46 protein-coding genes and 1 pseudogene (1 of these 47 running past the window's edge) are annotated in these 57,671 nt (G+C 72.5%); 13 read left to right on the forward strand and 34 right to left on the reverse strand.

From position 1 onward, the window contains the following. Window positions 1-89: 89 nt before the first annotated feature. The 5 genes from I5Q34_RS16165 to I5Q34_RS16185 form a co-directional block, all read right to left on the reverse strand. A complete protein-coding gene (locus I5Q34_RS16165; protein ID WP_199892995.1) occupies window positions 90-644 on the reverse strand; it encodes an XRE family transcriptional regulator in 555 nt (184 codons plus the stop codon). Between the two features lie 2 nt (window positions 645-646). Continuing rightward, a complete protein-coding gene (locus I5Q34_RS16170; protein WP_199892996.1) occupies window positions 647-2,773 on the reverse strand; it encodes a helix-turn-helix transcriptional regulator in 2,127 nt (708 codons plus the stop codon). 45 nt (window positions 2,774-2,818) lie between these two features. After that, window positions 2,819-3,103 (reverse strand): hypothetical protein, encoded by a 285-nt coding sequence (locus tag I5Q34_RS16175; RefSeq protein ID WP_234429024.1) that lies wholly within the window; start codon window positions 3,101-3,103, stop codon window positions 2,819-2,821. 175 nt (window positions 3,104-3,278) lie between these two features. Beyond that, window positions 3,279-3,803 carry a hypothetical protein gene (locus I5Q34_RS16180; protein WP_199892998.1) on the reverse strand — a complete coding sequence of 175 codons (525 nt, stop codon included), beginning with the start codon at window positions 3,801-3,803 and terminating at the stop codon, window positions 3,279-3,281. A 201-nt stretch (window positions 3,804-4,004) separates the two neighbouring features. Next, window positions 4,005-4,553: a hypothetical protein gene (locus tag I5Q34_RS16185; protein WP_199892999.1), complete on the reverse strand. Its 549-nt coding sequence runs from the start codon at window positions 4,551-4,553 to the stop codon at window positions 4,005-4,007. 687 nt (window positions 4,554-5,240) lie between these two features. On the opposite strand from I5Q34_RS16185, the gene I5Q34_RS16190 reads away from it, so the two are divergent. Next, window positions 5,241-6,002 (forward strand): SDR family oxidoreductase, encoded by a 762-nt coding sequence (locus I5Q34_RS16190; RefSeq protein WP_199893000.1) that lies wholly within the window; start codon window positions 5,241-5,243, stop codon window positions 6,000-6,002. Between the two features lie 38 nt (window positions 6,003-6,040). Next, a complete protein-coding gene (locus I5Q34_RS16195; protein ID WP_199893001.1) occupies window positions 6,041-7,000 on the forward strand; it encodes an amidohydrolase family protein in 960 nt (319 codons plus the stop codon). A gap of 13 nt (window positions 7,001-7,013) precedes the next feature. Here the strand turns inward: I5Q34_RS16195 and I5Q34_RS16200 are convergent, their stop codons facing one another. The 5 genes from I5Q34_RS16200 to I5Q34_RS16220 form a co-directional block, all read right to left on the reverse strand. After that, complete coding sequence (locus tag I5Q34_RS16200) at window positions 7,014-7,547, reverse strand: tetratricopeptide repeat protein (RefSeq protein ID WP_374193021.1); 534 nt, start codon at window positions 7,545-7,547, stop codon at window positions 7,014-7,016. After that, complete coding sequence (locus I5Q34_RS16205) at window positions 7,537-7,743, reverse strand: hypothetical protein (protein WP_199893002.1); 207 nt, start codon at window positions 7,741-7,743, stop codon at window positions 7,537-7,539. The genes I5Q34_RS16200 and I5Q34_RS16205 overlap by 11 nt, the downstream gene beginning before the upstream one ends. 144 nt (window positions 7,744-7,887) lie before the next feature. After that, entirely contained in the window at window positions 7,888-8,559 is a 672-nt protein-coding gene (locus tag I5Q34_RS16210; protein ID WP_199893003.1) for a cysteine hydrolase family protein, read from the reverse strand. Between the two features lie 368 nt (window positions 8,560-8,927). After that, the gene (locus I5Q34_RS16215; protein WP_199893004.1) at window positions 8,928-9,707 is read right to left on the reverse strand and encodes a hypothetical protein; all 780 of its coding nucleotides are present in this window, start codon (window positions 9,705-9,707) and stop codon (window positions 8,928-8,930) included. Beyond that, window positions 9,704-9,982 carry a hypothetical protein gene (locus tag I5Q34_RS16220; protein WP_199893005.1) on the reverse strand — a complete coding sequence of 93 codons (279 nt, stop codon included), beginning with the start codon at window positions 9,980-9,982 and terminating at the stop codon, window positions 9,704-9,706. The genes I5Q34_RS16215 and I5Q34_RS16220 overlap by 4 nt, the downstream gene beginning before the upstream one ends. Window positions 9,983-10,216: 234 nt before the next feature. Here I5Q34_RS16220 and I5Q34_RS16225 point away from each other — a divergent pair, with 234 nt between their 5' ends. Then, a complete protein-coding gene (locus I5Q34_RS16225; RefSeq protein ID WP_199893006.1) occupies window positions 10,217-10,543 on the forward strand; it encodes an antibiotic biosynthesis monooxygenase in 327 nt (108 codons plus the stop codon). Between the two features lie 10 nt (window positions 10,544-10,553). Here I5Q34_RS16225 and I5Q34_RS16230 read toward each other — a convergent pair whose 3' ends face one another. Both I5Q34_RS16230 and I5Q34_RS16235 read right to left on the reverse strand, forming a co-directional pair. Next, on the reverse strand, window positions 10,554-12,074 hold the full coding sequence (locus tag I5Q34_RS16230; protein ID WP_199893007.1) for a peptide MFS transporter: 1,521 nt from the start codon (window positions 12,072-12,074) through the stop codon (window positions 10,554-10,556). A gap of 157 nt (window positions 12,075-12,231) precedes the next feature. After that, window positions 12,232-13,293 (reverse strand): mechanosensitive ion channel family protein, encoded by a 1,062-nt coding sequence (locus I5Q34_RS16235; protein WP_199893008.1) that lies wholly within the window; start codon window positions 13,291-13,293, stop codon window positions 12,232-12,234. Between the two features lie 317 nt (window positions 13,294-13,610). On the opposite strand from I5Q34_RS16235, the gene I5Q34_RS16240 reads away from it, so the two are divergent. Next, a complete protein-coding gene (locus tag I5Q34_RS16240) occupies window positions 13,611-14,804 on the forward strand; it encodes an alpha/beta hydrolase (RefSeq protein WP_199893009.1) in 1,194 nt (397 codons plus the stop codon). Here the strand turns inward: I5Q34_RS16240 and I5Q34_RS16245 are convergent. The 4 genes from I5Q34_RS16245 to I5Q34_RS16260 form a co-directional block, all read right to left on the reverse strand. Next, the gene (locus I5Q34_RS16245) at window positions 14,791-15,762 is read right to left on the reverse strand and encodes a GNAT family N-acetyltransferase (protein ID WP_199893010.1); all 972 of its coding nucleotides are present in this window, start codon (window positions 15,760-15,762) and stop codon (window positions 14,791-14,793) included. The two genes, I5Q34_RS16240 and I5Q34_RS16245, sit on opposite strands and share 14 nt — an antisense overlap. A gap of 49 nt (window positions 15,763-15,811) precedes the next feature. Next, entirely contained in the window at window positions 15,812-17,065 is a 1,254-nt protein-coding gene (locus I5Q34_RS16250; protein ID WP_199893011.1) for a cytochrome P450, read from the reverse strand. A 328-nt stretch (window positions 17,066-17,393) separates the two neighbouring features. Then, complete coding sequence (locus I5Q34_RS16255) at window positions 17,394-18,947, reverse strand: DHA2 family efflux MFS transporter permease subunit (RefSeq protein WP_199893012.1); 1,554 nt, start codon at window positions 18,945-18,947, stop codon at window positions 17,394-17,396. After that, a complete protein-coding gene (locus I5Q34_RS16260) occupies window positions 18,944-19,504 on the reverse strand; it encodes a gamma carbonic anhydrase family protein (RefSeq protein ID WP_199893013.1) in 561 nt (186 codons plus the stop codon). Before I5Q34_RS16260 ends, I5Q34_RS16255 begins: the two co-directional genes overlap by 4 nt. A 127-nt stretch (window positions 19,505-19,631) precedes the next feature. Here I5Q34_RS16260 and I5Q34_RS16265 point away from each other — a divergent pair, with 127 nt between their 5' ends. Continuing rightward, on the forward strand, window positions 19,632-27,071 hold the full coding sequence (locus I5Q34_RS16265; RefSeq protein ID WP_307811684.1) for an SDR family NAD(P)-dependent oxidoreductase: 7,440 nt from the start codon (window positions 19,632-19,634) through the stop codon (window positions 27,069-27,071). Here I5Q34_RS16265 and I5Q34_RS35780 read toward each other — a convergent pair. Together I5Q34_RS35780 and I5Q34_RS16275 are read right to left on the reverse strand one after the other, a co-directional pair. Then, the gene (locus I5Q34_RS35780) at window positions 27,010-28,245 is read right to left on the reverse strand and encodes a cytochrome P450 (RefSeq protein WP_199893015.1); all 1,236 of its coding nucleotides are present in this window, start codon (window positions 28,243-28,245) and stop codon (window positions 27,010-27,012) included. The genes I5Q34_RS16265 and I5Q34_RS35780 overlap by 62 nt on opposite strands. A 147-nt stretch (window positions 28,246-28,392) precedes the next feature. Beyond that, window positions 28,393-29,274: a triacylglycerol lipase gene (locus I5Q34_RS16275; RefSeq protein WP_199893016.1), complete on the reverse strand. Its 882-nt coding sequence runs from the start codon at window positions 29,272-29,274 to the stop codon at window positions 28,393-28,395. A gap of 296 nt (window positions 29,275-29,570) precedes the next feature. On the opposite strand from I5Q34_RS16275, the gene I5Q34_RS16280 reads away from it, so the two are divergent. The 3 genes from I5Q34_RS16280 to I5Q34_RS16290 all read left to right on the forward strand — a co-directional run bounded on the left by I5Q34_RS16280 (window position 29,571) and on the right by I5Q34_RS16290 (window position 33,970). Then, window positions 29,571-31,196, forward strand: a complete 1,626-nt coding sequence (locus tag I5Q34_RS16280) for an MFS transporter (protein ID WP_199893017.1) — start codon at window positions 29,571-29,573, stop codon at window positions 31,194-31,196. A gap of 56 nt (window positions 31,197-31,252) precedes the next feature. Then, window positions 31,253-31,741: a MarR family winged helix-turn-helix transcriptional regulator gene (locus I5Q34_RS16285; RefSeq protein ID WP_199893018.1), complete on the forward strand. Its 489-nt coding sequence runs from the start codon at window positions 31,253-31,255 to the stop codon at window positions 31,739-31,741. A gap of 180 nt (window positions 31,742-31,921) precedes the next feature. Further along, window positions 31,922-33,970: a transglycosylase domain-containing protein gene (locus I5Q34_RS16290; RefSeq protein ID WP_374193022.1), complete on the forward strand. Its 2,049-nt coding sequence runs from the start codon at window positions 31,922-31,924 to the stop codon at window positions 33,968-33,970. A gap of 43 nt (window positions 33,971-34,013) precedes the next feature. On the opposite strand, the pseudogene I5Q34_RS16295 reads toward I5Q34_RS16290, so the two are convergent. From I5Q34_RS16295 to I5Q34_RS16320, 6 genes and pseudogenes are all read right to left on the reverse strand, one after another. Next, window positions 34,014-34,382, reverse strand: a pseudogene (locus tag I5Q34_RS16295) (hypothetical protein); the annotation flags it as partial. A gap of 38 nt (window positions 34,383-34,420) precedes the next feature. Beyond that, window positions 34,421-34,795: a hypothetical protein gene (locus I5Q34_RS16300; RefSeq protein ID WP_234429025.1), complete on the reverse strand. Its 375-nt coding sequence runs from the start codon at window positions 34,793-34,795 to the stop codon at window positions 34,421-34,423. Between the two features lie 13 nt (window positions 34,796-34,808). After that, complete coding sequence (locus I5Q34_RS16305) at window positions 34,809-35,552, reverse strand: ATP-binding protein (RefSeq protein ID WP_199893019.1); 744 nt, start codon at window positions 35,550-35,552, stop codon at window positions 34,809-34,811. Then, window positions 35,549-37,165: a Mu transposase C-terminal domain-containing protein gene (locus I5Q34_RS16310; protein WP_374193024.1), complete on the reverse strand. Its 1,617-nt coding sequence runs from the start codon at window positions 37,163-37,165 to the stop codon at window positions 35,549-35,551. Before I5Q34_RS16310 ends, I5Q34_RS16305 begins: the two co-directional genes overlap by 4 nt. A gap of 107 nt (window positions 37,166-37,272) precedes the next feature. Next, window positions 37,273-38,556 (reverse strand): ATP-binding protein, encoded by a 1,284-nt coding sequence (locus tag I5Q34_RS35535; RefSeq protein ID WP_199893021.1) that lies wholly within the window; start codon window positions 38,554-38,556, stop codon window positions 37,273-37,275. 209 nt (window positions 38,557-38,765) lie between these two features. Continuing rightward, the gene (locus I5Q34_RS16320; protein ID WP_234429026.1) at window positions 38,766-39,644 is read right to left on the reverse strand and encodes a hypothetical protein; all 879 of its coding nucleotides are present in this window, start codon (window positions 39,642-39,644) and stop codon (window positions 38,766-38,768) included. A 924-nt stretch (window positions 39,645-40,568) separates the two neighbouring features. Between I5Q34_RS16320 and I5Q34_RS16325 the strand changes: the two genes are divergently transcribed. Continuing rightward, a complete protein-coding gene (locus I5Q34_RS16325) occupies window positions 40,569-42,419 on the forward strand; it encodes a hypothetical protein (protein WP_199893022.1) in 1,851 nt (616 codons plus the stop codon). Window positions 42,420-42,514: 95 nt separating this feature from the next. Here I5Q34_RS16325 and I5Q34_RS16330 read toward each other — a convergent pair whose 3' ends face one another. After that, window positions 42,515-43,372, reverse strand: coding sequence for a nucleotidyltransferase domain-containing protein (locus I5Q34_RS16330; protein ID WP_199893023.1), 858 nt, complete (start codon window positions 43,370-43,372; stop codon window positions 42,515-42,517). 970 nt (window positions 43,373-44,342) lie between these two features. After that, window positions 44,343-44,555, reverse strand: coding sequence for a helicase associated domain-containing protein (locus tag I5Q34_RS16335; protein WP_199893024.1), 213 nt, complete (start codon window positions 44,553-44,555; stop codon window positions 44,343-44,345). A gap of 34 nt (window positions 44,556-44,589) precedes the next feature. On the opposite strand from I5Q34_RS16335, the gene I5Q34_RS16340 reads away from it, so the two are divergent. Further along, entirely contained in the window at window positions 44,590-45,597 is a 1,008-nt protein-coding gene (locus tag I5Q34_RS16340; protein WP_374193023.1) for a Helicase associated domain protein, read from the forward strand. Window positions 45,598-45,675: 78 nt separating this feature from the next. Beyond that, window positions 45,676-46,689 (forward strand): hypothetical protein, encoded by a 1,014-nt coding sequence (locus I5Q34_RS16345; protein ID WP_199893025.1) that lies wholly within the window; start codon window positions 45,676-45,678, stop codon window positions 46,687-46,689. Between the two features lie 553 nt (window positions 46,690-47,242). Here the strand turns inward: I5Q34_RS16345 and I5Q34_RS16350 are convergent. The 5 genes from I5Q34_RS16350 to I5Q34_RS16370 form a co-directional block, all read right to left on the reverse strand. Continuing rightward, window positions 47,243-47,557, reverse strand: coding sequence for a type I-E CRISPR-associated protein Cas6/Cse3/CasE (locus tag I5Q34_RS16350; protein WP_277965479.1), 315 nt, complete (start codon window positions 47,555-47,557; stop codon window positions 47,243-47,245). A 135-nt stretch (window positions 47,558-47,692) separates the two neighbouring features. Next, window positions 47,693-48,013, reverse strand: coding sequence for a hypothetical protein (locus tag I5Q34_RS16355; protein WP_199893026.1), 321 nt, complete (start codon window positions 48,011-48,013; stop codon window positions 47,693-47,695). A 563-nt stretch (window positions 48,014-48,576) separates the two neighbouring features. After that, window positions 48,577-49,446 (reverse strand): hypothetical protein, encoded by an 870-nt coding sequence (locus tag I5Q34_RS16360; protein WP_199893027.1) that lies wholly within the window; start codon window positions 49,444-49,446, stop codon window positions 48,577-48,579. 79 nt (window positions 49,447-49,525) lie between these two features. Further along, window positions 49,526-50,545, reverse strand: coding sequence for a NucA/NucB deoxyribonuclease domain-containing protein (locus I5Q34_RS16365; protein ID WP_199893028.1), 1,020 nt, complete (start codon window positions 50,543-50,545; stop codon window positions 49,526-49,528). 467 nt (window positions 50,546-51,012) lie between these two features. Further along, window positions 51,013-51,339, reverse strand: a complete 327-nt coding sequence (locus I5Q34_RS16370; protein ID WP_199893029.1) for a hypothetical protein — start codon at window positions 51,337-51,339, stop codon at window positions 51,013-51,015. A gap of 246 nt (window positions 51,340-51,585) precedes the next feature. Here I5Q34_RS16370 and I5Q34_RS16375 point away from each other — a divergent pair, with 246 nt between their 5' ends. Then, complete coding sequence (locus tag I5Q34_RS16375; RefSeq protein ID WP_199893030.1) at window positions 51,586-53,001, forward strand: DEAD/DEAH box helicase; 1,416 nt, start codon at window positions 51,586-51,588, stop codon at window positions 52,999-53,001. A 443-nt stretch (window positions 53,002-53,444) separates the two neighbouring features. Here the strand turns inward: I5Q34_RS16375 and I5Q34_RS16380 are convergent, their stop codons facing one another. Next, window positions 53,445-54,380, reverse strand: a complete 936-nt coding sequence (locus I5Q34_RS16380; RefSeq protein WP_199893031.1) for a LysR family transcriptional regulator — start codon at window positions 54,378-54,380, stop codon at window positions 53,445-53,447. A 132-nt stretch (window positions 54,381-54,512) separates the two neighbouring features. Here I5Q34_RS16380 and I5Q34_RS16385 point away from each other — a divergent pair, with 132 nt between their 5' ends. Then, the gene (locus I5Q34_RS16385) at window positions 54,513-55,787 is read left to right on the forward strand and encodes an MFS transporter (RefSeq protein ID WP_199893032.1); all 1,275 of its coding nucleotides are present in this window, start codon (window positions 54,513-54,515) and stop codon (window positions 55,785-55,787) included. Window positions 55,788-56,259: 472 nt separating this feature from the next. Here the strand turns inward: I5Q34_RS16385 and I5Q34_RS16390 are convergent, their stop codons facing one another. Then, the gene (locus tag I5Q34_RS16390) at window positions 56,260-57,291 is read right to left on the reverse strand and encodes a carbohydrate kinase (protein WP_199893033.1); all 1,032 of its coding nucleotides are present in this window, start codon (window positions 57,289-57,291) and stop codon (window positions 56,260-56,262) included. A gap of 129 nt (window positions 57,292-57,420) precedes the next feature. Continuing rightward, a protein-coding gene (locus tag I5Q34_RS16395) for a hypothetical protein (protein ID WP_199893034.1) crosses the window boundary here: on the reverse strand, window positions 57,421-57,671 show its 3' portion. 262 nt of this gene lie beyond the right edge of the window; 251 of the gene's 513 nt are visible here — the last part of the coding sequence; its start codon lies beyond the right edge, outside the window; the stop codon is at window positions 57,421-57,423.

A 57,671-nucleotide genomic window follows, 5' to 3' on the forward strand; every position in this document is an offset into this window, starting at 1 on the left:
AACATCACCGGTGACAACAAGCCTGCCTATGTGACAACTATCGTGCTTCGGCTCATCAGGCCGCCGAGCCTCTCACGGCTCGGCGTCTTTCAGAACGAGACGTCGATGTAGTCGATGTCGGTGAATTCGACTTCCAGCTGATCGGCCCGGCGCCCGCCGTCCTTGAAGTAGATCTCCTGCAGCCCCTCGGCGATGATCGCGCGCATCCGCTGATCGTCGGCGCCCCGTTCCCGGGCGTCGAAGAGGTGGCGGGCGTACTCCGGGGGGAGGTGGATGGTCAGGCGCCGGAGCCGGCCGTCGTCGGTGGTGCCGACCGGTGCGGTGTAGCCGAACCGGGCCCGGGTCTCCACCGTGATCCCGGTGCTGGTGGCGGCCTGCTCGCGCCGGCGCCTGCGCACCTGCGGCTGCCAGCGGGCACGGACGGCGGCGTCGATCCGGTCCACGATCTCCTGCGGCGGGTGTTTGCGGACCCCGCGCCGGTAGCGGTTGACGGAGTCGGCCGTGACACCGATCTCCCGCGCGACCGCCTTGGCCGTCTTCAGATGCTTGATCAGGAACCGGATGCGGGCCTGGACGGACTTGGGCGGCTCGCGGGTGAACGCCTCCCGGTCGGCCCGGTCGATGGCCTCGTCGATGTCCCCCACGGCTACTCCCCTTCGTCCAGCGACGCGTCATGGCCGTCACCCTTGATGTGGCGGGCCGGGTTCAGGCCCTGTTCCATCAGGTCGACCGCCCAGGCCATCTCCTGGACGCCTTCGACCTTCGCCAGGCCCGGGGTGGACCCGAGACGGAAGGCGCCGGGCTGCGGCTTGCCGGAGGCACTGTAGGGCAGGAAGTCCAACGGCGAGCGGCCCGGCGAGGGGTAGACGACGCAGTCGGACAGCACGGCCAGCGGGTACAGGCCGGTCATCTTGGCCATGTTGAGCATCTTGCGGTGCATGTTCACCCGCGCCTTGCTGATGACCGCGGCACGGATGTCCGGGCGCCAGGTCGGACGCTCCAGGGCCGGCCACCTGTCACCGTCCTTGTAGTGACGGCCCTGCGGGCGCTCGCGGAGCTTGCCGACGCCGCCCTTGACGGTCGCCTTGATGGCGGCGAGGACGGCCGCCAGGCCCGGGTCGGCCTGCTTGTGCCGCTCCATCGCCGCGAGGAACCGGTGGTCGTCCAGGTCCTTGGTGACACCCAGATCGGCGAGGGTGTCGACGTACGCGGTCTTGAGCCGGTCGTGCCACGGGTCCAGGTACGCCCCGGTCTCCCGCCGCAGATATGCCTCGGCCGGGGCGACGTTGTAACCGAGTTCCTGGGCGTAGGCCACGGTGTGCGTCTGGTACCAGGCCGGACCCGACGGACGCCGCCCGGACGGAGTGAACGGCGACGGGAGGCGCGGGTCCGACTCGACGTGGGACAAGTCCACCAGCCAGGAACCGGGGACCTTCTTGTCGAACACCGGCCGGGTCACGTGTTCCGGGCCGGACAGGCCGACCACCAGGCGGGACGCGGCCGCGAGGAACGCCGTGTTCAGGTCGAGCCCGACGGCGAAAGGCAGCAGGCACTCCTCATCGGAGAGCAGGTCGACGTCGCGCACCCACTGGTACGCCTCCTCGTCCAGGAAACCGTCCGCCCAGCCGGAATTGACGACCACCGGATGCTCCGGGGTGGCCTCCGGCGGAGCCGGATCGACCGGCTCCGTGCCGAGGCTTCCGGGGTTGCGGCCGGGGACCCACTGGCCGGTCGCACGGTCCTGCACGGCCCGGGTCGGGGGGCGCAGCGCGGTCATCAGCTCCAGGCCCGACACGGCGGTGGAGCCGCGCGGGGTGATGACGCGCCGGGCGTAGACGCCCAGGGCGCGGGCGATGTCGGCCGGCTCCATCTCCGCGACGCCCGGCCAGGACCGCGTGTCCAGGGCGTCCCAGGACAGGACGGCGAGCTGCACGCACTGGCGCTGATTGCCCTGCATGGGACGGTAGACGCGCGCCCACGGGCCGAACCCGCGCTGCGTCAGCTTCCACTTCGCCTTCGCGATCTGCTTGACCACGGGGTGATCGTCGTCCAGGCGCAGGGAACGGCGCTGCTCGCGGCCTTCCAACCGCTCCGGCAGGCCGAGCTTCACGGCGGCCGCCGCGGTGAGCGCGATCAGCGGGTCGCTGTCGCGGCCGTTGCGGTGCAGGCGCGGCGCGCCGATCCCGGACTCGCCGAGCGTCCACTCCACCAGCTCCGGAATCGTGGTCGCCGGGCAGTCCAGCACGATGCCGTCGGCGCCGTACCCGGATCCGTCGCCGTCCAGCACCGCCAACGGCCCGTGCGGGAACGGGCCGTTGGCGACGGCCTGGGCGGCGCGCTTCCTCGCGGGGTGCTGCGGCGTTGTCGCCGGGCGGGCGGCCCGGGGCTCCGTCGGCTGCGGGGCGGCGGGCGCCTCGACGGCGGCTGCTGTCTCCGTCTCGGGCGCGGGCGGGGCCGGGAGAGCCTCCGGGACCGGCTGCGGCCGCGGTACCGCCGGGGCGGGGGTGGTGGGGGTGGTATCGGGCTTCGGGAAGCGTGCGGCCCAGCCGTTCAGCAACCGCTGGTACGCCTCCAAGCGCGGCGGCTTCGGCTCGGAACGGCCGTTCTCCCAGTTCTTCACCGACTGCGTCGACGACTTCAGCGCCTGCGCGAGGCGGGCCTGCGTGATGCCCGCGGCCTCGCGCAGCCGGGCACGCTCGGCCGGGGGCGGGAGCTGCGGCTCCTCCTCCAGCAGCGCGTCGACGGACGCGAACAGCTCTTCCTCGGTTGCCATGTCCCTTACCTCCACCTTGGACATTAGCAGCCTTTACCCTCGGGTTTAACCCACGCTTTTAACCCGATTGAATGCCCGTGACGGGGCACTGTGGAGCTTGCGCGCCAGCCGGACGATCACCAGGGCGACGGTCGCGGCGATGACCGTGAGCACGATGGTCATCGCCTCGCCGAGGCCGAACACCGCCCCGGAGTTGCGCATCACCCGCAGTTCCGGCCAGGAACCGAGCAGTTTCACGGAGGCGCGGTTCTCCGGCTCCGCGACCACGGCCAGCTCGCTGTACAGGTAGACGGAGACCGCCACGGCCAGCAGTGTGGTCCGCGCCCGCATCAGCAGGATCGAGCGGCCTCGCGGATCCGGCCACCGCGCTTCGTCGAACGGTTCGGCACGGAGCGGGAGTTCGCCGCCCCCCTTGATCGGCCGCCCGCGCCACCGGTCTTCCGCCCGGGCGGCCGAAGTCTGCGGGAGGACGCGGCGCACGACGCGCCGACGCAGCCCCCGCGGTTCAGCCGACCTTCAGATGCGTGACGGCCGTGGTGTGCCGCAGGCCCCCGGCGAGGACGCAGTCCGTCGGGAGGCTTCCGGGGATCGTCCGGATCGCCTTCTCCGCGGCGGAGCCCTTGCCTCGTCCCTCGGTCACCACGCCGTGGAGCGTCGCGACGTTGAAGCCCAGGACACGGGTGGAGGTGCCAGCCTTGTACACGATCACCGATGTGCTGCCGTCGCTGTAACGCAGCTTCTCCACCGACTGGTTGGAGGCGAACAGCAGGCACGTTCCCGGTGTGGTGCCCTCGGTGTGGTACGGGGCCGTGACGACGTGTCCCGAGGGGTCGGTGCAGCGGTAGGTGCCGTCGACGGTCACGGAGGTGGGCTCGGAGGACAGGCCCAGTCCGCCGTAGGTGATGCTCTCGTGGCCCGTGCAGTCGAAGGGCGACGGGTGGCCCGCCTGTGCGGTCGGCGCCCACGCGGTCGTCGCGGCTACCAGGGCGATGGCGGACAGGACAGCTCTCGTACCGCGTCTGCGGGTCAACGGGTCCCCCTCGTTTGCTCGGTGGCCGAGGCCGGCGCCTTGCGAAACCTTGGCTACCCCTGGGAACCGCCCGCTCCACCGCTTGTCGCCGGCCGCCCGAAGCACCGCTCACCGCAGCGCGGGTTCACACGTCTTCCGCGCCCGGCGCATCACCCGCCGCTTCACGCCCCGGGAACCCCCAGCGCGTCCGGGCCGGCCGTTTCACAGCCAGCTGACGCGGGCGTCCGTGATGTCCTCCTCGGCCCGGCCGGCGGGCGGACGGGCCAGCTCTCCCTTGGCCACGCCGTCGAGCAGCCTCCGTACCGCCGCCATGATGTCGGGGACGGCGTCGCGGAGGTCGGCGGCGTCGTCCGGACCCGCCTCGGAGGCCGGGACGCCGGCCTCCGCCAGGAGGGTGTCGAGGTCCGCCAGCCTGCCGGCCACCCAGCCCAGCGGCGCGGCGGAGAGTTCGTCGGCGAAGACGCGCTCGCCGGGCTCCCAGCCGTCGAACCCCGGGTGGTGGTGCGCCCGGTCCAGGCTCCCGGACGGGCCCGCCGCGGACTCCAGGAGGTCGGCGCGCCACACCGGGCGGTCGATCACGACGGGCCGGGACGCGTAGATGCTTCCCGGCAGCTCCCCGGGCCGCAGGACGCGGACCTCCAGGCGCACTCCCCGTTCGGCGCCCTCCTGCCCCGGGATCGGGTCGGGGTCCACGAAGTACAGGTCGCTCGCCACCACGCCGATCCGCTCGAAGCCGAAGGCGTACAGCATGTGTCCTCCCGGGTGTCCCGACGGAACCGCCGTTCCCAGGGTGGGGCGATGCGCGCTGGTGCGCCAGAGGGTCCCCACGGCTGGCCGAATTCGTTCGACCCGGCCTGACCGAGGACGAACGCGCGGTCTTCACCGCTCGAGAGCCGTGGGCGGGCATCACTTCGTGGCCACCGAGCGGCCGGCCGACGCGGCCGCGGACATGCGCGCGTTCTTCGCCAGGGCCCGCTGAGCCGGGCGCGGTCGACGGTCCGAGGCCGGACAGCCGAGTGCCGGGTGGGGCGGCACGGCCTGGAGCGGCCGGTGTGCGTTTGCGGGCTTCCCGTCGGCGGCCCAGCCTGGTGGTGAGGCATTCGTGTGAGGGGATCCGCTCATGGCCCTCCTCCGAGGGAAAACCGTGCTGGTCACCGGTTCGTCCAGAGGAATCGGCGCACCGGGGTGACCGTGGTGCCCGTGTTCGGCGTTGCCGACCGTGCGCCGGGACGGACGGGACCGGTTCCGGTGTCGTGTTCCCACGTCCGCGGGCCGTCCGGCCGCCGCCTCGGGCCACCGGCTCCCCGAGGCCGGGACGACAGCCCTCCGGACCACGCGCGGAGCCGGCTCCGCACCACTTCGTACCGATCCCGCAGGAAAGTTCCGCATCGACCGGCGGCCGCGTTCCGCGGCGCGACGCGGTGAGGAGGAAAGACCGTGACCGGTGTACTGAACGGCAGGACCGCCATCGTGACGGGCGCGTCCGCCAACCTGGGACAGAAGTTCGCCACCGTGCTCGCCCGCGACGGCGCCGACGTGATGGTCCACTACAACAGCGACCACAAGCGCGAGCAGGCCGGGCAAGTCGCCGAGGAGCTCGGCGGGTTGGGCGTGAAGGCCGCCACCTGGCAGGGGGACCTGACGCACGTGGACCAGGTCACCGCCCTGGTGGACGCGACCCTCGGGCAGTTCGGGCGGTGGGACATCCTCGTCAACACGGCCGGGATGATCGTCCGCAAGCCCATCGCGGAGTTCACCGAGGACGAGTGGGAGCGGATGTTCGCGGTCAACGCGAAGATTCCGTTCTTCCTGATGCGGGAGGCGGCCACGAAGATGGCCGACCACGGCCGGATCCTCAACCTCATCACGACGATCGTGGCGGTCACGGCCCCGACGTACGGCGGCTACGCGGGCAGCAAGAGCCCCGTGGAGCACTACACCAAGTCGCTCGCCAAGGAGATCGGAGGCCGCGGCATCACCGTCAACTGCGTGGCTCCCGGTCCGCTGAAGACCAGCTTCTTCTACCCGGCCGAGACGGACGAGAACATCGCCTGGCTCAAGAGCATGAGTGTCAACGGCGACATCGGCGACCCCGACGACATCGTCCCCGTCGTCCGGTTCCTCGCCTCGCCCGAGGCGAAGTGGATCACCGCGCAGACCGTGTACGCCAACGGCGGCCTGGTCGGCACCGCCAGCTGACGGCCCGAGTCGCCACCGCCGGTCGAAGGAGACGTCCCATGCGCATCGACGTCCACGCCCATGTGTGGACCGAGGAGTACCTCGACCTCCTCAAGGGGTACGGGAAGACCGACACCGCCTTCCATCGCGGCATGGGGGCGGGGCTCGGCGAGCAGGAGATCGAGGCGCGGTTCGCGCTCATGGACTCGGCGGGCGTCACCCGGCAGGTGCTCTCGGCCGCTCCGCAGTCGCCGCACTTCGCCGACGCGCGTCACGCGCTGCACGCGGCGCGGTTCGTCAACGACCAGTACGCCGAGACCGTGACGCACTGGCCGGAGCGGTTCCAGGCGTTCGCCTCCCTGCCCTTTCCCCACACCGACCTGGTGCTGGAGGAACTCGCCCGGGCGCTGGACGAACTGGGCCTGCACGGGGCGTGCGTGACCACCTCGGTCCTGGGCAGGTCCCTCGCCGACCCCGCCTTCGCGCCCGTCCTCGCCGAACTCGACCGCCGCGGCGCGGTCCTGTACATCCATCCCGCCGGGTGCGGCGCCGGCAGCCCGCTCGTCACGGACTTCCACCTGACCTGGTCCGTGGGCGCGCCTCTGGAGGACACCGTCGCCGTCGCCCACCTGATACGGGCCGGGATCCCCGGCCGGTTCCCCCGCGTCAGATTCGTCGCCTCCCACCTGGGCGGGGCGCTGCCGATGCTGCTCCAGCGCATGGACAACCAGTACGCCTGGGAGTGGCAAGCCCCCGACGTCCCCGAGAAGCCCAGCGCGACGGCCCGTCGCCTGTGGTACGACAGCGTCGGCCACGGGCACGCTCCCGCGCTGTGGGCGGCGGTGGAGTCCCTCGGCGCCGACCGGATCGTCCTGGGCACCGACTTCCCCTACGAGAACGGGGACCTCTTCCGCACCGCCGTCGCCTACATCCAGGACTCCGGCCTCCCGCCGGGCCAGGCGGCGAAGATCCTGGACGTGAACGCTCCGGCGCTGCTCGGCCTGACCGTCCCCGGGTGACGGGTCAGTGGGGTCAGTGGCCGGGGTCGTCGCGCAGTGCCTGCGCGTATCCGGCCAAGGACCGGTTGTAGCGGGGCAGGTGCCTGGACAGGGCGTTCAGCGCCAGGGCGACGGCCTCGCGCTCCCGCCCGCTGTCCGCCAGCGCCAGAGCGAGGAACGCGTCGACGGCGTCGCCCAGGCCCGCCGTGGCCTCGTCCAGCGAGGCGGGGTCCGCCTCGCGCTCGGCCGAGAGCAGGGCGACGCTCCGGCCGGCCCGGCCGAGGTTGCGGAGGGTGCTGGCCAGTTGGATGACGGCGCGGCGACGGCGGTAGCCGGTCAGGCCCGCCTGGAGCGCCTGCCGGTACAGGGGCGCCGCCGCGTGGGGTTCACCGGTGCTGTCGTTCGCCGATGCGAGCTCGAAGAGCGCGACGGGGTGCCGGCCGGCAGCTCGGCGGCCAGTTCCTCCATCAACGCGCGGAAGCCCTCCGGCCGGTGGTCGTCCAGGCCGGCCCAGAGGGCGGCTGCTCGGCGCTCCCAGTCCGGGGGCGGTGGTGTCGTCATGTCTCATCTTCTCCCGGGTCCGGCCGCCCGTGCGGTCCGGGCTGTTTCGTCGGCACCGGCTCGACGAAGACGTCGTCGCAGCCGCCGCAGCCCATCCGGACGGCCGGCTCCAGGCCGTGCAGAGCATGGGCCGGTCCGGTCTCCCGCGCCGGCTCGGTACGGATCGTCTCCGCGCGATCCGGCTCCGGGAAGCACCGGAGCACGTCTTCCTCGTGGACGGATCGGCTTGGCGGAGATCCGGTCGGCGGGCGTCTCCCACCAGCCCCCGCGGAACTGCTCGGTGACAGGCCTGCGTTCCCGCGTCCCAAGCCCCTGGAGGCGGTGGTTTGCCGTCCGATCCGTCCGGCTCATTCCTCACAGGACACGGCAGTCGCCTCCGCCAGCCGGCTCACAATCTCCTCGGTGCGCAGGACGAGCGCGAATCCCTTGCGCAGCACTGCAAGTTCCGGTTCCTGGCGGGACTCGTCGTCGGTGGCCGTGGCGTCGGCGCCGAACACGACGTGGTAGCCGCGCTCGTAGGCCTGCCGGGCCGTGGTACCGCAGCAGTAGTTGGTGAGCGTTCCGGTGATGATGACCGTGTCCCGGCCGAGGTTGCGCAGGATCGTGTCGAGAGGCGTGTCGTAGAAGGCGCCGTATGACGGTTTGCGGATGAGGATCTCGTCACTGCGGTGGCCCATCTCGTCCCACACCTCCGCCGGTGCCGGCCGGCGCCACTCCGTGTCGGCGTGCGGCAGGTGGCGCAGGGCGTGGGGGCGGTCCGGGCCGAGGTGCGTGTCGTCGAAGACGGTCCGGATCACCGGGACGTCCAGCTCCCGGCAGTGGTTGACGAGCCCGCGCAGCCGGGGCGCCATCCTGGTCGCGGCGGGCACCCAGTACGGGCTCCGGCCCGGGCGCACGAACTCGTCCTGCATGTCGATGACCAGCAACGCCGCACGGTCGGGACGGACCGGGAACAAGGCCCGTCCCTCCGCGTAGGCGGCTCTCGCCCTCCGGGTCACCCACTCCTCCGTGTACGGCACGCTGTCTCTCCCCCCACGGATGACTCGATTCGGAAGGTGTCGATGAGCGAGGGACGATAGCAGCGCGCCGGAGTCGAGCGCGTTGGGTTTTTCGGCTCAAGCCACCTTGCACGGCGGGAAGTTACCCCACCTCGACCCTCGACCTCCGCTCCAGCGCGTTCCAGGGCACACAGCGCACCGTGAAGGCCACCCGCAGGAAGGGAGGGGCTCGGTGCGGCGATGGACCGGGGATTGGTTCTCGATTGTCCGGAGCGGGTGGCGGGCGTTGGTGATGCTCGGTTTCACCAGTGGGTTCGTGCCCGTGGTTCCGGAGGCCGCGTGTCCGTTGTGCGGCGGGGGCGAGTGGCCGAGGGGGCGCGGTACGGCGCTCAAGTGATGCTCGAGGGGGCGCGCGCATGCTTGTTCGTCAAGCTGCCGGAACGATTCCGCACAGCAGGGGGCGTGGTGTTCGAAGCTGAGGATCTGACGGAACTGCTGTTGGTGCGTGGCGAGGAGTGGGCCGGGCGTGAGGCCTGCGGGTCGGCGACCGTGCCGGGGCCGTTGCAGGGGACATAGCGGACGGGGACGCGCGGCACCCCGCCCGGGGCGAGGGCCTCGGCCGACTGCATGCTCGGGGGGCAGGGGTCGATCGTCACCGTGCCGTGCAGGTCGACCCCGTCGAGGCCGTGGCGGGCGCAGAGCGGTGCCATGACCTCCTGTTCGAGGTCCGCCAGGGCGGCCCGGTACATCAGGTCGGGGCCCCAGGGGAAGCGTGCGGCGGGGATGCCCAGGACGGCCGCGGCCAGGGGGCCCGCGTACTCGGTCGGTTCGAAGACGACGAGGTCGGGGCGCCAGCGGCGGGCGTGGGAGACCAGGTCGTCGGCGATCGTGGCGGCGAGTTCGGCGAAGAGGCCCAGGGCCCGCGGGCGGCGGTCCCCCGCGGCCGGGGCCGGCCCGCGGCCCGGGATGTAGGTGCGGATCCGGGCGAGGGCGTCGACGCCGTCGTGGCCCAGGGCGACGGCCGGCAGTCCGCAGCCGGTGGCCGCGGCGGCCAGGGCCGGGGTGCCCGCGACCCGCACCTCGTGCCCGGACGCCCGCAGGGCCCAGGCGAGCGGCACCATCGGGTAGTAGTGGGTGGGCCAGGCCCAGGAGGTGAAGAGGACCTTCATCGGCCGCCGGCTCCTTTCGCCAGTCCGGCCAGCTCGCGGGAGGCGGTCATGTCGTCGTCGCCCGGGAGGGGCGGCAGGGTCCCGGCGACGGCGGCGGTGCCGGCTCCGCCGGGCTCGCGCCGGGCGCGCAGCAGCGCCAGGGTCCGGCCGGCGTACTCGGGGGTGCAGAAGACCCGGAGCGCGAAGACCACGTCCGAGCGGTGTCCGTCCGGCGGGTCCGACGGGTCGGGAGAACCGGGGTGTTCCGGGGGGACGGGGTTGATCGCCATGCGCATCTGACATGCCTTTCCGGTGGGCCCGAAGGCGGTGGAGGGCGGGCCGGTGCTCCGTGCGCGGGCCGGTCCGAGGTGCCGCATCGTCGGCACCCCGGCTCGAGAAGCCCTTGAGGGCCGGTGGGTCGATCCCCCGGCTCCCGTCTCCCTGCCGGGACTTGAGCCCCGCTCGACGTGCCGGTGCGACGTTTCCCGGCGCCGCGACGGGCGGCGGGAACGGGAGACCGGGAGGTGGTCATGGACAAAAACGCCGATCGCGGGCCGGTGTTCAGGGTGATGCTGAGGATGGACATCGCGCCGGGCCGGGAGCGGGACTTCGAGAGGACGTGGGAGCGGGTCGCGCGGCGGATCGCGGCGGAACCCGCCAATCTGGGCCAGGCCCTGGCCCGGGACGTGACCGAGTCCGGGGTGTACCACGTCGTCAGCGACTGGACGGACGAGCCGGCGTTCCGGGAGTTCGAGCGGAGCGAGGCCCACGCCGGCCACCGGCGCCGGCTGCGGCCGTTCCGCCTGTCGGGCCGGATGTCCGTCACCCGGATCGTGTACGAACTGGGCGGCGGCTGACGGGTTTTCGTCAGGTCCGCGACGCGGCGGCCGTCCGGGCGGAGGGCCCGGCCGGGTCGTCGGCGAGCCCCCCGGCCACGGCCTCGCGGCGCCAGGCCAGGGCGGCGCCGACGGCCAGGGCCGGTGCCGCGAGGCCCAGGTAGTAGACGGGGGCGGGCACGACGGCCGTCAGCCGGACCAGTTGGGCGCCGGAGCCGCCGCCGAGCGCGGCGAACAGCCAGAGCAGGCCCAGCGTCTGCGCGAGGAACGGCTCGGGGAGGATGTGCGCGACGGCCGCCACGCCGACGGCCGCGACGATCAGTTCGCCGCAGGCGTGCAGCAGGTACGTCACCAGGAGCCAGACCGGGGAGACCCGCTCTCCCCCGGCGGCGAGCGCGGCCGCCAGTGACATCAGCAGGAAGCTGGTGCCCACCAGGAGCAGACCGGCCGCGAATTTCAGAGGCACGGCGGCCGGGCCCCGCCGGCCGGCGCGGGGCAGGAGCCGGGCGAACAGCGGGGCCAGCAGCAGGATGTAGAGCGGGGTCGCGGCCTGGAGCCAGCTGACCGGTGCGGTGAAGCCGAGGATCCGGCGGTCGGTGGAGTCCCGGGCGAAGAGGGTCAGGGCGGATCCGTTCTGGGCGACCAGCAGCCAGAACAGGGCCGATCCGAGGAAGATCCACAGAGCGGTGCGCAGCCGCCGCCGGTCGGCGGCGGTCAGCCGGGGGTTGCGGTACAGCGTCAGGTAACCGGCCACCGGCAGGACCGCGGTGAGCAGCCCCACCAGCCTGATGGCGACGGAGGGGGTCAGGGCCCCGGTCACGATCCCGCCCGCCGCCGATGCGGCCAGGAGCACGGCCGCGAGCGCGGTCCCGCGCAGGGCTCTGCGGACGGCGGCGGGGGCGGCCGGGCGGCCCGGGCGGTCGCCCGTGCCGTCGAAGTGCCGCCCGCCGAGGGCGGTCCGCACGGCGCCCAGCGTCATCGCGAGGCCGGTCAGGGCGAATCCCAGGTGCCAGTCGACGCGTTCGCCGAGGAAGCCGGTGGCCAGCGGCGACAGCAGGGCGCTGAGCTGGATCCCGACGTAGATGAGGGAGATCCCCGCCTCCAGCCGGCCGCGGTCCCTCCCGGACATCTGGCCCAACAGGGCCTGGAAACCGGGCTTGTAGAGGCCCGTGCCGATCGCGAGCAGGATCAGCCCCGGCGCGGTAGGCCAGGCGGCGGGCACCGCCAGCGCGGCGTAGCCCGCGGCGACGGTCGCGGAGCCGAGGAGCAGCGTGCGACGGGAGCCGAGGAGGCGGTCGGCCACCAGGCCGCCGGGCAGGCAGAGCATGAAGGAGAGGCCGACCCAGGAACCGAACAGCGCGGCGGCGTCGGGTTCGGCCATGCCCAGACCGCCCTCGTCGCGCGGGGCCGCCGCGTACAGCATGAGGATCGCCTGCGTGCCGTAGAAACCGAAGCGTTCGAGCAGGTCGCTGACGAAGAGGGCCCGGAACCACGCGGGCCGGGCCCCCGGGCGCGGGCCGTCGGTGCCGGAGGTGCGGGGGAAGGTGCCCATGGCCGTTCTCCATGCCGCCGGGTTCGGGTGCCGGGTGTCGTCACCCGTGGTCCGAGGGTGGGGAGGGGGCGTGGAGTCCGGCTGGAGGAGGGCTCGACCCGGGGGTGGCGGCGGCCGGACGGCCCGTGGGCCGGGCCGTCCGGTGTGCGCGCCGGCGCTACGGCACGCGGGGGCGCGGGATCACGGGTTCGGCGGTCCGTCGCAGCTCGACCGTCCGGGCCGGTACGGGGATGCGGATGCCCTCCGCGGCGTACCGCTGGTGGAGGCGTTTGATGAACTCGTGCTTGATGCGGTACTTGTCGCTGAACTCGCCGACGCCGAGGATGACGCTGAAGCCGATGCGGTGGTCCCCGAAGGTGTGGAAGCGGACGGCCGGTTCGTGCTCGGGGTCGGCGCCGCCCACGGTGCGCATGACGTCCTCGGCGACCTCGACGGTGACGCGTTCGACGTGCTCCAGGTCGCTGTCGTAGGCCACGCCGGCCTGGACGGTGACGGACAGCTTCTGCTCGGGGCGGTTGAAATTGGTCATGTTGGTGCCGGCGAGCTTGGCGTTGGGGATGATGACCAGGTTGTTGGAGAGCTCCTCGACGACCGTGTTGCGCCAGTTGATGTCGACGACGTAGCCCTCCTCGCCGCTGCTGAGGCGTATGTAGTCGCCGGGCTGGACGGTCTTCGAGACGAGGATGTGGACGCCGGCGAAGAGGTTGGCGAGGGTGTCCTTGAGGGCGAGGGCGATCGCGAGGCCGCCCACGCCGAGGGCGGTGAGCAGCGGGGCGATGGAGATGCCGAGGCTTTCCAGGATGACGAGGAAGCCGATCGCCAGGACCATGACGCGGGTGATGTTGACGAATATCGTGGCCGATCCGGCGACGCCGGAGCGGGACTGGGCGACGCTGCGCACCAGGCCGCCGGCGACGCGGGCGGCGGCGAAGGACACGGTCGCCATGACGCCGGCCGTCAGGATCTGGTTGACGGTGTGTCCGACGGCGCGGTTCAGCGGGAGGGCGGCGGCGGCCGCCGCGATGCCGGCCGCGACGGCGGCCCAGGGGGCGACGGTGCGCAGGACGTCGACGATGACGTCGTCCCCGCTCCACTTGGTCCTGCGGGCCCGTTCGCCGAGCCAGCGGAGCACCACCCGCAGCACGAGGGCCGCGGCCAGGCCGGCGGCCACCGCGATGCCGGCGCTGATGACGTCGTGCAGTGCCAGGTCCCGGCTCATCGGTGTCCCCCCTCCGTTCCGGAGAACGGGGCGGCGGCGCCTTCGGCCGCCGGAAGCCCGGAGTAATGGTTCGTCACGTGTACCTGCCTGCCTGTCCCGTGGGATCACGATCGCGCCGGGCATCGATCCGCCCGGCGCGCGAAGTCATCCTGCACCACGCACGGTGCGCCCTCGCACCGCCGGGTGCCCTTGTGCGCGGGGGATGTGGCGGCTTGTCAGGTTTGTACGGCTTCAGCGGGCGGGCACCGATGGTCCGTTCCCGGCCATCGCACCACCTGTCGGCCCGTCGTGGCAGGTGACCGGCCTAGTCTCGGGTCATGACCAGACTCCTGCGTACGACGGCAGCCGCCGCTCTCGCCCTCTGTGCCGCGTTCGCCGCACCCGGCGCCGCGCTGGCCTCGCCCCACGCCGCTCCCGGAACCCGGGTCCGGGCCGCCGCCGCGGCCGAAAGCGCCCAACTGCCGCGCGCCACCGGCCCGTACGCCGTCGGCCGCACCTCGCTGCACCTGACCGACCACGGCCGCAAGGACCCGTGGGTGCCGGAGGCCGGTGACCGCGAGCTGATGGTCGACGTCTTCTACCCGGCCCGCCGCGGCACCGGCACGCCCGCCCCGTACGCCACCACCGAGGAGATACGCCAACTGCTCGCCTCCCAGGGGCTGGAGAGCGTCCCGCCCGAGGCGATGAGCCGGACGCGGATCGACAGCCGCGTCGGCGCGCGGCCGGCCGGCGGCCGTCATCCGCTGGTGGTCCTCTCCCCCGGCTTCACCGTCGCCCGGTACACGCTGACGGCCCTCGCCGAGGAGCTCACCAGCCGCGGCTACGTCGTCGCGGCCGTCGACCACGCCTACGAGGCCGTGGGGGCCGCCTTCGGCGACCGCGTCCTGCCGTGCGCGGCCTGCGAGAAGGCGAAGACGCCCGAGGCCTTCCATAATCTCGTGACGGGGCGCGCGAAGGACGTGTCCTTCGTGCTGGACCGGCTGACCGGTCCCCGCGCGGCCTGGCCGTACGCGCGGATGATCGACGAGAAGCGGATCGGGATGGCCGGCCACTCCATCGGCGGTGCGGGCGCGGCGGCGGCGATGGCCGCCGACGGCCGGGTCCGGGCCGGTGTCAACATGGACGGCGCCTTCCAGGGGGCCGTTCCGGCCGGCGGCATCGGCGGGCGTCCCTTCATGATGCTCGGCACGGACGACGCGATGCACCGGCCCGGCGGCCAGGACACGTCCTGGGACGAGACATGGCCCCGCCTGGGCGGCTGGAAGCGGTGGCTGACGGTCGACCGGGCGGACCACTTCACGTTCACCGACGTCCCGGTCTTCGCCGAACAGGTCCTCCCGCCGTCGTTCCCCAGGCCCGAGCTGTCGGCCGACCGTTCGGTGGCGATCACCCGCGCGTACACGGCCGCCTTCTTCGACCGGCACCTGAAGCACCTGCCGCAACCGCTCCTCGACGGCCCCTCGCCGGCCAACCCCGAGGTGCGCTTCAACAACCCGCTCAACACCCCGTGAGCGGCCCGGCGTAGGTGACGAACCGGACGCCCGGCCGGAAGCCGGCCCACCGGTACAGCCCCGGCGCCCCGGTCGGGCTCTCGGTGTCCACGACCAGTTCCGCCCGGTCGTAGCCGAGCCGCCGGGCCTCGTGGAGGGTGTGGGCCAGCAGGGCGCGGGCGGCGCCCCGCCCGCGGTGGGCGGGGCGGGTGCCGAGGAAGGCCAGGGTGCACGCCCTGACTCCGGTGGCGGCCGCGTCGGCGGCGTACTCGTCCGTGAGGAGGTACGCCGCCACACGGCCGTCGGGTTCGAGCAGGAGCGCCGAGAGCTCCGGCCGGAAGGAGTGGCCCGCCGGGCCCCAGGCCCGCCAGTCCTCGGGGTCGGCCCCGGTGAAGTCCCAGTGGTCGGTGAACGCGTCGTTGTGCGCGAGGCGGGTCGCCTCCTCGTACGCCGCGGTGTAGGGCACAAGGCGCAGCCCGGCGGGGACGGCGGCGCGGGGAACGCCGCCGGGGCGGAGGTCGTGGGTCATGCCGGCCCAGTGGCGGCAGGGGGTGAACCCGGTGCGCCGGGCCAGTGCCGCCAGGCCGGTGTTGGTGGCGACCCCGGACAGGAGCAGTTCCCCGGGGGCGTCGAAGCCGCGCTCCGCGTGCACGGCGCGGGCGCGTTCGCGCATCCAGCGGATCAGTTCGCCGCCGACGCCGTGGCCCCGCCGGGCCGGGTCGACTTCGGCCGCGGCCTCGAAGCGCACGACGTCCCGCACGCGCTCGGGCGCGTACAGCGTGGCGAAGCCCACCAGTTGTGCGCCCTGCCACGCGCCGACGGCATCGGTGGCCAGGTCGAGCTTGGGGTCGGTGAGCTCCGAGCGGATGTCGGTCTCGTCGAAGTGCATGCCCGAGCGGTCGGCGCGTTCGGCGGCGGCGCGCAGGGCCGTCAGGGCGGGGACGTCCGACAGGGTCAGGGCGCGCAGGGCGATATCCATACTGAAGGGTACGAAATGGTCGGCGCGGGTGGGACACCGGGGTCCCCGTTCACCACTCCACGAGCAGCCGCGCCGGGGCGATGACGTTGATCCCCGGTTCGTACACCCGTGGCTGGTCGGGGACCAGGCGCAGGCCGGGGCGGTGGCGCAGGAGGGTCATGGCCGCCGTGCGGACGGCGGTGCGGGCGAGGGTGGCGCCGAGGCAGTAGTGCAGGCCGTGGGAGAAGTGCAGGCTGGCGCCGAGGCGGGGGCGGGCCGGGTCGTGGTCGTCGGGGCGCTCGAAGCGCCGCTCGTCGCGGTCGGCGGAGGCGATCATGGCCCACAGGGCGGCGCCCGCCGGGATGCGGACGCCGCCCAGTTCCGTTTCGGCGGCGGCCGTGCGGAACACACCGAGGGCGGGCCCGGAGCGGCGCAGGCTCTCGGCGAAGTACCCGTCGAACAGGGCGGGTTCCGCCAGCAGCGCGTCGCGGCGGCGGGGGTCCTCCAGCAGTTCGCGGCACAGGACGGTCAGGGCGTAGCCGGTCGGGCCGATGCCGGCGGTGACGATGTCGAAGCTGATGAGGCTGATCAGTTCGCGCTCGGTATAGGCGCCCTGGGCGGCGAGGTGGCTGATGAGGTCGTCCCCGGGCCGGTGGCCGCGCTCCCGTATGAGGGCGGCCAGGTACGCCTCCCACTCCTGGACGTCGCGGGCGTAGGCGAGTTGGCGGTCGGGCGGCGGGCTGCCGAAGAAGAACTCGCTGACGGCGCGGTGGTAGCGCAGGACGCGGTCGTGGTCGTCGTCGGGGAATCCCGCCAGGGCCATGACGAGGGCTACGGCCATCGGCCGCGCGTAGTCGGCGACGAGGTCGGCCGGGGGCGCGCCGGGGAGCCGGGCGGCGCAGTGGTCGGCCATGTCCCGTATCCGGGGTTCGAGGCGGGCGACGCCCTGGGCGGAAAGGCAGGGGGTGACGGGTTTGCGCAGGCGGTCGTGGGTGGGGCGGCCGTCGAATCCCATGTTGGGCGCGGTGAACGTGGCGGTGGCGGCGAGGAGTTCGCTCACGTCGGGCGGGTAGGCGCCGAGGATGACGGAGCGGGTGGAGGCGGGGAAGAGCTCGGCGTCCTTGAGGATCCTGAGCACGTCCTCGTAGCGGGTGACGATCCAGACGTTGAGCTCCTCGCTGAAGAACACCGGTGCGCCGTCGCGGAGTTCCCTGAGCAGGGTGTGCAGTCCGGCAGAGGACGGTGCGAGGAAGGCCGCGGACACCGCGGCGGACGACAGGGCCGGGCAGTGGGTTCCCTCGTGGTGGTCGGTCCGGTCGGGCATGGTGCGGCCTTCTCCCGTTCGTGTGCTTCCCCCGTGACGAGGCGTCGCGGCAAGGCCGTTGACGCCTCCGGCCGCCGAGTCTCGCACCGGCCCGGGGCCGGGGAAGGGCGGGGACGGTCCGTGGCCGTGGCCGGGGGAACCGTTTTGGTGCGGACGGGTGCGGGGCACGGGCCACGGGAGGGGCGGGCCGTCCCGTCCGCCGGGCACGGCGTCGGCCGCGCGCCCCCTGCCGTCGGGGGCGCTCCGTCCTCGTGCGCAGGACCGATGGGGGGCGGGTGCGGGACGGCCGGTTACGGCGTCGTCCGTAGCCGGCCGGATCGTTCCCGTCTCATCCGGCCAGCGGCAGGGACCGTTCGGCGGCCACCGCCCGGTCGCCGCGCAGCAGCAGGGTCACGACGGCGGCGGCGCCGAACAGGACGAGGGCGCCGGAGAACAGGGCAGCGTGGAGCCCGGAGACGAAGGACTGTTCCACCCAGGTGCGGGCGGCGGCCGCGGACGGGCCGGTGGCGGCGTCCAGGCCGGACGCGGCGCCGTGCCGGAGCACGGATCCGACGAGGTCGTGGGCGCGGCCCTCGGGCAGTCCGCCGGCGGTGGCCCGCTCGTACAGGGAGGTGTGCATGCGGCCGGTCAGGACGGCGCCGAGGGCCGCGACGCCGACGACGCCGCCCAGTTCGCGCAGGGTGTCCATCAGGGCGGAGGCCATGGCCGTCCGGTCGGCCGGGGCGCGCTGGACGACGGCGATGACGGCGGAGACGAAGGTCAGGCCGACGCCGGTGCCGAGGACGGGCAGCAGCCAGCCGTAGGAGCCGTAGGCGGCGTCGCGTCCGAGACGGCTCAGGCCGAGCAGGGCGACGGTGCACAGTGCCAGCCCCCAGATCAGCGGCAGGCGGGCGCCGTGGCGGGCGCAGAGGGCCCCGGCCAGGGGGGCGGTGAGCGCGATCAGGGCGGAGGCGGTCAGGAAGACCGCCCCGGCGCCGGTGGCGGACCAGTCGAGGATGTTCTGCAGGTAGAGGGTGAGGAAGAAGACGGAGCCGAACAGGCCGAGGCTGGCGGCGAAGCAGGCGGTCGCGGCGGCGGCCGCGACGGGGTCGCGCAGCAGCCGGACCTCCAGCATCGGGGCGGCGGCGCGTGCCTCGGCGACGGCGAAGGCGGGCAGGGCGAGGCCGGCCAGGGTCAGGGTGGCGAGGACGGCGGTGTCGGTCCAGCCGTCGACCGGGCCCTGCACGAGGGCGTACACCAGGCCGCCGAGTCCGGTGACGGCCAGGAGCTGGCCGCGGGGGTCCCAGCGGGCGGGTGCCGGGGGCACGGCGGGCAGGGTGCGCAGGGCGAGGAGGAGCACGGCCGCGCCGACCGGCAGGTTGATCCACATGACGCTGCGCCAGCCGAAGGCGTCGACGAGGGGCCCGCCGATCGTGGGGCCGAGGGCGACGCCGAGTCCGCCCGCGCCGCCGCGCACGCCCATCGCGCGGGTGCGGCCGCGCGGTTCGGTGAAGACGTGCCGCAGCAGGGCCATGCTCGCCGGCATCAGGACGGCGGCCCCGATGCCCTGGACGACGCGTCCGGCCACCAGCAGGGCCCATTCGCCGGCGAGCGCGCTGAGCGCCGAGCCGGCGCAGAAGGCCAGGACGCCGGTGACGAAGGCGCGCCGCTGGCCGAGCCGGTCGCCGAGGACGCTGCCGGAGAGCAGGCAGGCGGCGAAGGGGAGGGTGTAGCCGGCGACGACCCACTGCAGTCCGCTGACGCCCAGGCCCATCTCGGTGCCGATGCGGGGCAGGGCGTTGTTCATGGCGAGGTTGTCGAGCATGGCCATGAAGACCGAGCTGGAGACGACGGCGAGCGCGGTCGCGCGCCGGCCGCGGCGGCGCGCGTGGATGCCGCTCATCCGAGGGGGACCGGTTCCGTGCCGCCGGCGGTCCGGTAGAGGCGCAGGAGTCCGAGGTAGGTGCGGGTGGCGGTGACGATCAACGTCTTGTCCTCGTCGGTGAGTTCGCGCACGACGGCCGCGTGGGGGCCGGCGACGAGGGTGTTCGGGGGGACGCGGCGGTCCGGGGGGACGACGGTGCCGGCGGCGACGATGCTCCAGGGGCCGACGCGGGCGCCGTTCTGGACGACGGCGCCCATGCCGACGAGGACGTCGTCCTCCAGGTGGCAGCCGTGAAGGGTGGCGTTGTGCCCGACGGAGACGCGGGTGCCGAGGCGGACGGGGTAGCCGGGGTCGGCGTGGACGACGGTGCCGTCCTGGATGTTGCTCTCGGGGCCGATGTGGATCTCGTCGCCGTCGGCGCGCAGCACGGTGTGGTACCAGACGCTGGCCCGGTCGCCGACGCGGACGGTTCCGGCCAGGACGGCGGTGGGGGCGACGAACGCGGTGGCGGCGATGTCGGGCGGCGTTCCCAGGAGGGGGACGGTGAGGGCGGTGGTGGCGGGTGCGGTTTCCATGAGGTGCGGCTTCCCCGTGTCGCCCGCGGGGGCACCCCCGTTCGGCCGGCCGGGTGAAAAGGGCGGCCCCCAGGCGTGCGGAGGGGCATGCCACCAGGGAATCAGCGCCGTCCCTGAGGAGTCAGCCGTGGTGTCCTCCTGTGAAGCCGTCGCCGTCGTCGGGGTCGCGTGCCGCCTCCCGGGCGGTCTGTGCACCCCCGAAGCGTTGTGGGCCGCCCTGTGCGAGGAGCGTTCCCTGGTGGGGCCGGTGCCCGCCGACCGGTTCGACGCGGCCCGCTGGACCGATCCGGAGCCGGGGCGTCCGGGCAAGGCGTACGCGACGGCGGGCGGTTTCCTGCCGGACGTACGGGGTTTCGACGCCGGTTTCTTCAACGTGTCGCCGCGCGAGGCGCGCCGCATGGACCCGCAGCAGCGGCTGCTGCTGGAGATGGCCGTGGAGGCCCTCGACGGGGCGGGCGTCGCGCCGTCGTCGCTGGCCGGGTCGGACACGGCGGTGTACGTGGGGGCGTCCAGCCAGGCGTTCGCGTTCCTGCAGGGGCTCGATCCGCGGTCGGCGAACGCGTACACGATGACGGGCGGGGCGGCCTGCAACATCGCCAACCGGGTGTCGCACTTCCTGGATCTGCGCGGGCCGAGCCTGGCCGTGGACACGGCCTGTTCGTCCTCGCTGGTGGCGCTGCACCACGCGTGCGAGGCGCTGCGTTCGGGCCGCAGCGCGCTGGCGCTGGCGGCGGGGGTCAACGTGCTGCTGAGCCCGTTCGAGTTCGTGGGGTTCGCGAAGGCGTCGATGCTCTCGCCGACGGGTCGCTGCCGGCCGTTCTCGGCGGAGGCGGACGGCTACGTGCGGGCGGAGGGGGGCGGCGTGGTGGTGCTCAAGCCGCTTCAGGCGGCGGTGCGGGACGGCGATCCGGTGCTCGGGGTCGTCCTGGGCAGCGGCGTCAACGCCGACGGGTGGACGCCGGGTCTGGCGCAGCCCAGCGCGGCGGCCCAGGAGGCGCTGCTGCGCGAGGTGTACGAGGCGGCGGGCGTGGCGCCGGACGAGTTGGTGTACCTGGAGATGCACGGCACGGGCACGCCGGTGGGCGATCCGGTGGAGTGCCGTGCGGTGGGGCGGGCGCTGGGGGTGCGCCGGGGTGCGGGGCGGCCGTTGCCGGTGGGGTCGGTGAAGGGGCATCTGGGGCATCTGGAGCCGGCGTCGGGGATGGCGGGGTTCCTCAAGGCGCTGCTGGTGCTGCGGCACGGCCGGGTGCCGGCGAACGCGGGGGCGCTGCCGCTGAGTGCGGACATCGACTTCGAGGGGCTGCGGCTGGTGCCGGCGGTGCGGGAGCTGACGCTCGATCCGCTGCCGGGCGGGCGGGTGGTGGCGGGGGTCAACTCCTTCGGTTTCGGCGGGGCGAACGCGCACGTCGTCCTGGCCGCCCCGGCCCCGCGCCCGGCCGCGGGGCCGCCCGTCGGCGGGCGGGCGCTGCCGGTCGTCGTCTCGGCCCGCACCCCGGCCGCGGTGGCGGAGGCGGCCCGGCGCATGGCGGACCGGCTCGACGGGTGCGCGCCGGAGGAGTTCTACGACGTGGCGTACACCGCCTGCCGGCGGCGGGGCCGGCACGAGGAGCGGATCGCGGTGCTGGCCGGGGACCCTGCGACGGCGGCGGCGCGGCTGCGGGCCGTGGCCGCGGAGGACGGCGCGCGGGCGGGGGCGCGGGTGACGGGGGCGGCGCGGGGGGCGGTCGCGTTCGTGTTCTCCGGCAACGGGTCGCAGTGGGCGGGGATGGCGGCGGACCTGCTGGCCGGCGACCCGGTCTTCGGGCGGGCGGTGCGGGAGGCGGACGAGGCGCTGCGGCCCTGGCTGGGCTGGTCGGTGGCCGAGGAGCTGGCCGCGCCGGAGGGGCGGCGCCGGGCCGGCACCACGGATGTGGCGCAGCCGTTGCTGTTCGCGGTGCAGGTGGGTGTCGTGGCGGTGCTGCGCGACCGGGGCGTGGCGCCGGCGGCGGTGGCGGGGCACAGTTCGGGCGAGATGGCCGCGGCGTGGGCGGCGGGGGCGCTGGACCTGGCGTCGGCGGCGCGGGTGGTCGTGGCGCGGTCCCGGGCGCAGGCGTCCACGGCGGGGAACTGGGGCATGGCGGCGCTGGGCGCGGACGTGGCCCGGGCCCGGGCGCTGCTGGCGCCGTACGACGGGCGGGTGGAGGTCGCGGGGGTGAACAGCGGCCGGGACGTGACGGTCAGCGGTGACCGGGACGCCCTGGAGCTGCTGTACGAGCGGTGCGGGCGGGAGGGGGTGCCCGTGCGTCCGCTGGATCTGGCGTACGCGTTCCACAGCCGGGCGATGGACGGTCTGGAGGAGGGGCTGACGGCGTCGCTGGAGGGGCTCAAGCCCGGCCGGGCCACCGTGCCGTACGCGTCGGCGACGACGGGCACGGTGCTGGACGGGCCGGAGCTGGACGCCGGGTACTGGTGGCACAACCTGCGCCGGCCGGTGCTGTTCGCGCCGGTCGTGGAGCGGTTGCGGGAGCTGGGCTGCGACGTGTTCGTGGAGATCGGCCCGCACCCGGTGCTCTGCGGCTATCTGCGGCGGACGGCGGGCGGGGAGCCGGCGTTGGTGGTGCCGACGCTGGCACGGGAGGTGCCGGGGCCACAGGCGCTGGACCGCGCGGTGGCGCGGCTGGTGGCGGGCGGGGCCCGGCACGACCCCACGGTGTTCTTCCCGCGGCCGGGCCGCGTGGTGGAGCTGCCGGCGTATCCGTGGCAGCGCGAGGAGCACTGGAACGGCGACGTGGCGGCCTGGGCGGGCGGCTGCGGCGACGGCACCGTGGACCATCCGCTGCTGGGCGAGCGGGCGGCGGTGGCGGATCCGGTCTGGCACGGGCCGTTCGATCCGGCGCGGGTGCCGTGGCTGGCCGGTCACCGGGTGGGCGGGGCGGTGGTGATGCCCGCCTCGGGCCTTCTGGAGATGATGCTGGCGGCGGGGCGGCGGGTGCTGGACTCCCCCGTGGAGATCACGCGGGTGGCCGTGCCGGCCGCGCTGGTGCTGCCGTTCGACGACGGCCGGCGGGTCGAGGTGCAGACGGCCCTGGCGGCCGACGACGGGATCGTGCGGATCGCCGCGCGGGGCGAGGAGGACGCGTCCTGGCGGGAGCACGCGCGCGGCCGGCTGCGCCGGCTCCACACGCCTGTGCCGCCGCCGGTCGACCTGGACGCGCTCCTCGCCCGGGCGCCGGGGCGCAGGACGCCGGAGGAGCACTACCGCAGCGCCCTGCGCCGGGGGCTCGACTACGGTCCGGCGTTCCGGGTGCTGCGGGCCCTGCGCGTGGGCGAGGGCGAGGTGGTGGCCGACTACGCGGGCGGGGACGGCCCGTCGGACTTCGAGGCGCACCCGGCGCTGCTGGACGGCGCCCTGCAGGCGGGGTCCGCCCTGCTGGAGGAGGTGACCGAGGACGGGGTGCCGTTCCTGCCGGTCGCCGTCGACCGGGTCCGGGCGTGGCGGCGCATGCCCGCCGCCGGGCACATCCACGTGCGGTCGCGGGAGCTGTCCGCGCGGGAGGCGCTGTGGGACGTGACCGTGCTGGCGCCCAACGGGCTGACGTGCCTGACGCTGGAGGGCTGCCGGCTGCGCCGTTTCGACCAGGGCGGCCGGGCGCGCGCCCGGCTCCTGACCACGGTCGGCCGGGCCGCCCCGCCGCCGGGCCCGGCGGTGTCGCCCTGTCCGCTGCCGTCGCCCGGCGAGGTGGCGCGGGCGTGCGCGCAGGAGCTGCGGGCGGAGCGGGCGGCCGCGGACCGGGCGGGGGCGCGGCGACTGCGGGAGCTGACGGCGCACTTCGGGGCGGCGGCGGTCGCTTCGCTGCTGGGGGACGGCGCGGCGGGCGTCTTCGGGGTGGACGGTCTCGTCGCGGCGGGCGTGCTGCGGGAGCATGTGCCGCTGCTGGAGGCGCTGTTGGGGGCCGCGCGGGCCGAGGGTCTGGTCGAGCCGGTGGAGGGCGGGTGGCGCGTGGTGCGTCCCGCCGCGCCGGCGGAGCGGTTCCGGGCGGCCGCCGGGGAGCGGCCGGGGCTCGCCGTGGAGCTGGGCCTGCTCGGCTCCTGCGGCGCCCGGCTCGCCGAGGTGCTGCAAGGGCACCGGGACGGGGGCGAGTTGCTGGGCTCGGAGGCCCACCGCCATCTGCTGGAGGAGCTGTCGACCGACGGCTGCCTGCGCGGCTTCGTCCACCGCGCGGCGCGCGCGGCGCTGCGGCGGCTGGTCCGCGACTGGCCGCGGGACCGGCCGCTGCGGGTCCTGGAGGTGGGGGCGGGCAGCGGCGGCGCCACGGCGTTCCTGCTGCCGGAGCTGCCGCCGGAGCGGACCCGGTACGTGTGCGCGGACGGCTCGGACGCCCTGTTCCCGCGGCTGCGCAAGCGCTTCGCGGACCACGACGTGCTCGAACAGCGCGTCCTCGGCCTCGACCGGGACCCGCGCGAACAGGGCTGGGCGGAAGGGGACTTCGACCTCGTCGTCGCCCCGCACGTCCTGCACACCGCCCGGGACGCGCGCCGCTCGCTCGGCCACCTCGCCCTTCTCCTGGACGACGGCGGGCAGTTGCTGCTGGCCGAGCCCCACGATCCGGTGTCCCTGGCCCTGTTGTCCGGACTGCGGCCCGGCTTCTGGGACCGGCGGGACGACGGCGTCCGCACCGACGGCCCCCTGCTGTCCGCCGGCGCCTGGCAGCGGCTGCTGTCGGCGGAGGGCTGGCGGGAGCCGGTGGTCCTCGGCGACGACGACGATCCCGCCCGCTGCGGCGGTTCCGTCCTCCTGGCCCGGCGCCCCGGCCGCCCCGCTCCCCCGCCCGCGCCGGCCGCGCCCGGCGGCACCTGGGTGGTCGCCGCCGAGCCGGAGCAGGAGGCCCTGGCCGCCGCCGTGGCCGGGCGGCTCGCCGCGGCCGGGGCCACCGTCCGGCGCGCGGCGCCCGGCACGCGGCCGGAGCACTGGTCGCCCCTCCCGGACGGGGTGCTGCTCCTGCTGGGCGGTGACGGCGCCGGCGTCCTGGACCGGGAGGTCCGCCGCACGGCCGTCCTGCGTTCCCTGGCCGTCGCGGCCGAACGCCTGCCGGACGCGCGCCCCGCGCTCTGGCTGGTGACGCCGCCCACCGGCGCGCTGCCCCGCCCCGAGCGGCCGCTGCACCCCGGGACGGCGTCGGCCTGGGGCGTGGCCCGCTGCCTGGCCAACGAGCACCCGGGCGTCGCCGTCCGCCGCGTCTCCCTGGAGTCCACCGGGCGCGCCGACGAGGACGCCGCCCGGCTGGCCGCCGAACTGGCCGCGCCGGACGGCGAGGAGGACGAGATCCTGCTGACCGCCGCCGGACGGTTCGTCACCCGCCTGCGCGAGGGCGCGGACGCGCCGGCCGGCTCCCCGGCACCGGCCTTCGCCCTGCGCGTGCGCGAACCGGGGCGGGCGCACCGGCCGGAGTGGGTCCCCGCCGAGGTGCCCCGGCCCGGGCCCGGCGAGGTCGTCGTCGCGGTGCGCTGCGCCGCGCTCAACTACCGGGACGTGCTCCAGGCGCAGGGCCTCATGCCGCTCGACGTGCCGGGGGCGGAACACCGTCCGGGCATGGAGTGCGCCGGGGTCGTCACCGCCGTCGGCGCGGGCGCCGGGCAACTCGCGCCCGGCGACCGGGTGTTCGCCTTCGGTTCGGGGACCCTGGCCTCCCATGTGGCGGTCCCTGCGGCGACGGCGGGCCGGATCCCGGACGGCATGGGCTTCGCGGAGGCCGCGACGCTGCCCGTGGTGCTGCTCACCGTCCACCACGCCCTGGGCCGCGTCGCCCGCCTGGCCCCCGGGGAGACGGTGCTGGTGCACGGCGGCGCCGGCGGCGTGGGCCTGGCGGCCCTCCAGTACGCGCGGCGGGCCGGGGCGAAGGTGATCGCGGGCGCCGGCACGCCCGCCAAGCGCGAACTGCTGCGCCTGCTGGGCGTGGAGCACGTCGTGGACTCGCGCTCGATGGCCTTCGCCGAGCACGTCCGGTCCCTGACCGGCGGGCGCGGTGTGGACGTCGTCCTCAACTCGCTGGCCGGCGAGGCGATCGGCCGGGGCCTGGAGTGTCTCGCCCCGGGCGGACGCTTCGTGGAGCTGGGCAAGCGCGACCTCTACGCCGACAACCGGCTGCCGCTGGGCCCGTTCCTCGGCAACCTGACGTTCGGCGCCGTCGATCTGGCCCATCTGGCGCGGGAGCGGCCCCTGGTGGTGGCCGAGGAGTTCGCCGAGGTCGTGCGGTGGGTGCGCGAGGGCGCGTACCGCCCGGTCCCGCACCGTGTCTACGCGGCCGGCCGGGTGGCGGAGGCGTTCGAGGCGCTGCGGCACTCGCGGCACATCGGCAAGCTCGTCGTCTCCCTGGACGCTCCCCCGCCGCTGCCCGGGGCGTCGGGGCCCGTCGCGCTGGACCCGCGGGCGTGCTACCTGGTCACCGGCGGGCTGGGCGGGTTCGGGGCGGCGACGGCCCGCCGGCTGGCCGCGCGCGGCGCGCGGCGGCTGTGCCTGGTGGGCCGCCGCGGCGCGGACGGGCCGGAGGCGCCGGCCCTCCTCGACGAGCTGCGCGGCGCCGGCGTGGAGGTGACGGCGCACGCGGCCGATGTCGCGGACGGGGCCGCGATGGCGGCGCTGCTGGACGAAGTGGACACCCCCGAGCACCCGTTGCGGGGCGTCGTGCACGCGGCGACGGTCCTCGACGACGGCCCGCTGACGGGGATCACGGACGCCTCGGCGCGCCGCGTGCTGTCCCCCAAGGCGGAGGGCGCCCGCGTCCTGGACCGTCTGACGCGCCGGCGCCGGCTGGACTTCTTCGTCCTGTACGGGTCGGCGTCGGCGCTTCTGGGCAACCCGGGGCAGGCCACGTACGCGGGCGCCAACCTCGCCCTGGAGGCCGTGGCCCGGGCCCGCCGGGCGGCCGGGCTCCCCGCGCTGACCGTCGCCTGGGGCGCGCTGGGCGGGGCCGGGCACGTGGCGCGGCACGGTCTGGACGGGGTGATGGAGAAGGTGGGGCTGCCCCCGGTCCCGGCCGGGCGCGCGCTGGACTTCCTGGACGGGCTGCTGGCCGGGGACGGCGACGTGGCGGTGGTGGCGGGCATCGGCTGGGACCGGCTGCGGCACGCCGTGGGCTCGGTCGCCGCGGCCCGTTTCGCGCCGGCGCGGCCGGAGTCGGACGGCGCCGCGGACCGGCAGGCGCGGGACCTGGCGCGGGCGCTGGCAGACGCCGGCCCGGAGGAGGCGCTGGCCCTGGTGACGGAGGCGGTCACCGCTCTGCTGGAGCGCGTGCTGCAGGCCGCTCCGGGCCGCGTCCGCGCCGAGGACCGCCTCGACCGGCTGGGGCTCGACTCCCTGATGGGCGCGGAGCTGATGACGGCCCTGCACCAGCGGCTGGGCTGTGACGTGCCGGCCGTGGAGATCCTGGGCAGCACGACGGTGACGGATCTGGCCCGGCGCTGCCTGCGCCGGCTGTCCGTGCCGTCCGGGAACGGGGATGGGGATGGGGACGGAGATGGGGACGCGGCTACGGGCCGTGCGGACGGCCGTCCGTCAGCACCACCGGCAGCCGTTCCAGCCCCCGGCTGATCAGCGTCGGTTTGAAGCGCACGGGTTCTCCGGTGGACACGGCCCGGCAGCGGGCGAGGGCGGTCAGCATCACCTCGGCCTGCACCCGTACGAGCCGGGCGCCGAGGCAGAAGTGCTCGCCCCAGCCGAGCGAGAGGTGCTGGCGCGGCCGGGTGATGTCGAGCCGGTGCGGCCGGTCGTAGGCGGCGGGGTCGCGGTTGGCGGCGCCCACGAGCAGGCCCACGACGGTCCCGGCGGGCGCGGGCGTGCCGTCGATGTCGGCGTCGCGCAGGGCGACGCGGGTGAGGAGCTGGATGGGCGGGTTGTAGCGCAGGAGTTCCTCGACGGCGGCGGGGGCGTCCCGGGGCCGGGCCCGGAGGTGTTCGAGCTGGCGGGGGTGGGACAGGAGGGCGTGGAAGCCGTTGGCGATGAGGTTGACGGTGGGTTCGTAGCCGGCGATGACCACTTGTCCGACGGCGGTGACGACCTGTTCGAGGGTCAGGAGCGTGCCGTCGGGGCCGGGCGCGACGAGGGCGCTGACGAAGTCGCCGGCCGGGACGGCCCGCCGCCGCTCGGCGAGTCCGCGCAGGTGACGGGCGAAGTCGAGCCGGGCGCAGGCGACTTGGGAGCTGATCCGCGGGTCGCGCAGGGATTCCGGGTCGAAGCCGGTCACCATCCACGACAGGGCCTCCACCCACTCCTCGCGCTCGGCGGGCGGGACGCCGACCAGGGCGCAGATGACGTCCAGGGCGAGGGGTTCGGCGAGGTCGGCGATGACGTCCACTTCGGCCGCGCGGTCCACGGCGGCCAGGAGTTCGGCGGCGCGGTGCTCGATGGCGGGGCGGAGGCGGTCCACGGCGCGGGCGGCGAAGGGCGCGGCGACGCGGGTGCGCAGCCGCCGGTGCTCGGGCGGGTCGACCATCAGGAACGACTGGGTCTCGGTGTCGAGGGGGCCGAATCCGAGGCGTTCGTCCCCGAGGGCGGTGACGCAGGCGCGGTGACCGGTCACGACGAGGACGCCGTCGGGCAGGCGCACCACGGGGCCGCCGCCCTCGGTGCGCAGCCGTTCGTAGGAGGGGTAGGGGTCGGCGTGGAAGGCCGGGTCCCGTACGTCGAAGGGGAGCCGGTCCCAGAAGTCGTGGGCGACGCCCACGGGGGTGCCGGTGGTTCCGGGCTGGTGCTGATCGGTCGTCACGCCGCCTCCCATGAGGTTCCCGCGCGGGGCGGGGTCTTCCGGCAGAGCTGATCCGATAGGGATTTTACGGACTTTTCGTCTTTCCGGCGTTCCCCGGGAGGGGTGAGCGGGCGGGGCGGGGAGGCGGCGCGACGCCGGCGTGACGCGTCAGCGGAGGCCGGCCGCCGCGCAGGTGGTGGGCGTGGCGTGGGCCGGGTCGAGGGCGTTGGCCACCTCGTGGAAGGCGACGCCGTCGACGGTGCCGACGAGGAGGTGTTCGGAGATGTCGAAGCGGCACAGGTCCTGGACGACGACGTTGCGGACGTCGGGGCCGGACAGGAACTGGGTCTTGTAGGGCGTGACGACCTCGTCGTACTTGGTGACGATGTTCGTGTAGCGGACGCCGGGCTCGGTGTCACCGCCGGCGTTGAGCTTGCGCATGAACTCCGACCCGATGAGCTGCTCCTCGGCCGCCGGGACCAGGGCGCCGACGACCTTCCGGGCGCCGGGAATCGCGCTGACGAGGCTGCCCAGGCCGGACGTGGTGGTGCCGTGGTGGGACGGGGCGATGCCGACGAGCTGGTTCACCTTGGCCGCGCCGCCGAGGAACTTGAGGTAGTACCGCGGCATGGCGCCGCCGCCCTGGGAGTGGCCGACGATGTCGACCTTCTCCGTGCCGGTGGCGGTGCGGACCTTGTCGACGAAGGCGGAGAGCTGCCCGGCGGACTTCGCCATGGGCCCGAGGCCGTGGAAGAAGGGCACCCCGGGCAGTTGCCCGTAGTCGAGGGAGAAGACGCAGTACCCGCGTTTGACCAGGTAGGGGGCCAGGACGGCCCAGTTCTGGGCGGCGTTCTCGAAGGTGCCGTGGACGAGGACCACCGGGCGGGGGTGGGCGGTGGAGGGCCTGCAGGAGTAGTTGTTCCAGCCACTGCTGACCACGGTCGCGCCCGGAGTGGCGGCCGCCGCCGACGCGGTGCCGAGCGACAGGGCGAGAGCCAGGGCGGAGAGCGCGGAGGCGAATATGCGGAACGGTCTCTTGCTTTTGGGCATGGGGGTACCTCGCAGGTGGGGGGTGGGCGCGCGGGATCCGCAGCAGAGATCCGGAGTCATCTGCGCGCCGAGTGAGGTGAGTTACGCGTGAGTAGATTGCGCGGGCGGGCAACTGTCCGTCAAGGCCGTTTCGCCCGTGCGTTCCTACGAACCGAACCGGCCGCACGCTGCCCGTCGCACGGCCGCTCACCTCGGAGTCGTCGAAACCCGCCATGGTACGCTCCGCCGATCATCGAGGTTCCCGATGATTTGATTCAGAAATCAATGGAGCGAGCGGACAAGCCCCGGGGGAAGCCATGTCCCAGCACATCGATCCGACGCGGCCCGAGCACGGCCGCGGATGGACGCTCGCCGCCGTCTGCGCGGCGACGTTCATGCTCATGCTCGACCTGACCGTGGTGAACGTCGCCCTGCCCGACATGCGCGACACGTTCGACGCGTCCTTCTCCCAGCTCCAGTGGGTCCTGGACGCCTACGCGCTCGGGCTGGCCGTCTTCCTGCTGACGGCCGGCTCACTGGCCGACCGGCTCGGCCGCAAGAAGGTGTTCAACGCCGGGTTCGTCATGTTCGTCCTGGCGTCGCTCGCCTGCGGGACGGCGCCAGACGCGCTCTTCCTGTCGGTGGCGCGCGGCGTCCAGGGCATCGGCGGGGCCGTGCTGTTCGCCATCGGCCCGGCCCTGATCGGGCACGAGTACCGGGGCAGGGACCGCGGGCGGGCCTTCGGGATCTTCGGCGGTGTCGTGGGACTCGCGATCGCCTTCGGCCCCCTCATCGGAGGCGCCCTGACGGACGGCATCGGCTGGCGCTGGATCTTCCTCGTCAACGTGCCGGTCGGAGCGGTGGCCCTGGCCGTGGGCGCGGCGCGGATGCGCGAGTCGCGGGACCCGCGCGCCCGCGGCATGGACCGGCAGGGCCTGCTGGTCTTCTCCGGTGCGCTCGGCCTGCTGGTCCTGGGCTTCCTGCGCGGCGAGGCGCAAGGCTGGGGCAGCGCGCCGACCCTGGCCATGTTCGCCGTCTCCGCCGCGCTCTTCGTCGTCTTCTGGCGGGTCGAACGGCGGCTGGGCGAAAGGGCGATGTTCGACCTGGCGCTCTTCCGCAACGTCACGTTCAACGGGATCTCCGCCGTGACGCTGCTGTCCGGTGCCGCGACGATGCCGGCGATCTTCCTGCAGATCTCCTACGTCCAGAACGTGCTGGGCTTCTCCGCCTGGGACACCGGTGTCCGGTTCCTCCCGCTGACCGTCTGCCTCTTCGCGGCGGCCGCCCTGGCGGGCGGTCTGACGACGCGGCTGCCGCAGCGCGTGCTCGTCGGCACCTCCCTGGCCCTGGTCGCCGTCGGCCTGTCGCTGGTGACGCTGGTGGACGCGGACAGCGCATGGACGGCGCTGCTGCCCGGCATGGTCGGCATCGGCCTGGGCATGGGGCTGTTCAACCCGCCGCGGGCGTCCCTGTCGATCGCGGTCGCCGAGCCGTCCAAGGCCGGGATGGCCTCCGGGGTCGGGGAGACCTTCCAGCAGGTCGGCTTCGCGGTGGGCATCGCCGCCTTCGGCGCGCTGTTCCAGTCGCGCGTCACCGGCCTGTTCGCCCACTCCCCCGCGGCGGACGCCCTGGGGCCCCGCGCCGAGGAGTTCGGCCGGGCGGTCGCGGCAGGCGGGGGTGCGGAGGCGGCCCGCTCGGTGGGGGATCCGGCACTGGCCGCGCGGCTGGAGGAGGCGGCGCGCACGGCCTTCACCGACGGGCTCACCGAGGTCGTGCTCGCCTGCGCCGCGCTGGCCGCGCTCGGCGCGATCGTCGGCTTCGCCGGCATCCGCACCCGCGACCTGCACGAGAACGCCCTGGGCACCCACGACGTCGACAGCCCTGCCCCGTACGGCGACCACGCCCCCGAGGGCGTACCGGCGACGGCCGGCAGCAGGCCATGACCGGCTCCCGGCCATAATGGGGCCCACCCACATCCACCGCTCCGGATCGGTCCGCCATGTCACGTCGCTCAGCACCCGCCCGGCAGGACGCCCCGGGACTCGACTTCCCCCTGGTGCACCGGACCGGCTATCTGCTCCACAAGGCGGGCACCCTGCTGATGCAGGAGGCGGACCGGGCCCTGGAGCAACAGGGCCTGCGGATGCGGTACTTCTACGTGCTGGCCGCTCTGGAGGGCGGCCACGACCTCTCGCAGCAGGATCTGAGCCGGCTCCTGAACCTCGATCCGACGACGATGGTCGCGCTCGTCGACGAGCTGGAGGGCAACGGCCACGTGGAGCGGCGCCGTAACCCGGCCGACCGGCGGCGGTACATCCTGCGGCTGACCGACGAAGGACGGGCCGTGCTCGGCGCCGCCGGGGAGGCCGTGGACGCGGTCGAGCGGGAGTTCCTCGCCGGCGCCCCGGAGGAGGACCGGGAGCAATTGCGGCGGATCCTCGGACACTTGCTGGCCGGACAGTGGCCCCGGGTGATCGCCTGCGAATGACCCGGGACGGCGGCTCTGCCGGGCGCGCCACCCGACGTCCGCCTCGTCCCCGGGCGGGCCGAACCAGCGTCCGAGGGCTTCGCGGAGGAGGCCGCCGGCGACCGAAATGACCCTGAACCGTAATGTTCGCGGAGTGGAATCCAAACATCCGCTCTCAGGTTCATCCCATAGGGTCGGCCCGTGAGCGATCGTCGCAAAAGAGTGGATGTCCTGACCCCCCTCCCCGCGCTGCTGCGATGGCGTCCCTTCTCCGGCCGCCGCCGCGAGGCCGGGCACCGCCGCGGGGGGCCGCGGTTCCGGCCGGTCTATCCGCGCCCGGGGCGTACGGGGTTCAGGCGCTGGATTCCGTCGTGGCGCCAGGTGCTGGGGCTGTTCGGCTCCGTCGTCACGGTGGTGGCCACGCTGTTGACGATCATGTACATACGCACCGAGATACCCGCCGACCTCAACGCCTTCGCCACGCAGCAGGACAACGTCTACTACTGGGCCGACGGCTCCGAGATGGCGCGCACCGGCGAGATCGACCGGCAGGACACGCCGTTGGAGAAGGTGCCCGAGAAGGTCCGCTGGGCGGCGCTCGCGGCGGAGAACGAGACGTTCTACTCCGACAGCGGGGTCTCCCCCAGCGGCATGGTCCGTGCCGTCTCCAAGATGATCGGCGGGGGCGACACCCAGGGCGGTTCGACCATCACCCAGCAGTACGTGAAGAACGCCTACCTCAACCAGGAACAGACCTTCACGCGCAAGCTCACCGAGATGTTCATCGCCATCAAGCTCGACAACAAGCTGAGCAAGGACGAGATCCTCGAGCAGTACCTCAACACGAGCTGGTACGGGCGCGGCACCTACGGCATCCAGCGGGCCGCCCACGCCTACTACGGCAAGGACGTCTCGCAGCTGAACGCGAGCGAGGGGGCCTTCCTGGCCTCGCTGCTCAAGGGGGCGGCCCTCTACGACCCGGCGGGCGGCGCCGGGAACCACAAGCGCGCGGTGGAGCGCTGGGAGTGGGTGCTGGACCGGATGGTGGCCATCGGCAAGCTCTCCAAGCAGGAGCGCGCCACGTACACCCGCTTCCCCGAGCCCATCGCCCCGCCCAAGGTCACCGGGCTCACCGGCCAGACCGGCTATCTCGTCGAGACGGCCCGCGCCTACCTGCTCGGCCATTCCCACGTCTCGGAGCAGGAGTTCGCGCTCGGCGGCTACCAGATCCGCACGACCTTCGACAAGCGGCGGATGGCCGCGCTGACCCGGGCGGTCAAGGAGGCGCGGGACGGTCTCGCCCCGGACCGGCGCGCGGCCGACCGCGACGTGCGCATCGGTGCCGCCTCGGTGACCACCGACGGGCGCATCGTCGCCCTGTCCGGCGGGCCCGACTACCTCAAGCAGGGCTTCAACGACGCCAATTCGTCCGTCGTCCCGGCCGGCAGCGCCTTCACGCCGTTCGTCTACGCCGCGGCCCTGCGCGACGGCGTGCAGCGCGAGCGCGGCAGGCCGCGCACCCGCGTCACCCCGGCGACGCGCTACGACGGGAACAACAAGATCTCGCTCCAGACCCCGGAGGGCCCCTACTGGGACCGGTCGGGAAAGATCGTCAAGGCGGTCAACGACGGCAACAGGTCCTGGGGGAAGATCTCGCTCAAGGACGCCGTCGCACAGTCGGTCAACACCTCGATGATGCAGCTGGGCATGGACGTGGGGCTGGACGAGGTCGGCAAGGTGGGCGTGCAGACGGGGCTGTTGGAGAGCAGCCTCGGCGAGAAGCTGCCGTCGTTCTCGCTCGGCACCTCGACGCCCAGCGCCATCCGCATGGCGGACGCGTACGCCACGTTCGCCGCCGGGGGCCGGCACACCGAGCCGTACTCGGTCGCCGGGCTCCGGCGCAACGGCGAGAACGTGCCCGTGGAGAAGCCGGAGGCCGGTCAGGTGCTGCCGCGGGAGGTGGCGGGGGCCGTGGACGACGCGCTGCGCGAGGCCGTCCGCAAGGGCACGGCGAAGCCGGCGCGCGTCGCGGGTCCCGGCACGGCCGGCAAGACGGGGACCGCGCAGGACAACAAGTCCGCCTGGTTCGTCGGTTACCGCGGCTCGCTGTCGACGGCGGTCTCGCTCGCCCGCATCGACCCGAAGACGCAGGAGCTGCTGCCGCTGGACGGCATCGGCGGAACGCCCAAGGGGGCGGCGGGCAGTCCGCTGCCGCTCGACCTGTGGAAGCGGTACATGACCGCCAAGTAGGGCCGCCGGGCGGGCGCCGGGCACGGGCCCGGCGCCCCGCGGGCTACTTCACCAGGGTCTTCCAGTCCGGGGACTGCGCCGGGTCGAGCTGCCGCAGCCTCGCCAGGACCTCGGGGTCCTGCTCGTCGAGCCAGTCGGCGACCTGCTTGAAGGTCACGCAGCGCACTTCCTCGCGCTTGCAGACGGACTTCATGACGTCCTCGACGGCCTTCATGTAGATGCCGCCGTTCCAGTCCTCGAAGTGGTTGCCGATGAACAGCGGCGCGCGGCTCCCGTGGTAGACGCGCTCGAAGCCGTTGAGGTAGCCGTCGCGGGTCAGCCTGCGCCACTCCGCGTACTTCTTGGGGTCGCCCTTGGTGTTGTCGCCGGACTGGTTGTAGAGGAAGTTGAAGTCCATGGACAGGACCTGCTCCCAGATCCTCAGGATCCAGTGTCTACGGTGTCCAGCTATCAGGGGGAATGCCCCAGGGTCAGGTGGATGCCGGTGAGGGCGCGCAGTTGCAGGAGGCGCATCGTGCGGCGGGTGGTGAGGCGGTGGGCGCGTAGGACGGTCAGCCGGGTGACGGGCAAGGTGGTGATCCAGGCGGTGGCTGCTTCCCATGCGGGCTGGCGGCCGGCGGGGAAGCGGCCTGGGAGCAGGGGCGGTTTGCCCAGGGATGCGAGGAGGTCGTGGGCGAGGCCGGTCTCGCTGGTGGTGCCCGGGCCGGGGTGCAGGGTGATCCTGCCGGACGGCGGATGGTGGGCGGCCAGGGCGGTGTGCGTGTGGATCGCGTCGTCGCCTGGGTCGATGACCACGGTGACGGGTGGTGGCGCGGCGAGGTGCATGGTGGTGTGGTGGTCAGGCGAGGCGGCTGAAGGCCCAGCGCAGCAGTTCCTGGTCCACGCGGGGACGGCCGGTGCGGGCCAGGGCGGTGCGGGTGTGGGCGGTGAGCTGGGCCCAGGCGCGGAAGTTGCCGTGGGCGGCGTGTTGGTCGGCGAAGGAGATGTCGTCGGGGGCGGCGTCGGCCCAGACGGGATGGAACAGGGGGATGACGTCGAGTACCTCGCTCGGAGTGAGGCGGGTGAAGTGCTGCCAGATGAAGATGCGGGAGGAGAGCATGGGTTCGCGGCGCAGTACGGTGTGGCAGCCCTCGCCGCCGACGAAGATGATCGCGAGCTGGGTGGAGGGCTCGTCCCACAGGTAACGGAAGTATTCGAATGCCTCGCCGTTGAGCCACTGGGCCTCGTCGACGAGGAAGGTGCGGGGGCGTTCGGCCAGGGCGGTTTTCAGCAGGCGGTCGAATTCGCTGGGGTGGCGCGGTGGCTCGCCGGCCAGGTCGAGTGCGGTGAACAGTTCGTAGCGCACCGCGCGGGCGGTGGGCCGGGCCCGGAAGGTGATCTTGCGGACGTCCTCGCCGGGTTCGAGTGCGCGCAGGCAGGTGTTGACGGCGAGGGTCTTGCCGAAGCCGGCGCCGCCGTGGATACACATCATCGCGCGGGCGGCGACGGTGTCGGTGATGTTCTCCCGGGCGGTCAGCAGAGCGCGGGTGGTGACCACGGAGGCGTCCGGCAGGTCGACGTACTGGTAGGTGGCCGCAGTCACGAGGCGTCTCCGTCTTCGTCGGTGGTGGGGCGTGCGGCCCGTCTGTCCGGGCTGTCCGGGGCTGTAGCGGTGGAGTCACGGCTGGACGGGGGTGGGGCGGGCCTGCTCGGCGTGGTCAGCGCGGCCAGGGAAGCCGGGGTGCGCCAGTCGGCCGGGGGTGCGGCGGGCGGGATGACGTCCGGCAGCGCAAGCTGCGACAGACCGGTGCCGGCACTCTGGGCGAGTTCGGCGGCGGCCTGCGCACCGGTCAGCGCGCCGAGCCGCTGAGGGGGCTCGGCCTGGGTGACGGCGGCGTAGCGCTCCCGCTGGGATGCTTCGAGGTCCTTCTTCAGACGGCGGCTGCGGGCGGCCCGTGCCCGCCGTACGGCGCTGACCTGTTCCTCGGTGGCCTGGTCGGCCAGATCCGCCGGCCCCAGGTAGCGGCCGGTGGTCGCGTGGTAGACCTCGATGCGGTGGTCGTGGTGGGGCATGAAACGGACACGGACCCGGATCCCGGCCTGACCGGTCATCCACGCACCCACGTAGTCGCGTCGGCGGAATCGGACGCCGCGGGTGGTCAGCGTGCGGGTACCGGCGTCCTCCAAGGTGAACGTCCACAGGTCCGCGGCCGGCACGTCCCGCAGCGGAGTGGGATCGTCCTGCCACGCCTGAAGCGGGGTCCGGCCCCGCAGCGGTTCGGGGCGGTGTTCGGTGTTCCACCACCGGGTCCAGTCCAGCAGCCGGGCGGTGAAGTCCTCGAAGCTGAGCAGCACCTCGTCCTTCGGCCGGGAGGGGCGTTTGCCGGGGCGGGGCTGGCGGGCGTAGCCGGGCAGTGCGGCCAGCAGCATCGGCTCCACCGCCCGGTTCAGGCCCTCGACCGTGCCCTTGAGGTGCGGGGTGTAGGCGGGCAAGTCCTCCACGGTGACGTCCAGGAGGTCGAACGCGGCGGTCACCGTCCTGGACAGGAAATCCTTGCCCCGGTCCACCCGCACCTTCTCCGGCAGGCCGCCGAACGGGCCGTAAGGCTCCTCGCGCAGCACCGCGGAACGCAACGCGGCCAGCACCGACTCCCGCGACGGATGCACCGGCGTGACCGCGACGCCGGTGATCGCGTTGGTGGCGCAGTCGGTGAACCAGGTGATCCATGGCCTGCGGGCCCTGCCGTCGACATCGACCAGCACCGGGACCTGCATGTGATCGGTCTCCCATGCCTGGTTGCGCCAGCCCCAGGGCCGGGTCAGGAACACATCATGCTTGCGCGCCGCCCGCTCGCCACCGGCGAGTCCGGCCCGCTCCCCCGGCGTCAGATCACGACGGATGGCCCGGTGCAGCGTCGTCAGCGACGGTGCGTCTGCAGGCGGGGACTGCCGAGCGGCACGCACGACCAGCTCGCGATGAACTGCCCGCACGTTCCCCTTCCACAGTGCCAGCAGTCCACGGACTTCGGGCGTGATCGTGAACCTCGCGTCGGCCCGGGACCGTGCGCCGGGGGAGGCGGCTGCGATCTCATCGCTCTGAGCAGCGGCCAGCCAGCGCCACACCGTGCGCTCCGACACCCCCAGCGCGTCTGCAGCCACTCGCACGTGGCCTGCTGTCAGTTTCTTCCCTGCCCGCAGGGCGAGCAGCCGCCGCACGGCCGGACCGCGCAGTGCCGTCCTCGACGCCGCAGGCAGTCCGCCGCCTGCGCGGACCGCGTCACCGTCCTCCATGCCAGTTCCCCTCACGCGGGTGGGTCGTCGTCTCACAGTGGCGGCGCGACCCGTTGGAGCAGCCGCCCCAGCAAAGCCCGGTCAACGGCTGCGCCAGCGGTGGTGAGCAGCGCGTTCTGCAGGTGCGCAGTCAAGGCGGCCCACGTGCGGAGCGTGCCGTGCGCGCACGACTGGTCGATCCATGTCAGATCCGGGGCCGGGACGGTGCGCCACAGCGGATGGAAGCCGGTCATCACGTCCGCTGCTTCCGCTCCGGTCAGGCGTGGAACCTCCTGCCATGCACCGATGCGCGATGCCAGATGCGGCAGCCGGGCCAGCGCCCGCTCGCTGCCCGCCCCGCACAGCACCAGCGTGATCCGCGTATCGGGGTGGTCCCACAGGCTCTGCAGATACTCCAGACACGGCACAGGCAGGCGCTGAGCCTTATCGACCACCAGCACCCGCGCCTCGCCCAGTGCCCCCGTGACCACGGCGTCGGCCAGCGCAGAGGTGTGCGGGAAGCGGCCCGGCAACGCCAGAGCGTCGAACACCGCCCGCCGTATGCCGGCCACCGACGGGCGCACCGGCACCGGCACCCACGTCACCTTCCAGCCCGGAGGCACTGCGTGGAGCGCCATCCGCACGGCCACGGTCTTGCCCCGGCCCGGGTCGCCGAACACACACACCGCGCCCTGGACCGCCATCGCCTGCCCGACCGCCTCGGCCACCGCCCGAACCGACGACGTCCGCACCAGCTGCGCGCCCGCCGGCAACGCCACACCCACCAGCGCTCCGCTCTCCTCCGCCGGCACGCCCGCGACCGCCGCGGGCGCAGGGTGCGGCAGCCGTCGCGCCACCGCCTTCGCCGCGCCACCCTCCCGCGGGCCCGCCAGAGCAAGGTCAGCCAGCGCCTGCCTCGTCTGCTGCTCCTCCCACTCCCGCCGGACCACCGCGCGGTCCGGCAAGACCCTGCCGGCCTGAATGTCCCGGTGCACCACCCGGTACAACGACGCCAGCGAAGGCACCTGGCCCCCGGCCTGCTTCAGATACCGGTGCAGCACCGCCACGTTCCCGCCCGCCTGCGCCAGCACCTCCCACGCATGGTCGGACAACTCCAGCCGGGCCCGGCGCCTGCGCTCCACACGGCCCTCAGTCCGCGCAGCCTCCAGCCACCGCCACACCGTCCGCGCAGTCACCCCACCAACCTGCACACCCGCACGCACATGCGCCGTGGTCAACGCCCCGGCCGCATCGAGCTCCAACAGCCGCGCCACCAGCACCGGCCTGGACACCCTCAGCCCTGCCGTGACCTCACCCCACACGCCCGGCTCGCCCACCGAAAAACCCTTCAGCCACGGAACCCAACACCCACCACGATGCGGCCGCGAAGCCGCCGAAGGATCAGAAGTGCCGTTCCCGAGACAGCGGCATGGGGCGGGGTGTACCGCCCCATGACAGCCGAACCGACTACAGATACCGCTCTACGGCACCGACCATGCCCTTACCCAACGCCCCACCAGCGAAAACACCCCAACCTGACATGCCGTCACTGACACCCAACCACCGACACCACACCGGCACATCGCAGCGGGTCCGCCTCGCCGAGGCGTCGACGGTGATCGAGCCGGGGCGCCTTGGTGTAGCGGGGCAGGTCGGCGAAGAAGCGGGTCACGCTGGTGCGGTTCAGCCGCTCGATACCGCCTTTGTGGCGGGCACTGCGCACCCGGTGCACCGGAACACCGAGCAGGCCGAAGGCCCGCCGGACGGTCTTGGACAGGAAGTCGGCGCCGCCGTCGACCCGTACGAACTGAGGCAATCCCCCGGCCGGGCCGTAAGGATCCTCCCGCAGCACCGACGCCCGTACAGCCGCCAGAACCGAGCCGCGGTGCGCGGAGCCGGCGGTGACCGCCCAGCCCATCACATAGCTGGTACCGCGGTCCTCGAACCACGTCACCCACACCTTCGACAGCTTCTTGTCGGGCATCATCACGACGGTCGGGGCCTGCTTGTGATCGCCCTCCCACACCTGGTTCCGGGCCACCGCCGGCCGCTGGAAGGCGGGGTCGAAGCCGCGGGCGGCCGGAATACCCTCCCGCAGGCCCGCCATGAAACCAGGGTCGAGGTCACGGGCGATCGCGTCGTGCAGCGTCGTCAGCCCCACCGGCTTCTCCCCCGCCACCTTGGCAGCGCGCACCAGATGCTCGTGAGCGCGTTTGACGTTGCCCTGGTAATCGGCGAGAACTTCGATGATCTCGTCGGTGATCCGAAACCGCCTGCGTTCGGGCTTCTCCGGGCTGCCGGTCTTCTCAGCGCTCGCCAGCCAGTCCCACACCGTCCTGATGTGCACGTTCAACGCTTCGGAGACCAGCCGCACATGCACCGTTGTCAACTTCCCCGCCCCACGCAGCCGCAGCAGCTGAGCCACCGCGGCAGGCCGTAACTCATCCCGATGCCGCCCCAAGCCGTCGTCCATGACCCCCCAGGCATCACTCGTCACCGGAGCCGGCACCCGCGCAGAGCACGAACCGGCAACAGAGCAGTGATCACAGCATCAGCCTCCGGACAGTCAACAGCCGCCCTACACAGGGCAGTTCACATAGCGGCCCGTGACAGGCATTACGGACATGACACTAGAGCCGACACCCTCGACAAGTGTCCGCATCGATCACCTGGGCGGGTGACACCGATCCGTTTCGCCTCGCCCTGACCCCTTCGTGCGCTATAGAGCCCACTTCAAAGGAGGTTCGACGAACATTGCACTGGCCGATTCGGGATCACACCACCACTGATTCGGGAAAACACCACCAAGATCAACCATCTGAAACGTCAACTGACCAGGACAAACACGAGTCACCATCAGTGGTGCGGAAACCCGAACATCTCGGTGGCCTCTTCCCCGAACCTCACACCAGCAGGTCCAGTGCTGGCTTCGCCGCCAACACCCGGCAGGCGTGCTGGGCTTCGGGGATCCGGATCGGCGCAGTGTGTCTTGCCCGTCCTGCACGCTGTCGACGGTGCGCGAATCGTGGCTGTGGATCACTTCCGTGCTGGAGCCACACAGGGTCACCGAATCCGCGATCATGACTGACCGTGGGTGACGCGCTCCTCCAGGACCTGTGGTTCGCCAGACCGACGACGCCGCGATCGACCGCCACCCTGCTACCGCCGACTCACCGAATGAAGCGGCTTGCAATGGGACAGTTCCGGAAGGCGCGTGAGGCTTCCTCGACAAGCCGCCCCCGCATGTCGGGTTAATTGGCCGAATGCGGGCGCCACATCTGCGGAATGGTAGCCGTTGGCTCTATGGCCGCCTGATGGTTCCGCAGATCACCAGGGGAGGGAGCAGGACGTGGGTCGGACGCTTACGCTGGAAGGCCAGGAGTTCGAGGTGGAAGGGAGGTGGGTCTCCCGTTCCTTCGCCGGACCGATGGTGCTGGTGGCGGGCGAGTCGGGGGCAGGAAAAAGCACGGGGCTGGAGGCGCAGTGGTACGCCGTGGGCCTGACCTGCACTCGGGTCATGCCCGCGGTACGGGCCTGCGAGCGCACCCGGCTCACTTTCCAGATCGACACGGTGCGCTGGCGTGCCACCCGCTCGGCCCGCAGTACCGCAGGCGTGGTGGAGTTCGAGAACCTCGCCGACTCCGGTCAGCCGCCGGTGCGTTGTCCCGTCAAGGCGGGCAAGAACGGTGAGCCCAGTGCCGCCGAATTCTTCCAGGGCCTGCTGGGCATCCCCCGGATCGGCACGGGGGCAGGGCGGCTCACCATGGAGGAGGTTCTGCCCTGGATGTACATCCAGCAGGCGACCATCGCCATCAGCTACCTCGGCGGCCTCTCTCACGCGCGGCGCCGGCTGGCGGGACGGACGCTGCTCGGCGCCCACGACGCACAGGTCGAAGCCCTCAGGTCACGCGCCGACCAGGCCCGCAAAGAGTGGTCGGCTGCCAAGAACACCCTGGAGAAGATCCTCAAGGTACGGGCCGAACGCGGCCTCGACGAGCTCGGCGACCTGCAGACGCGCCAGGCGCAGTGGACTGCCGAACACGAAGAGACCGCCGCACAAGCCCGCGCGGCCACCATGGAACTGAGCAAACTGGCCCGCCGGCACCAGGCCTTGGCGGATCAGGCGAAGGCGGTCGAGCCCGCACAGCGGGCCGCGCGGGCCGGGGCGGACGAGGCCGAAAAAGAGGCACGGTCCTGGGCCTGCGCGGAAGGGGAAGCCGAAGGGCTCTACGCGGCGTTGCGGGAACTCGCGGCCGACCCCACAACGTGCCCGGTGTGCCACCAGAAGCTGGTTACCGAAGGCCTGACGGACGAACAGTGCCCATTGTGCAAGGAGATCGACCCCGGCCGGGCGCAGCGGAGCCGGCAGGACGACGAGCGTGCGCAGGAAGCCCGTAGGCAGCGGGACCATGCCCGTGCAGCCCGGCGGAAGGCTGATGATGCGGCTGCGGCGGCGCGGTTGAAGGCATTGCAAGCCGATCAGGCCGTGCGCGAGGCGTACGCACGTGCCGCAGAGTTCGGCAGGGACATCGTCGATCCCCAGCGGGAGAAGGCCCGTGGGCTCGAGGCGGCCGCGCGTGAACTGGCAGCCCGGCTGGAGCAACTCGCGCAGCATCTCCGGGAGGTCGACGCCCTGCACGACCTCAAGCGCGAGCGCGACAGCCTGGCCGCGGCGAAGGGCAAGGCGCAGGAGGAGTTCACAGCAGCGGAGACGAATGTCAGCGAGCATGTGAAGGCCTTGGCGGAGCGCTGGTCGGTCTTCTTCGAGAAGCGCATGAAGGCCACCGACCCGCAGGTGCGCAGCGCCTCCATCGATGCCGACGATTTCTCCCCGTTGGTCAACGGACGTCCTTTCGACGCCCAGGCCGTCGCGGGCGCTGTCCTCGTCAGGATCAACATCAACGCCATGCTCGCACTGCGGGACCTGATGATCGAGGTCCCGGCCATCCTGCTGCCGGGGTTCCTCATGATCGATTCTCCGCTGAGCGGTCTCGGAACTCACGGACACGACCAGGAAGCCGGCGAGGTGATGCTGCGCACGCTCGCCGACTGCGCGACCCGCCCCGATGCGCAAGGCGGGGTACAGCAGGTCGTCTGCGCAGTCAATGACCCCCTGAGCGAGCCTGTTCCGGGCATGCGCGAGATCCTCGTGGACAAGACCGACCGCTACATCCCCGGCCTCCCGGCCGACCTCGCATAACCCACCTGTTTCCTGGGGTCCTTGTCCGGCAGGGGCGTTGGGACAGGAGATGACGCTGCCCCCCGGCCGGGGGGGGCAGGGCTTCCCCGGCCTGGTCAGACGGTGTCCACAAGAGAAGTGTTGCGGACCACCATGTGCAGGGCGTGCAGTGGCTGGGTCCGCGTCGGGCGAACCACCTCAATCCAGTCGCGTTCCTGCTTGAGGTGCCAGGTGAGTTGGTCGAAATAACGCCACCCGAAGCTGACACGGGTAGAACTCGGGGCCCCTTCGTGCCGCGGGCCGATCGGTGCGCCGTGCAGGTTGACCGCCGTGACATCACGGCCGCAGGACTCAAGGTGGCTCAGAACGGCAGCAGCACTGCGGCGCAGCGGGCTGGTCTCACTCCAGCGTTCAAGAGCCCGTAGGGCATCAAGGCCCTGGGGGTGGGCGTCCGGCAGTTCCAGACGGTGCAGGTCGATCGCACCGGCCCGAAGAAGCCGGACGAGTTCGCCGCGTACGGGGCGGGGGATCCACCGGTCCAGGCCCTCGAACTGCTCGACCATGTCGTCCCGGGGCGCCCGGCCGGCCGAAGCGTCCGGGTGCAGCTGGGCCAGGCGTGCCTCAGCGGTCTCCCGGTTGTCGCCGCGCTGCCACAGCAGGTACATCGGAATCCCTTCCGCGGCAAGGGATTCGTACTGCTCGAACTGGATCTGCAGTCCCCGGCTGCGGCCCTTGAGTGCCCGCTTCAGCGACGCCTGCGGATCACGGCCGTAGGACAGCGCGCTGACGAACTCTTGGATCAGCCGGTCGTCGCGTCGGTGTTCCACCACGACATCGACGTCTGCGGGCTCCAGTGCCCCACGGGCGTACGAGCCGAAAACGTAGATCTCATCGACGAGGTCGAGGGGCCACCCTCCCTCGCCGAGGCGGCACAGCATCTCCTGGAGAAGGGTGGTGGCACGTGCGCGTTTCACGACTGTTCTCCTCAACCGAACGGGGATATTGCGGTGACCCTACAAGTCACCTCTGGCACAGCCGGTGTTGGGCTGTGGATCCACCGTGCCGAGGAAACGGCGGAGAACAGTCGCACGCAGGGGTGTGGGCCCGTAGCGTCTCCACGCCGTACATAGGCAGATCCGGGGGCACCGTGGGCCTGGTACCGGCCCACTCTCCGCGGCTTATGCGGCTTGACGCCGAGGGGGCTTTGTGGCCAGGAGCACCGAGCTCCTCCACCGCGACGGCCAAGGCCGTATGGTCCGTACTCCGGCTGCAAAGCTGCCGATGTGCCGTTGGCACAGCGCGAGGCGGTCCGGGCGCCGTACCGACCCCCGCACGGCGGCAGTGTCGAACGGCTGCCACCTGGGCGGCGGCCACCCCGCGGCACGGGGCCGCACCCGCTCAGGCAACACGAACGCTCGCGCAAACGATCCACCACAGCAGCCTTCTCGTCCAGCTCGACCGCATGCTGCTCCTCAAGCACTGCTCACCATCCCCTTTCCGCCCCAACATCCGGCCCTCCCTCCGGACAAGTAGCGGGCCATGGCACTTCACCCGCACCATGCCGCCCAGCGACGGAGACCAACGGCGCAAGGAAGGATGAGGGCCAACCTCCTGAAAACAGCCTGCCGTTGGGTCGTTCTCCTCCGCCACGAAGCGGCGTATGCGCAGCGCAGTGAACGGACTACCGAAGTGCCGAGCACAGCACGGGGCCACGCCTGCCGTGCATTCCCAGACGTCAACCCGCAGCCGTACCTGGCTTTCAAAGGCAAGAGCGGTACCGAAAAGGGGGTAGACCAAGGACACGGAGCACGGGCATGAGGTGCCTGACAACCGCTTCCTGCTCGACACAGCCCGGGCGTGCCGGGGCACAGCCATCGCACACACGTGGCCCGGAACAGCGCCCCGAGCCCGTGCAGAGAACGCAGCGGGGGCGCGGGCTGCTCGTCAGTACCAGCGCATGTCCAGTGCTTCCAGAGCGTTGATCTGCTGCGTTGTGAGCCGGGTGACGTTGCGGCGTCGTTCGGACAGCCAACGGCGCAGAAGGAACGGATCACCGCTGTCGTCGCCGCGGTAGGTGGCGGGGACGGCGAGGTGCCGGTGAGTGCGCCAGAACAGGCAGGCCTCCCGCAGGGCCTTTGCAGAAGGCCCAGGCCGCATATCCGCAGGGTCGGCGCAGCAGGCAGGCGATGGGGTGGCGCAGGGGGATCTGGCCGAGCAGCTCGTGCTGAGTGGGGGTGAGGCAGGGCAGGGCAGCGATCTGGTCGGCCACAACCTGCGGACGATGGTCACGTTTCATCACCGGACGGTGGAGGCGGAGGCGTTCGCCGAGGGCCTGCCGACGGTGGCGCAGCGGTTGCATCGCGCGGATCCGGGGCGGTATCCGGCGCGGGTGTGGTCGGGGTGGCTGCGCGGGGAGCACGAGGCCGGGCACCGCCGGCAGACGGTCGGGGAGTTCGCCGTTCAGGGCGGGTACGCGGTCCTGTCGAATTGCAGGGTTCTGGGGGAAGGGGTGGACGTCCCGGCGGTGGACTCCGTGGCGCTGCTGGATCCGAAGGGGTCGCCGGTCGACATCGTGCAGGCCATCGGGCGTGCTCTGCGGCAGAAGCCCGGCCAGGGCAAGCTGGCTTCCCTGGTGGTGCCGGTGTTCCTTGAGGACGGGGAGGAGCCGGAGGACATGTTCACCTCGGCCTCCTACCGGCCGCTGGTGAAGGTGCTGGAGGGGCTGCGGGCGCATGATGGGGAGGCCGTGGAGCTCCTGGCGATTCCGCAGACGAACACGCCTCTTGTCGCCCCGTCCCCGGTGATCGGCCCGGTGCCGGAGGAGGGTGGGGAGGAGGCGCGGTTCCTGCTGCGGTTCACCTCCCCGCGTGATCCGTTGCTGATCGCGCAGTGGGTGAACTTCAATGTCATCGACGTCGAGCGGCAGGACTGGGCCCGCGGATGGGCCGCCGCCCGCCGCTACCAGCTCCGCACCGGGGACCTGGCCGTGCCGTACGAGCACGTCGAGGGCGCCTATCCGCTGGGGCGGTGGCTCAGCGAGCAGCGCCAGCTCCACCGCACCCATGGATCTCTCGACCCGGAACTGGCCAGTCAGGAGATCAGCCTGGCCGAGTTCGAGGAGCAGTGGGCACGCCGCCCGCCAGGCAGCCACCAGCTGGTAGGAGGCTATACGGCCAGGATCGCGAGATGCCGATGCTGAGGCCGGGCCGCGAGAGGCGGGTGAGACGATGAGACCCGTTGGCCTCACACCACCCCGGGGGGATACAGCATGCCGCTTGTGGCAATCCAGCCGTCCTTTGGCAACCCTGCCGCCAAACGGCACTGGCACGACACCTTGGACCAGGAGGTACCTTTCGTCTCTGAGCCGCACACGCCTGCCCTCACCGAGGCCGAGCGGTCGCTCCTGCTGCAGGCACACCCATCCGGCCATGCGCGCTTCTGGGGCGCTACAGCCGTCCAGGACAAGAACATGGACCGCCTCCGCACAGGCGATGTGGTCCTGTTCACCGGCGGTAAGCAAGTGCGTGGCATCGGAGAGATCGGCATCACACTGAGGAACGCCGGGTTCGCGGACACTATGTGGACGCCGGACCCGAACAAGGGAAGCTGGCACAACGTCTACAGCCTGCTGTCCTTCCAGCCCACCGAGATCCCCTACGCCGAGATATGGGCGCTGCCGAGCTTCAACACGGGCGACAACTTCATGGGCCTGCGCATACTCGAAGGGGAGAAGGCCGACGAGATCCTGCAGGGACTGGGCATCGACACCTTCTCCAGTGCCCAGCAGGAAATCGCCCGCGACATCGAGGTGGCCACCGCCATCGCCAAGGGCACCCAGATCGTGCCCATCGAAGGCCTGCACACCACAACCGCCACCTACCACCGTGACGCGCGTCAGATACACGTGAACAGGGCCGAGGCGCTTCTTCAAACCGAATACATCGACACACTCAACGGCCTCATCACGGAGCGTCTGCGGACCCCTGCCGGGGTGACGGACATCCACGTGACAGGACCCGACGGTACCGAGATCATCGAAGCGAAACGGAGCGCCGACCACGGGTATGTACGGGCCGCACTCGCGCAGCTCCTCGACTACGCACCCCACAGCCCTCAGCCGGCGGACCGGCTCAGCGGCCTCTTCCCTTCCCGCCCCGCAGACCCGGACATCGCCCTTCTCCATCGCTACGGCATCGACTGCCTCTACCGGTCGGCGCCCGGTGTCTTCGAGCGAGTGGAGGCGCCGACCGCGGTGCGGGAGCACATGCGCCAGGTGTGGACCAAGGTCTGAGCTGTTCACAGGAGGCAGGGCCACCCTGCCGGAGTCCTGCCAACTGCCTGGTTAATGCTGTTCGTCAGAGGAGCCGCTTTGTGGGGACCACCGCCGAGGGCATCGTCGCGTGAGGGCGGCTACCGCACGGCGATCGTCCGCCCGGCGCTCTTCGCTCAGGCGGAGGTGGAAAGCCGACAGGACGCTCACGACCACCCCGAGCACCTTCAGAGAGGTGCAGACAGTGGGGTCCACCAGCGACTCCCTGACCCATTCCGACGACTATGCGATGCGGGCCAACGGCGAGCGGTACCGCCTGCACACTCAGCACTGCTGGGGAGTACACACCGGGTCCGGCACTCCGGACCCGGCGGAGCCGTCACCTCCAGCAGGTCACGGGTGCCGTTGGAGGACCCGTCCGCGGCGGCATACATGATGCTCCCGGCCGGCAAGGACCTGCGCTCGCTGCGCGGCGGCTTCGACACGGCCCCGGACTTCTAGCTGGAAGCGGTCCAAGGACCGCTCATCCCGGCGTACGCGGCGGCGTGGGCTCCGGGATGAGCGGCACGGTGGGTCACCTGCGGCGGGTGGATGCGTCGCGTACCAGGATGAGGCCGGTGGAGTAGGCGCGGCCCCGTCCAATGCCTGTGGCCAGGGTGTTGGCGAAGGTCATGGGGTCGGTGACGGTGAGAGTGCCCCGGATCTCGTCGGTGATCTCAAACCGGTCGGCTCGGCGTGCTCCCGGACGGGCGGCCGAGGCGGGGGTCGTGGTGGCGTCGGCGAGCCAACGCCACACGGTGCGCTCCGAGACGTTCAGGCACTGGGCGGTGGTGTGGACGTGGGCGCGGGTGAGCCGGCGCTGGGTGCGCAGCTCCAACAGACGGCGCACGGCCGGGCCCGTAAGGCGGTCAACGACGCGGTGTCCAGGACGGGTTCGGGCCAAGGCCGCGATGGCGCTCGGGCGGGATTGTGGTCGGGGGTGGTCGGGGTCATGGAAGTCCTTCGGCCCGTGGGGTCGGGTCGGTCAGGGGGTGGGGCCGAGGCGGGAGCAGGCACGCGACAGCAAGGCCTGGCCCACCGCGGTCCCGGGGCTGCGGGCAAGGGCCGCGTACGCGTGGGAGGTGATCTTCGCCCAGGTACGGAAATTCCCCCTCGCACGCGTGGCGTCCGCATGCAGCAGATCAGTGTCGGTCGCGGCGTCCCACAGCGGATGGAACATGCGCAGCACGGTGAGCACCTGCTTCCCGTCAAGACGGGACACCTGCTGCCATGTCAGCACTCTGGAGGCCAGAGCGGGAGCACGGGCCGACGACAGCGCCCCGGAACCCTCCGCAACGGAAGACACAGGCAAAGACTGAGCGGTCATACCCACCAGCCCACCGCGACGGCAGACCGGCAAGTACAGGAATGTTCATCCACACGGCAGCCACAAGCGCGGTGTGCTAGGACCAACTCGCAGCACACGACAGCAGCTTGGTCACCAGATGACAGCCAAGAAAATCAGCAATGAACGGCAAGAGACCAGGCCACCAGCTCATCACCGGTATCAGGATCAACGACACCCAAACCACTGACACCACCCCACCCACCCACAGGCCCTGCCCGCCGATCCCCTCAAGCAGTCGGCGTCACGCCTCGAACCGGAACCCAGCCCCCACCCGGCTCCGCTCAGCCGGTGCATACCCACGATCGGCAGCAGTGACCAGCACTCTAAAGAGACCCCAGCGGCCGCCCGACAACTCCGGCCGGACCGAGGAGCAGCAGCGCCAGGTGGCTGTTCTACGGGCCCGTGCGCTGGAACAGTCGATTGCCGTCGGCACGCATCCATTCGTGCGCTGCTACCTCGATCTGCGCCAGAAGCTGCCCGCTGTGGTCGGCCCGACCACGAGGCCGACCACGGTCAAACTGTCAGTAGTGCTCTTGCCGGTAGACGCCGTCGAAGTCAACACCACGGCCCCACTCACCGAAGCTCGTGTTCGCCAGCTCCATGTTGACGACGAACGAACCGGCCGCTGCGAGGGTGATCCTGAACGGGTCGTCGTCATCGCCGGGCAGGTTGTTCACGGCCAGCAACGGGAACTCGGCTGTGGCCAGGGTCCGTTCGTCGGCGATGAGGACGAGAGTGCTGTCGGGCCGGCCCTCGTCATCGCGCCCGATCCGCGCCTGGAGCTGATTCGCTGTGAAGCCCGCGTAGGCGCGGTTGTCGACGACGGTGATCGAGCCGTAGTACTCCGGGCCTCCTTCGAGGGCCTGGAGCAGGCGGGCCCATTCCTCCGGCCGCTCGAAGGACGTCCGCACCAGGAGCGGACCGGCGGCCTCCTCGATCGTGGAGGAGGGCGGCTCGGGCTCGGTCCCCGTGCGCTGGCCGGGGATGACCTGGATGAGGAAGCGGGGCTTCTTGCCGTCCGACGACCGGTCACTGGCATGGACGCGCATCAGGTAGGGGCCGGCTCCTGCGGTGGCGAGATTCTCTTTGCGTACGGGCTCGTATCCGCTGTCGCACAGGGAGAGGAAGCCGGTCGTGGAGATCACGGTGACCTCTTCGACCTCGTCCCAGCCGCTCTCCGCTCCCGGGTCGTCCCCGGCATAGAGGGTGACGACGGGGTTCTCCAGAGCGCTTCCGGCGTCGATGTGCAGCCAGTCTTTCCCGGCCGCCAGGAACCCGCGTCCGCGCGGCCGCTTTCCGGCGTCGGGGTCCATGACGGCCAGGTCGCCCCACTCCTTCATTTTGAGCGGCCGGGTGCGGCCGTGAAGGAGTGGCCAGTTGGAACGCTGCATGGAGAACCCCCATCGGGCTTGCTGGTGCCTGCCGGTTTACGTCCTGTAGACCGGCAGTGTGGCAGGCGCGTTGCGTGCCTTACTTGATGCGGACGTAGTAGCCGTCGCCGTTGAGGACGCGCTGGGCCTTGTAGAAGCCGCCGAGGCGGGCGCCGGCACTGCGGTTGTCACCGGCGGAGATGATTCGGGTGCTGCCGCGGTTCGGGTTGCCGCCCTCCCTGCTGGCGGCGAACGGGTACTCGTCGCAGTCGTACTTCTTGGGATCGGGGTTGTGCACCTTCGCGCACATGGCCCTGCGGTGGGCGTTGATGGTCTTTTCGTCGGTGATGCGGTGCAGCGGTGTGGAGGCGCCCGGGTGCCCAGCGATCTTGCGCTGGGCATCAAGTATGTGGTTGGCGGACTGCTTCACTTTCGCGTCACTGTGGGAGAGGCTGAAGACGGGGGAGACCGACGAGAAGACGCAGCCGGGGTTCTTGGTGCGCTTGTTGGGGCCCCAGAACATGTCGTCGCAGCGGTACTTGGCGGACTTGTAGGTGAAGCCGCCCGGCGTGTAGCCGGGCTTGGTGAAGGTGAACCGGTAGGAGGCGGGGCCGGCGAGCTGCTTCTTCTTCCCGACGCCGGCGGCGTAGCCGACGGTGCCCTTACGGGCCGGTCCAAGGGTGGACCCCTGCGGGAACTTGACGGCGGTCTTGACGCCCTTGCCGCCACCGACGGACACGTTGACGCGGACGCCGCCGGCGTTGACGAGCCTGGCCTTGCCGACCGTGAAACTTTCCGCCCACTTCAGCTTGTTGGTCTTCAGCGTCATGGAGTGCTTGACGTCGAAGGTGGCGGAGCCGACCGGCTTGCCGTTCCTCAGCAGGTCGACGCGGGCACCGACATCCATACACATACTGGTGCGGGTGACGGTGATGGTGTTGATCTTGCAGCTTGCGGCGGCGTCCGTACCGGCGTAGACCGTCTTGACGGCCGGGGCCTGGGCGACGGCGATGCTGTACTTCTCCGGTGCGGCCTGCGCGGTTCCGGCGCTGGTGCCGGTAAGGAGGAGCGCGCCGAGAGCGGCACCGACAGCGGCCTTTCCGGGAGTGCTGATCCGCATAGGTATGGGTCCCCTCGTTGGTGGAGGGACGGCACCGCATCAAGGCTGCCGTCCGCGAGGCGACCACGGTAGACACCCCAACAGCCGTGAATCTATTGACAGTTGGAAGGCAATGCTTGTTTTGAGACAGGCCGGATTACGGTCAACAGCGGTGGCATAAGTGCCTCTGCGGGATCCCGGAGCGAAGCTCGGACGCACTCCATACGTTTCGGCGCACCCCGCCCGCACCTTCCGCGATCTTCGCCAGAGCGGTCTCTTCGAGTGCGGCCAACGCGCGCCGCCCGGTGGAGTTCGAAGCCACCCGAACAAGGTCGTTCATGCAAACGGAGTCGCTCGGCCTCAGATAAGTTGGGCCATTCCAGCACCATCGCGATCGCAAAGTGATACAACAAACTCCGGCGCGCTTCCGCCAGCCGGCCGCTGTGCCGGATGGCAGCACCCCCGCCACCGAGGTCCGTCAGCCATGATCAGGTGGCCCAAAGGAAAATGGCCTGAACGACGGCGGACACGCAAAGTTGGACCTTCAGCTCGGGCAGGCCCACGACCACGTCCTGGTCGTCTACGCCCTCGCACAGCTGCGGATGGGCCTGCCGCAAGACCGGCCGACGCGCATCCACGATGCGTACAAGGCGCTGGCGAGCGCGGTCCGGACCCAGCGGCCGGCCGCTACGGCAGCGGGACGAGGCGACGAGAAGCCAACACAGCGGCAGCAGTTGCTCGTCCGGTACACCGCCCGAGGCCACCCCCGGGTGCGCCGCGACCGCCGGCGGAATTGCGAAGCGGCTCTGATCCACATTTTGCTTCCGTGATGACTACGCCTTGACAGGGAGCTCTGCCGGGCACCTCGGAACGGCTCTCAGCCTGTGTCGCGTCACCGACGAAGGCGGAGCGATCAGCACCACATCACCGGGCCGTCACTTTGTGTTAGTCTCAAACGTTTGCACGGCCGTGACGGCTGGAGATTCTGCCCGTCCATTGTTCGTCGGTTGTTCATTCCTGCCGGGCCTTCCTCGGTACGTTCCCCCTACGGAAGGCTCTTCATGAACCACCCGGACCGCCCCGGCACCTCGCACGGCGACCTCGCCCGGCCAGTGCCCCCCACCCCGAGGGTGCCCCCGGTCGCCCGCTTCGCCGACCTGGATCTGCCGGCCGAGGTGCTGCGAACGCTCACCGAGCTCGGCGTGCATGAGCCCTTCCCGATCCAGGCGGCCACACTGCCCAACGCCCTCGCCGGACGCGACGTCCTGGGGCGCGGGCGCACCGGATCGGGCAAGACGCTCGCCTTCGGCCTGCCGCTGCTCACCCGGACGGCCGGACGGCGCGCGGAGCCGAAGCAGCCCCTCGCTCTGGTCCTGGTGCCCACCCGTGAGCTGGCCCAGCAGGTCTCCGAGGCGCTCGCGCCGTACGCCGACGCGCTCCGGCTGCGGATGGCCACGGTCGTCGGCGGTATCTCGATCGGCCGGCAGGCCGCCGCGCTGCGCGACGGGGCAGAGATCGTCGTCGCCACCCCCGGCCGCCTGCACGACCTCATCGAGCGCAGGGCCTGCCGCCTGGGACGGGTACGGATCACCGTCCTCGACGAAGCCGACCAGATGTGCGACATGGGCTTCCTGCCGCAGGTCACCGAGGTCCTCGACCAGGTGCACCCCGACGGCCAGCGGATGCTGTTCTCGGCCACCCTGGACCGCGACGTCGACGACCTGGTACGCCGCTACCTCCACGACCCCGTCGTCCACTCGGTCGACCCGTCCGCGGGCGCGGTCACGACGATGGACCACCATGTGCTGGTCGTCCACGGCCCCGACCGGTACGCCGTCACCACGGAGATCGCCGCCCGCGACGGCCGCGTACTGCTGTTCCTGGACACCAAGCACGCCGTCGACCAGCTCACCCGGCATCTGCGGGCCAGCGGAGTGCACGCCGCGGCCCTGCACAGCGGCAAGTCCCAGCCGCAGCGCACACGGACCCTTGCACAGTTCAAGAACGGCCAGGTCACCACCCTGGTGGCGACCAATGTCGCGGCCCGTGGCCTGCACGTCGACGACCTCGATCTCGTGGTCAACGTCGACCCGCCCACCGACCCCAAGGACTACCTGCACCGCGCGGGCCGCACCGCCCGTGCCGGTGAATCCGGCAGCGTCGTCACGCTGGTGCTGCCGGGCCAGCGCCGCGAGATGAGCCGGCTGATGGCCGGGGCCGGCATCGAGCCGACGATCACCAAGGTGCGCTCGGGCGAGGCGGAGCTGAGCCGGATCACCGGAGCCAAGGCCCCCTCCGGCACCCCGCTCGACGGCGGGCCCGCCACACCCCGGCCCAAGAACACCAACACCCCTTTCCGCGGCCTGGGCACCAGCAAGGACGCCTCCCGCGGCACCGGCGGCAAGTCCCGCAAGGCCAACGAGGCCCGCAAGCTCGCCGAGGCCCGCAAGGCGGCCCGGGTGCGCCGCGGCGGCTGAGAGAAAAATTGCCCTGATAGCCGGATATCCCTGGCCAAAGCTGTTGTGGGCGGCATCGTCGTCATCGCCTACAGGCAGGCCCACCGCCTGAAACGCTCAGCCCGCCGGCTGCGGCACTCAGTCACGGTGAATTGCTCGATGAGGAGCCGGTATCTGCTGGGGATCGCTGCCGCAGCCACCCCGGTGGGGGTGTGGCATGGTGCGTCACCCAAGCGCGCTCCACGGGCCTGGCCCCGCACACCCGGTGGCCGTGGCTGTACCGTCCACACGGAGATCAGCCACATCGCAAGGGTGTATCGCGGCCGCTCGCCGGCGCCGGGCGGGGTTCGCTGAGTTTCCCCCGTCCAGCGCCGGCGGTGCCCGTCCGGAAGTGTGCCGGTGGCTGCGCCGCCCCGAGTCACCGTCCGTCGATGTGGCCACGGTGGCCGCCGGCATGGCGGCGTTCAGCGCGGAATCACCCAGCCCGGTGTCCAGGGCACGGCGGCGTCGTGGCCGGACGGTGTGGCGGCGAGGTGGGCGCGGAGGGTGGCCAGCGCCGGGTGGGGGTTGTCTCGGTGCCAGAGGAGCGAGTGCGGGTAGACGGGCGTCGGGTCGGTCACCGGGATGCGGCGCAGGCCGTGGCCGGCGGGCCAGACGAGGCGGGTCCGCTCGCCCATGAAGGTGGCCAGGGCCGGGGTGTCGGCGATGGTGTCGAGGAGTGCGTCGGAGCCGAAGTTGGGGCCGGTGGCCTCGATGGTGAGGCCGAACTCGGCGACGAGGTCGTCGTAGTAGGCGGCCCACTCGGTGCCGGGGACGATGCCGGGCATCCAGATCCGGTGCCCGGCGAGCCGGTCGACGGTCACCGACCGGGCGCCCGCCAGCGCGTGGGCGGGGCCGGTGAGGAGCTGGAGCGGCTCGTCGAGCACCCGGACGGACTCGATGTCCTCGGGAAAGGGCCGGCCGGGCGCGGCGACGGCGCGGAAGGACGCGTCGATCGCACCGGAGCGGAGGGCGGCGACGGCTGCCTCGATCTCGAACAGCATCACCACGTCGAGCTCGATCTCAGGGTGCGCCCGGTGGAAGCCGCGCAGCAGGCCCGACTGCGCGCCACGCGAGTTGATCACGTCGACGCGCAGTGGACGGCGAGCGGGGCGCACGGACGCGACCGCGCGCTCGGCGACGCGCAGCAGCTCGCGCGCGTGGGGCAGGAACGCCTGCCCGTCGATGGTGAGCTCGGCGCCACGCGGGGTGCGGGCGAACAGCCGCACGCCGAGGTTGCGCTCCAGCGCGGCGATGCGCTTGGAGACGGCCTGCTGGGTGACCGCCAGCTCGGCGGCGGCCTCCTGGAACTGCCCCGCGTCGGCGGCGGCGACGAAGGTCCTGACGGTGTCGACGTCCATGGCGACACTCTAGGGGCACAACCATTGGTTGTGGCCGGCGGTTCTGCGGTTGTTTGATCCCTGGATATGGCGCTCGCTTTGATGCTTCCGATCGCGAATTGGTTGTGTGAATGAGTGACAGGGGCGGCGGGCATGAGGAGCGGGCATCGGCTGGGGCGGCGGTTCGGGTGGCTGTGGGGAGCGTACGGAACCAGCGCGCTCGGCACGTGGCTCGCCTTCGGCGCGTTCCCGCTGATCGCCATCCGGGAGCTGCGCGCCGGACCGGCCGAGGTCGCCGCGCTCTCCTCCGTGGGGGCTGCTGTGGGCGCGGCCGTGGCGGTGCCGCTCGGCCCGTGGGTGGAGTTCCGCCGCAAGCGGCCGGTGCTGATCGCGATGGACCTGGTGCGGTTCGCGGCGCTGCTGACGATCCCCACCGCGTTCGTGCTCGGCATCCTGACCTTCCTCCAGCTCCTGCTGGTCTCGGTCGTCGTCGCGGCGGCCGACATCACCTTCCGCGCCGCCTCCGGCGCGTACCTGAAGACGCTGCTGCCGGCCGAGGACCTGCTCATCGCCAACGCCCGGTTCGAGTCCACGACTTGGACGACCACGATCATCGGACCGCCGCTGGGCGGCGCGGCGATCGGGCTCCTCGGCCCGGTGGCGACGGTGGCGGCCGACGCGATCAGCTACCTGCTCTCGGCCCTGGGCATCCGCGCGACGGGCGGGCACGAGCCTCGGCCCGAATGGCGGGAGGGCACGCGCATGCGGGCCCGGGACCTGCTCGACGGCTGGCGGTACATCCTCGCCGACGCGACGCTGCGTCCGCTGTTCTTCAACACAGCCTTGTTCAACGGCCTGTTGATGGCCACCCAGCCGCTGCTCGCCGTCCTGATGCTCGGCCCGCTCGGGTTCACAGCGTGGCAGTACGGCCTCGCCTTCGCCGCGCCCTCGATCGCCGGGCTGCTCGGTTCGCGCCTGGCCCGACCACTCGTCACCCGGTTCGGACAGCACCAGGTCCTGCTCGCGGCCGGGGCGCTGCGCGCGCTCTGGCCCGTCGGCCTGGCCTTCCTGGGGCCGGGCACCGGAGGACTGCTGCTGGTGATCGGCGTCGAGCTCGGACTCATCTTCTGCTGCGCGGTCTTCAACCCCGTCCACACCACCTGCCGCCTCGAACGCACCGCGACCGACCGGGTCACCCGCACGCTGTCCGCCTGGGCCGTGACCACCAAGGCCTCGGCCGCGATCCTGACGGCCGCCTGGGGTGTGCTGGGCGGCCTGCTCGGCCCGCGTACGGCCATCGGCCTGGCCGGCGTGCTCCTGCTGGCGACCCCGCTGCTGCTCCCCCGCCGCGCGGCAGCGCATGCCCACGAGCCTGGGGCCTCTGCGGCAGAAGCACACTCCGCTGTCCCGCCACACACCTCTGCGTGACATCCGCGATCGCCCCACCGACTGTTTCCCGCCGGGCCGGACGCGACGGGCACCTCACGTCCCGTGCGCGCAGCGGTGCGCTCCAGGGTGGCGGCGGCAGCCCGAACAGGTAGGCCGTCGACGCCGGAGCGAAGCACGGTGGCTGCCGGAACCAGGACGTCAGTGAGACGACCGGAGGTGCCTCACGCAGGCCGGACCGGAGCCGAGCCGCCTGGATGGCGCTCGGCGGCTCCGTCGAATCGGTCCTGCCGAGTGCGGCCACGTAGCGGGTCCTGAAGGTGAAGCCAAAACCCCGCCATCCGGGGATCTCGAATCGGGCGCCGCGCGCGTGGGCGGTGGTGAGCGCGCCGTCCTTCGCCGCAGGCCACGTCGAGGTCCAGGTCGTCCAGCGCCCTGAACCGCAAAGGGGGCTCAGTCCAGGTGGCCAGGCCGCGCGGGAGCGGCAGGCGCCCGGCCTCGCCTTCGGTGCGGTTCACGAACGCGGCACGGGCCTCTTGCGTTGTCTGCGGCGGACGTCAACGGTCGGCGCGCCCGGTCCGGAGCAGCCCGCGGGAGACATGACGAGTTCGTCGGCGTACGGAGGCCGGGCGCCGGCGCGGGAGCAGGTGATCGCGGCCGCGCGGGCCGCGAAGGCCAGGATGTCGCGCCACTGGTGGGCCTCGAGGGCGGGGGACGCGGTGAGGGCGCCGTGGCTGTCGAGTCGGTGCAGCAGCGCGGCGTTGACGGTGTCGCCCGCCCCGATGGTGTCCACGACCGTCACCTGCTCGCCGGGGACGGACAGTTCGAGGCCGTCGCGGGTGAGGACCGTCAGCCCCGCGCCGCCGCGGGTGAGGACGACGGCGTACGGGCCCGCGGCCGGCCACTCCCGGGCGGCGGTCATCGGGTCGCCGCCTTCCGGGCCCGCGAGCCAGGCCGCGTCCTCCTCCGAGAGCTTGAGGAGGGTGACGTGCGGGAGCCATGAGCGGAAGCGGGCCCGGTAGGCGGCCGCGTCGGGGATGAGGCCGGGGCGGATGTTCGGGTCGAGGGCCGTGAACAGACCGCGGGCGGATGCGCGGCGCATCAGGTCCTCGTACGCGCTCGCCCCTGGTTCGAGGACCAGGGAGCAGGTGCCGAACGAGATGGCGCGGGCGGCTTCGGGCAAGGAGTCCGGGCTGGTGAACAGGCGGTCCGCGGCGCCCTCGACGTGGAAGGAGTACTCGGCCGAGCCGTCGTCGCCGACGTGTGCCACGGCCAGGGTGGTGGGTTCGGGGCCGCGCTGGACCAGGGAGGTGTCCACGCCGTCCGCCCCCAGGCCGCTCAGCAGGGCCTGGCCGAAGTGGTCGGTGGACAGCCGGGAGCAGAACGCGGTGGGGCTGCCGAGGCGGGCCAGGGCGACGGCGGTGTTGTAGGGGCCGCCGCCGCGCTTGGGCAACAGGGCGGGGAGGTCGTCGTCGGCGGGCCCGTCGGCTTCCAGGGGCCCCGCGGGAACGAGGTCGATGAGGGCTTCCCCGGCGACGATGATCATGGAATGGGGCCTTTCGGACGGCGGGCCGGGCGAGTGCGGGCCCGGCGGCGATCAGTGGAGCGGGACATAGGACGTCGGGAGTCGGACGGCGGCGGTTCGGGGCCAGGGCTCCGTGTCCCGCGAGTCCGTTCACAGCTTGAACACCGCTCCACGCCATGTCCACCCCGCGCCGAGGACCGCGTCCCGCAGGGGGTTCTTCATCTCCCCGGTGTCGAAGCGGGACTCCTCCGTCATCCGCAGGCGGCCGTCGGCCCCCCGCTCGATCGTCCAGTCCCGGGAGACCGTGGTCACCTGCCCGCGGGCGTACTCGCGCGACGGCACGAGCCTGGGCGTGTCCCCGACCCACGTGACCTCCTGCTGCTCGTCGAGGGCACGGACCT

Source organism: Streptomyces sp. AV19 (genome assembly GCF_015999245.1).
In the GTDB taxonomy this organism is placed as follows: Bacteria; Actinomycetota; Actinomycetes; order Streptomycetales; family Streptomycetaceae; genus Streptomyces.

Excerpts from the sequence above, each read along its gene's own strand:
- I5Q34_RS16170 (WP_199892996.1), bottom strand. The coding sequence starts at position 2,773 with ATGGCAACCGAGGAAGAGCTGTTCGCGTCCGTCGACGCGCTGCTGGAG.
- I5Q34_RS16175 (WP_234429024.1), bottom strand. The coding sequence starts at position 3,103 with ATGCGGGCGCGGACCACACTGCTGGCCGTGGCGGTCTCCGTCTACCTG.
- I5Q34_RS16185 (WP_199892999.1), bottom strand. The coding sequence starts at position 4,553 with ATGCTGTACGCCTTCGGCTTCGAGCGGATCGGCGTGGTGGCGAGCGAC.
- I5Q34_RS16195 (WP_199893001.1), top strand. The coding sequence starts at position 6,041 with ATGCGCATCGACGTCCACGCCCATGTGTGGACCGAGGAGTACCTCGAC.
- I5Q34_RS16200 (WP_374193021.1), bottom strand. The coding sequence starts at position 7,547 with ATGAGACATGACGACACCACCGCCCCCGGACTGGGAGCGCCGAGCAGC.
- I5Q34_RS16215 (WP_199893004.1), bottom strand. The coding sequence starts at position 9,707 with ATGAAGGTCCTCTTCACCTCCTGGGCCTGGCCCACCCACTACTACCCG.
- I5Q34_RS16220 (WP_199893005.1), bottom strand. The coding sequence starts at position 9,982 with ATGCGCATGGCGATCAACCCCGTCCCCCCGGAACACCCCGGTTCTCCC.
- I5Q34_RS16225 (WP_199893006.1), top strand. The coding sequence starts at position 10,217 with ATGGACAAAAACGCCGATCGCGGGCCGGTGTTCAGGGTGATGCTGAGG.
- I5Q34_RS16230 (WP_199893007.1), bottom strand. The coding sequence starts at position 12,074 with ATGGGCACCTTCCCCCGCACCTCCGGCACCGACGGCCCGCGCCCGGGG.
- I5Q34_RS16235 (WP_199893008.1), bottom strand. The coding sequence starts at position 13,293 with ATGAGCCGGGACCTGGCACTGCACGACGTCATCAGCGCCGGCATCGCG.
- I5Q34_RS16240 (WP_199893009.1), top strand. The coding sequence starts at position 13,611 with ATGACCAGACTCCTGCGTACGACGGCAGCCGCCGCTCTCGCCCTCTGT.
- I5Q34_RS16245 (WP_199893010.1), bottom strand. The coding sequence starts at position 15,762 with ATGGATATCGCCCTGCGCGCCCTGACCCTGTCGGACGTCCCCGCCCTG.
- I5Q34_RS16250 (WP_199893011.1), bottom strand. The coding sequence starts at position 17,065 with ATGCCCGACCGGACCGACCACCACGAGGGAACCCACTGCCCGGCCCTG.
- I5Q34_RS16255 (WP_199893012.1), bottom strand. The coding sequence starts at position 18,947 with ATGAGCGGCATCCACGCGCGCCGCCGCGGCCGGCGCGCGACCGCGCTC.
- I5Q34_RS16260 (WP_199893013.1), bottom strand. The coding sequence starts at position 19,504 with ATGGAAACCGCACCCGCCACCACCGCCCTCACCGTCCCCCTCCTGGGA.
- I5Q34_RS16275 (WP_199893016.1), bottom strand. The coding sequence starts at position 29,274 with ATGCCCAAAAGCAAGAGACCGTTCCGCATATTCGCCTCCGCGCTCTCC.
- I5Q34_RS16280 (WP_199893017.1), top strand. The coding sequence starts at position 29,571 with ATGTCCCAGCACATCGATCCGACGCGGCCCGAGCACGGCCGCGGATGG.
- I5Q34_RS16285 (WP_199893018.1), top strand. The coding sequence starts at position 31,253 with ATGTCACGTCGCTCAGCACCCGCCCGGCAGGACGCCCCGGGACTCGAC.
- I5Q34_RS16300 (WP_234429025.1), bottom strand. The coding sequence starts at position 34,795 with ATGCACCTCGCCGCGCCACCACCCGTCACCGTGGTCATCGACCCAGGC.
- I5Q34_RS16335 (WP_199893024.1), bottom strand. The coding sequence starts at position 44,555 with ATGCGGCCTGGGCCTTCTGCAAAGGCCCTGCGGGAGGCCTGCCTGTTC.
- I5Q34_RS16360 (WP_199893027.1), bottom strand. The coding sequence starts at position 49,446 with ATGCAGCGTTCCAACTGGCCACTCCTTCACGGCCGCACCCGGCCGCTC.
- I5Q34_RS16365 (WP_199893028.1), bottom strand. The coding sequence starts at position 50,545 with ATGCGGATCAGCACTCCCGGAAAGGCCGCTGTCGGTGCCGCTCTCGGC.
- I5Q34_RS16375 (WP_199893030.1), top strand. The coding sequence starts at position 51,586 with ATGAACCACCCGGACCGCCCCGGCACCTCGCACGGCGACCTCGCCCGG.
- I5Q34_RS16380 (WP_199893031.1), bottom strand. The coding sequence starts at position 54,380 with ATGGACGTCGACACCGTCAGGACCTTCGTCGCCGCCGCCGACGCGGGG.
- I5Q34_RS16385 (WP_199893032.1), top strand. The coding sequence starts at position 54,513 with ATGAGGAGCGGGCATCGGCTGGGGCGGCGGTTCGGGTGGCTGTGGGGA.
- I5Q34_RS16390 (WP_199893033.1), bottom strand. The coding sequence starts at position 57,291 with ATGATCATCGTCGCCGGGGAAGCCCTCATCGACCTCGTTCCCGCGGGG.